Here is a 55946-nt window from a genome sequence, read left to right as displayed (position 1 = left end):
GCCGGAGATAAACACGCCTTTTTTACGCAGCTCATTACTGGTCCGGTGCTGACCGTGGGCCGGGAACTCAACGGCGTACTCAACAACCGCCCGTTCAGTGGCTTCATCGGCCCGATTCTTCAGGTTGGGTACCCGACGGTTTTGATTAACCAGCGCGTCAATGCCGCCTTCTTCAGCTAGCTCCTGGTAGCGGTAGAATGTGTCGCGTGACACCCCCATGATTTTACAGGCTTTTGATACGTTACCGAGTTCTTCGGCCAGATTGAGCAGGCCGGCTTTGTGTTTGATGATGGGATTGTTAGTATGAAGCATGAGAGTTACCTCGTGTTTTGTATAAGGATTAGACACCCATATCAAAACCGGTAACTCTCAACCTTTCAAGGTCCAGTGTCAGATCAAGTCGCGACTAATACATTTTAACAGGACATTTGTGGCTACTCTTTCCGCACCATTAATTACTAATGAATGGTTTTGCGGTTAAGCTTCTTTTTTTGCGGTAAAATTGATTCGCAACAGCAAAAGTCTCGCTTCCTACGCAACTTTCCCCCCGCCCAATCTCATTTCGATGAGATTGGTGCTTCTTAAATATTTAATCAGCCCTGCTAATCAATGGAACTAAACACAGACAATTCTGTTAAGCTGACTTAGAACCTATCCCAAAAGGATTTTATTCCAGACAATGATGCTGCAAGCAAAATGCAGCATCGCCTCGTAGTTTTCGACTTTCTTCTCCCATCGCGTCAGTATGCGGCGAAAGCGATTCATCCAGCTATGCGTTCTTTCCACAACCCAACGATGAGCCCTGAACTCGCTGTTTTTAATTGCCTCAGACTCCTCTTTCCCCGACTGGATATGAGGTTCATAACGACGAGCTTTCAAACAAATTTCCACCCATTCAGCCTCATAGCCTTTGTCCATACACAGATGCAGCCTGCGACCCGGCCTGCCGGTCTGTAGCGCGTCCAGCGTATCTTCAACCAGTTTTATGTCGTGGGTATTTGCCCCTGCGACAGCCAGCGAGAGCGGAAGCCCGTTCCCGTCGGTCATCAGGCTCCGCTTTACTCCCTGCTTCCCCCTGTCAGTCGGGTTGCGACCTGTTTTTTTGAGCCTGCAAGGGGCGATTTTGTCATGCAGCCATCCATCGACAACCATGACCAGTCAATGGCATCCCGCTTCTCGCAGGCAAGCAGCCCGTGTTGCCAGAAGCGATCAAATACTCCAGCATCCCGCCATTCCTGAAAGCGGCGGTGGGCTGAGCTGGATGAGCAAATATCCGTGGCATTCAGGGCATTCCATTGGCAACCGGTTCTGAGCACAAAGAAAATGGCGTTCATTGCGGCACGATTATCAACACGTCTACGATGCGTGCCCAGCGGATGGTGGGTTTTATGTTCCGGGAGAAGTGGAGCCATTTTCTCCCAGAGTTCATCGCTGATCTGCCACTTGTTGCCCGCCATACTTCGCCCTCAAAAATTGCCATTATTTACGATCTGACAATTCCTTTTGGGATAGGTTCTTAAACAAGTTAAAAAAACAGCATTTGTTTTTTCTCAGTTTAGCCTGGATCTACACGAATTTTATATTGCCGAAAATTCACCCACCGCTAGCTGTTAAGTTACAGACTTCACCAGGAATAATCCAAAAAGAACAGTTTATAGATGCTTATCACTTTAATGCGTTAAGCGGAATTTATGCGCTAAAAATATTCACATCAGATTCTGGAAATTAACCTTTAATTAAAAACGAAGCGGCAGTTTATTGACGTAATTCTCTTTTAACTGAAATAAAAACTGGTTTAACCCGCTGTTTTATCAAGCTCAGAAAACCGTAAAAAGGCAGCAGCGAGAGTTAAACAGGGACAAAGGGAGCGGATTCAGCCTTGCTGGCTGCTAAATTTTTACCCTACCAATGATTAAAAGAGAGGTTTTAATACACCTGTCAGCTGCAAAACATCCCCGACAGAAATTTTAGACAGGCTTAAAACCCACCCTGCAAAGGTTTTCGCAGCGCGAAGAATATGAAGAAACCGCATAAAGAACAGAAAAAAGGTGAAAAATTCGCCGCTACAGGCGGAAAAGAGAGGCGGTAAATTCTTAAAATTCAGCAAAATCAGCGAGTCGCGCTGTCAGGTTTTATTACGCTAGCGCGAATGCTCAGATCTTAATTTCAGCCACCTGCGCTTCAGGCTTAATACGCATGGCCCAAATCACGCCCACCATCAGACAAAAAATGCCCGTTATGGTTAGCAACGGCGGCCAGCTCTGGCGCCAAAGGAATGTCCATAACAGCCCAAACAGGATTTCAAAGACAATTAATGGCCCCATTAATACGGTTGGCAAACGCTGACTGGCAGCATTCCAGCATAAGGTTCCCAGCCATGAGCACAGTAAGCCAATGGTCAGCATCAGTGGAACAAATACGCCGGGATGAGGGCCGAAAGGTAAATCAAAGTCGGGGCGTTGCCAGGTGAGTTGTACACTGACGAAGCCATACATGATTAACGCCAGCGGCAATGTGACTACACCCTGCGCTGTGGCCCAGGTTGATGGCCTGAGCTGTGGATGCGTACGCAACCAGCGAGCATTACGCAGCGGATACCATGTCCAGCACACGACGGCCATGATCGCCAGTGCAATGCCTGTCAGGTAGCGACCGAATGCAAAGCCTGCTTCCTTTCCATGTAACTCTGCCACGTTTACGCATAACAACCCCGCCGCGATAACAATTAATGCAGGAATTAAGCGTCGCCAGGAAAGTCGCCCTTCAAGGTGACCGTAACGCCAGTTGGCTGTCACTGCGATAACCACGGGTAATGTGCCGATAATCATGGTTGATACTGGCGCACCGGTACGCTGGATCGCACTGGCAAGAAAAGCGTAATAGAGCAAATTTCCGACCAGAGAGAGTTTCAGCGCTTCACGCCAATCGGCAGAGGCCAGTTTGCGCAGGCGTTGGCGATCGTGCCAGGCCAGCGGCAATGCAATCAAGCCAAATGCCACATAACGCCCCGCAGACTGAAGCGTGCCGGGATAATCCGGCACCAGCAGCGGGCCGACAAAAATCAATCCCCACATCAAACCTGCGGTAAGGGCAAACATTACGCCAGCAAACATTTTTTCTTCCTTTATAGAGAAACCCGCACAGTGTGGCGAAATGACGAAGGAATTGCCTGTAGCAGATGGCGACAGCGCTGCATGCCCGATTCATTAGCGCCATTATTACGTGATTTAGGAGTATACAATTCAAACGTATAGCGGGAAATGATGGCCTGATAGCGCCCTGCAGCCGGTAATGTCGTTAATTGCTGAAACTGGGCGCGATCGTTTTCGCAGGGAAATGACCGCAACGCCTGCATGTCGTCCCTCTTCGTTACGTTGTGTTTGCCATATATGTTTGCGCAACCGCTTACTGTGTCGATACCCCTGTTAAATCTGGGGGCAAGCTCTGATCATAACAGCCGATGGGCATCGGCACCTGGACCAGCGCTGAAGAGTTGTTCAAACAACAGGGTGAAGGGTAAACAGAACAGCCATTGACGCATTATGCGGCGACGAGCGACCTGTGCTGAGCTGCTGAATTTTGGCGGAAGGGTATTAACAGAAAAGGCCCGGCTGACCGGGCCTTTTAGCAGAGGGAATGACTATGCGTACACAAGGATCAAAACGGGATATCGTCGTCAAAATCCATTGGCGGCTCGTTATTATTACTTGCCGGTGCGCTCTGCGGTTGCGGACGTGACTGCGCGCCGCCGCTGAACTGATTATTGCCGCCCTGCGGCTGCTGAGGTTGCCCCCAACCGTTATTGTTGTTCTGCTGGCCCCCCCCTGCTGGTGCGCCTGCATTACCGCCCTGGCGTCCACCCAGCATTTGCATGGTGCCGCCAACGTTAACGACAACTTCGGTGGTGTAACGATCCTGGCCGCCTTGATCCTGCCATTTACGGGTGCGCAACTGACCTTCAATATAAACCTGCGAACCTTTACGCAGATATTCACCGGCCACTTCAGCCAGCTTGCCAAACAGCACGACACGATGCCATTCAGTAACTTCTTTGTTTTCACCGGTTTGTTTGTCACGCCAGCTTTCCGACGTGGCCAGCGTAATGTTGGCAACAGCGCCACCATTTGGCATATAACGCACTTCCGGATCCTGACCCAGATTCCCGACAAGAATCACTTTGTTAACGCCACGACTGGCCATGTTGCTGTCTCCCGATGAGTTAATGCTAAAAGTCTAAACGGTTAATTCTAACACGTCCTGAATGCTGTTCCCACTTTCGAGCAGGCTTCCAATTTTGAACATTGCTTCGCCAAAAAGCAAAGAAGTACTGGATATTTATTCAGGCTATTTTTTGTGCCATAATGATGCGTTTATTCTGACCGTGTCGGCAAGGCACGGAGAGTGCTTCTAATCCGGGAAAGGTGAATGGATAAGATCGAAGTTCGTGGTGCCCGCACCCATAATTTGAAAAACATCAACCTGATCATCCCGCGTGACAAACTCATTGTGGTAACCGGCCTTTCAGGTTCCGGTAAATCCTCTTTGGCGTTTGATACGCTGTATGCGGAAGGCCAACGCCGCTATGTGGAGTCGCTCTCTGCCTATGCGCGCCAGTTTCTTTCCTTAATGGAGAAACCGGACGTCGATCATATAGAAGGGCTGTCGCCAGCCATCTCTATTGAGCAGAAATCTACGTCACACAACCCGCGCTCAACCGTCGGCACGATCACTGAAATTCATGATTATCTGCGCCTGCTGTTTGCTCGTGTGGGCGAACCCCGCTGCCCGGATCATGACGTTGCACTGGCAGCACAGACAGTCAGTCAGATGGTTGATCAGGTGCTGGCCCAGCCTGAAGGTCGCCGCCTGATGCTGTTGGCACCAGTGGTGAAAGATCGTAAAGGTGAGCATAACAAAACACTGGAAAACCTGGCGACACAGGGTTATATCCGTGCGCGTATTGATGGTGAAGTGTGCGATCTCTCCGATCCACCGAAGCTTGAACTGCAAAAAAAACACACTATTGAAGTGGTCATTGACCGCTTCAAAGTGCGTGAAGATCTGGCAACACGTCTGGCAGAATCGTTTGAAACGGCGCTGGAGCTGTCTGGCGGCACCGCAATCGTCGCCGATATGGATGACATTGCAACGGAAGAGCTGCTGTTCTCGGCTAACTTCGCCTGCCCGGTTTGTGGTTACAGCATGAGTGAACTGGAACCACGGCTGTTCTCCTTTAACAACCCAGCCGGAGCTTGCCCGACCTGTGATGGCTTAGGCGTACAGCAGTATTTTGATCCCGATCGGGTGATACAAAATGCCGAGCTGTCGCTGGCAGGCGGGGCAATTCGCGGCTGGGATCGCCGTAACTTCTATTATTTCCAGATGCTGCGCTCACTGGCCGAACATCTCAGTTTCGACATTGAAGCGCCATTCAGTAGCCTGAAAGACAGCGTGCAAAAAGTCATTTTGTACGGTTCTGGCAAAGAGAGTATCGAATTCAAATATATCAACGATCGTGGTGATACCTCGGTGCGCCGTCATCCGTTTGAAGGCGTGCTGAATAATATGGAACGCCGCTATAAAGAGACCGAGTCATCAGCAGTGCGTGAAGAACTCGCGAAGTTTATCAGCAATCGTGCCTGCGCCAGCTGCGAGGGCACGCGTTTGCGTCGCGAAGCCCGACACGTTTACGTTGAAAACACCACACTGCCGACCATCTCCGAAATGAGCATTGGCCACGCCATGTCTTTTTTCGAGAATCTGAAGCTAAGCGGCCAGCGCGCCAAAATCGCTGAAAAAGTTCTGAAAGAGATCAGCGATCGTCTGAGTTTTTTGGTAAATGTCGGCCTGAATTATTTATCCATGTCGCGTTCAGCGGAAACGCTGTCCGGTGGTGAAGCACAGCGTATCCGTCTGGCAAGTCAGATTGGCGCCGGGTTAGTCGGCGTGATGTATGTGCTGGATGAGCCATCCATCGGTTTACATCAGCGTGATAATGAACGCCTGCTCGGTACGCTGATCCACCTGCGCGATCTTGGTAATACAGTCATTGTGGTTGAGCATGATGAAGATGCGATTCGTGCTGCTGACCACGTGATCGATATTGGTCCTGGCGCAGGCGTGCATGGCGGTCAGATAGTGGCTGAGGGTACGGTTGATGAAATCATGGCGGAGGAAAAATCTCTTACCGGCCAGTTTCTGAGCGGCAAGCGTGAAATTTCCGTACCGCAAGAGCGGGTAAAAGGCGATCCCGCCAGAGTGCTGAAAGTTACCGGTGCGCGCGGTAATAACCTGAAAGACGTGACGTTAACGCTGCCGGTCGGTCTGTTTACCTGTATTACCGGTGTGTCCGGTTCAGGTAAATCAACGCTGATTAACGATACGCTGTTCCCGATTGCCCAGCGTGCGCTCAACGGTGCAACCATCGCCGAGCCAGCGCCTTATCGTGAAGTTAACGGTCTGGAGCATTTCGATAAAGTTATCGATATTGATCAAAGCCCGATTGGGCGTACTCCACGCTCTAACCCGGCAACCTATACCGGTATTTTTACGCCGGTACGTGAACTGTTTGCCGGCGTGCCGGAATCACGTTCACGTGGCTACAATCCGGGCCGGTTCAGCTTTAACGTACGCGGCGGTCGTTGTGAAGCCTGCCAGGGCGATGGCGTGTTGAAGGTTGAGATGCACTTTCTGCCCGATATTTATGTGCCCTGCGACCAGTGCAAAGGAAAACGCTATAACCGCGAAACGCTGGAGATTAAATACAAAGGCAAAAGTATCCACGAAGTGCTGGAGATGACCATTGAAGAAGCGCGTAAATTCTTCGATGCTGTTCCGGCGCTGGCGCGTAAGTTACAAACGCTGATGGATGTTGGCCTGTCATATATCCGCCTGGGACAGTCAGCGACCACGCTTTCCGGCGGTGAGGCACAGCGCGTGAAGCTGGCGCGCGAGCTGTCAAAACGTGGTACGGGCCAGACGCTGTATATCCTTGATGAACCCACCACCGGCCTGCACTTTGCCGATATTCAGCAGCTACTGGAAGTGCTACATCAGTTACGCGATCAGGGTAATACCATCGTGGTGATTGAGCACAACCTGGACGTTATCAAAACGGCAGACTGGATAGTCGATCTTGGTCCAGAAGGTGGCAGTGGTGGTGGCGAAATTCTAGTTGCCGGCACACCGGAAACGGTGGCTGAGTGTAAGAAATCCCACACCGCACGTTTCCTTAAGCCCTTGTTGAAGAAATAATCCTGTCCGGCCCGCTTTATGCGGGCCTTATTTTTTGGCTGCCCAATCAGCCAGAGAAATGCAGAATCAGGCAAGATTCAGACATGTATAGGCATATACGCCCCAGGCTTCCCTGACTATGCTTAAGCGGTTCATCTTTGGCACGCCCTTCGCGTCGCTCTGTTTGCAGCGGATTTGTCCTGCTGCATGCCTTTCAAAACACTCACGACACATCGAAACTGGAGACACCATGAATATCACGCATGCGTACGCTGCTCAGGATGCGAAATCCAAACTTGCACCGTTCGATTACAAACCGCGCGAACTCCGTGCACATGATGTGCAACTCGACGTTTTGTATTGTGGCGTTTGCCACTCTGACTTGCATCAGGCGCGCAACGAATGGAAAAATACCATTTTTCCAGTTGTGCCAGGCCATGAAATTGTCGGACGCGTCACCGCAGTCGGTGCACATACTCAGAAATATAAAGTAGGAGATCTGGTTGGCGTTGGCTGTATGGTTGATTCCTGCCGTAGCTGTCCAGGCTGCCAGGAAGGTCTGGAGCAGTATTGTGAAAACGGTTTTGTCGGCACCTATAACGGTGAAGATCGCGAAACCGGTGCTATCACGTATGGTGGCTACTCCACCGCAATGGTTGTGGATGAAGACTTTGTGCTGCGCATTCCAGAAAACCTGGAACTGGCGGGAGTCGCACCGTTACTGTGTGCAGGCATTACCACGTATTCACCGCTGCGTCACTGGAATGTCGGTCCGGGTAAAAAAGTCGGTATTGTCGGGCTGGGCGGCTTAGGTCATATGGGCGTGAAATTAGCTCACGCGATGGGGGCACATGTCGTTCTGTTCACTACCTCGCCGTCAAAAATTGAAGATGGTAAACGTTTAGGTGCCGATGAAGTGGTGATCTCGAAAGATGCCGATCAAATGGCGCAGCACAATAACAGTTTCGATTTTATCCTTAACACCGTGGCGGCTCAGCACGATCTGAACCCCTTCATCGCCCTGCTAAAACGCGACGGCAACATGACGCTGGTGGGTGCGCCAGAACATGATCATCCGGCACCGCAGGTATTTAATCTGATCTTTAAACGCCGCAGCATTGCTGGCTCACTGATTGGCGGCATTGCTGAAACGCAAGAGATGCTGGATTTCTGCGGTAAGCATGACATCACATCTGATATTGAACTGATTGCGACAAATCAGATCAACGAAGCCTATGAGCGCATGTTAAAAAGCGATGTAAAGTATCGTTTCGTTATTGACATCAATACGTTGCGTGAGGAATCCGCCGCTTAATGGGTTACAGCAGATCACCGGCCCTCGCTTATTTACCCGGCGAGGACCGGGTTTCGCGTCTACTTTGTGTTGTCTGCCTGCTGAAACGAAGCATCGACCAGATAGTAAATCTGCGAATCTTTTAGCGACCCATCCAGAAACAGCGTGTTCCAGTGCGATTTATTCAGATGCTCACTGGGAAAAACATCAGCGTGTTCTTCACGAATCAGATCGGCTAAAGCAGGGGTGGATTTCAACGATACCGCCGGACGCCCCTTCACTTCATGCACCATGGCGAACAGGATGCCATTACTTTTTATCTGGGTGGCTTTCCAGCCGCTTTGTACGCTTTGTTCTACACCCGGTTTGTTCATGCAGTAGCTCAATAACTCTGAAGTATTCATCCTCATTCCCCTTGTAAGGTGGCGACTATGCGCCTTGCGCCGCCATGTATGCGATGTTCTCCCAGCCAAATGCCTTGCCAGGTGCCCAGCACCAATCGTCCATGCTGGATCGGCAACATAAGTGAAACGCCTAACATGGATGATTTAATATGGGCAGGCATATCATCACGCCCTTCATAATCATGCTGATAGGGTGCATTTTCCGGAACGTAGCGCATGAAATACTGCTCCATGTCACTACGCACTGTGGGATCGCAATTTTCATTCAGCGTTAAAGACGCCGATGTATGCTGCAACAGCAAATGCAGCAGTCCCGTCTTGATGTTGGGCAGCTCAGGCAGCTGGCCGACAATCTCGTCGGTTATCAGATGAAAGCCGCGTGATTTCGCGCTCAGCGTTAAGGTTTGTTGATACCACATGCTTTTTCCCTGAATGGATGACATCGTTTAAGTGTGCAACATGTCAGGGAAAGGTAAACCCCACAGGGAAATTAAAAACGGCGCTCGCTTGTTGCCGACTAAAACAGTATTCAGATCAGATTATGTTCCGTGACCATAACCGAGTAGCGGTCCCGATGACGGATGCCATTTGACGTTATAAAAAAACCGCCGCATATTAGCGACGGTTTTTCATGCCTGCCCAGCGTTACATCACCGCAGCAAAGGCTTCTGCAACCTGATGGACGTTATGGCTGTTCAGTCCGGCGACGCACATGCGGCCGCTACCGATTAAGTAAATACCGAACTCTTCGCGCAGGCGATCCACCTGCTGGGCGCTGAGTCCGGTATAGCTGAACATACCACGCTGCTTCAGCAAATAATCAAAGTTTTGCCCCGGTAATGCCGTGCTCAAAACCTGTACCAGCGCTCTACGCATGTCGATAATCCGCAGGCGCATCGCTTCATCTTCTGCCAGCCAGTTGGTTTTCAGCGCATCGTCATTCAGCACACGCGCGACAACCTGTGCGCCAAAATTAGGCGGGCTGGAATAGTTGCGACGTATGGTCGCTTTCAGCTGGCCCAGTACCCGGCTGGATTCTTCGGCGCTATCACAAACGATCGACAATCCACCGACGCGCTCGCCGTAAAGCGAGAAGATTTTAGAGAACGAGTTGCTTATCAACGCAGGCAAACCCGCTGCTGCAATGGCGCGAATGGCGTAAGCATCTTCTTCCATCCCCGCGCCAAAACCCTGATAAGCAATATCAAGGAACGGGATCAGTTCCTGCGCTTTTAACACTTCTGTGGTTTCATCCCACTGCGCGTTAGTCATATCAGCGCCGGTTGGGTTATGGCAGCAAGGATGCAGTAGCACAATGCTTTGCTTTGGCAGCGTTTTTAGTTTGTCGATAAACGCGTCAAACCGTACTCCGTTAGTTTCAGTGTCATACCATGGATAGGTGTTCACCTCAAAACCCGCACCGCTGAAAATGGCAATATGGTTTTCCCAGGTCGGATCGCTCACCCAGACGTTTGATTGAGGAAAGTAACGCTTCAGGAAGTCGGCACCAACTTTCAGCGCTCCGGATCCTCCCAGCGTTTGAATAGACGCAACGCGGCCGGCTTTCAACATCGGATGTTCGGCGCCAAACAGCAGCGGCGCGATTGCGTTACGATAAGAATTTAAGCCTTCCATCGGTAAGTACAGCGAGACTTGCTGCGGTTCGGCATGCAGCTGTTCTTCTGCCTCAGCGACAGCCTGCAGCTGAGGAATAATGCCCTGCTCGTTGTAATAGAGCCCGATGCTCAGGTTAACTTTATGTTCACGTGGATCCTGTTTAAAGGCTTCCATCAACGACAGAATCGGATCGCCAGCATAAGCATCAACGTTTTGAAACACGGTGCAGATCTCCATGATTAGTCTTAGTAAGCGGGTAACAGTTTGTCATTAAACCACATATCGTCCCGGACGATGGTTCATGGCGATAATCAGATTGAGGATCACCGCACCTGCAACCGACGCGAGCAATACTGGCAGGTTCACCACAAATAGCGAAGCCAGCACCACACAGCTATCGACGGCCATCTGCAGTTTTCCGACGCGGATACCAAAACGATCCTGTAGCCAGAGTGCCAGAATATTGACGCCACCGAGGCTGGCTTTATGACGAAACAACACTATAAACCCAATCCCCATGATCACGTTACCGAACAATACCGCATAAAACGGATTGAGACGGGAAAAATGAATAAACAGCGGATGCAAATGGCTGAACAGTGAAACCAGGCCTACCGCACAGAATGTTTTTAGCGTGAATTCCCAGCCCATGCGGCGCACAGCCAGCCAGTAAAACGGCAGGTTAATCAGAAAGAAGGCGCTCCCAAATGACAACGGAGACACATAGCTTATTAAAAATGCGATACCTGCGGTACCACCGGTTAAGGCCCCCGCCTGCTTTAACAGGATTACGCCAAAAGACACCATAAAGTGCCCATCACAATCGCTAGCGTATCTGCAATGCGGGAATGGGGAATACGGGAAGGTTGAACAACGTTCATCCATAGGGGTTTTCTCATTGCAAATGATGCCGTTCAAGTGCAAAAAACACACCAGACCGGCAGCTCTTTTCTGCTACGGTCAACGCAAAAAATTATTCCGTTGATAATTAAAGCGATTCACTTAAAAACATTGTGCATAAAAGAAAACGATAACCGCCGATTTATGTGCAAAACCCCTTTTCTTGCGTGTTTTTTGCATTATTTTACGTCATTGTGCACTGAAAAAACCGCTTACGCCCCCTTTTGGCGCGCCGGATATTCAGGGATCATCAACCCGTTCTCTTTCAGGCGACCTAATACCACTGAGGTTTTGACGTGAGAAACGCTCTGATGCCCGGCGACAAGCTGACTGATTAACGCGCTGAGTGAAGGCAGATCAGAGACCGCAACTTTCAGCAGGTAATCGGCATCGCCCGTCGTTTTATACGCATCAACAATGGCCTCTTCCTGCTCCACCATACGATGGAAACTTTCAACATATTCTGCGGTGTGATTAATCAAACGCACTTCTATCAAACCAACCATACCCAGGCCAATCGCATCGGGCGACAGGCGTGCATGATAACCAAGAATCAGGTTGGCCTGCTCAAGGTTGATGCGGCGGCGTGAACATTGTGATGCCGAAAGGCCGACCAAATCACTCAGTTCCTGATTAGTCAGGCGGCCATTAGATTGCAATAAAGTCAGTAATTTAAGATCGTAATCGTCTACGTGGTTCATTCTGCTTCCAGAGCGTTATAAGCGTCGCTTTGTTACAGATAACCTGATTACTGGCGGGGTTGTCCAACACTATTTTCTGATGGCGTGACGGTCATACACAGACGTGCATGACGTGACAGAGAAAAGATTATTCGTCGTCGTATTGCGGACCTGCATAGTTATCAAAGCGTGACCATTGTCCGTTAAAGGTCAGACGAACCGTCCCGATAGGTCCGTTACGTTGCTTACCGAGGATGATCTCTGCGATGCCTTTAAGATCGCTATTTTCGTGATAAACCTCATCACGATAGATAAACATGATCAGATCAGCATCCTGCTCGATCGATCCTGATTCACGCAGATCCGAGTTCACCGGGCGTTTATCTGCACGCTGTTCCAGAGAACGGTTAAGCTGTGACAGCGCCACGACCGGCACATTCAGTTCTTTCGCCAGCGCTTTAAGCGAACGCGAAATCTCAGCAATTTCCAGCGTGCGGTTATCAGACAACGACGGCACGCGCATCAACTGAAGGTAATCGATCATAATCATGCTCAGACCGTCGTTTTCGCGGTAAATACGGCGCGCGCGTGAGCGAACTTCGGTTGGCGTCAGACCGGAAGAATCATCGATATACATGTTCTTCTTCTCCAGCAAAATACCCATTGTGCCGGAAATACGCGCCCAGTCTTCATCATCAAGCTGGCCGGTACGAATACGCGTTTGATCCACGCGTGACAGCGACGCCAGCATACGCATCATGATCTGCTCGCTGGGCATCTCCAGACTAAAAATTAGCACCGGTTTGTCGTGCAACATCGCGGCGTTTTCGCAGAGATTCATAGCGAACGTGGTTTTACCCATCGAAGGGCGCGCCGCGATGATAATTAGATCTGAACGCTGGAGGCCGGCAGTTTTCTTATTGAGATCCTGATAACCGGTATCGACCCCGGTAACGCCGTCATGTGGCGTTTGGTACAGCGATTCGATACGCGAAACGGTGGCTTCAAGGATTTGCTCGATGTTTTTCGGGCCATCATCCTTGTTTGCACGGGCTTCCGCAATTTTAAAAACGTTGGACTCGGCAAAATCCAGCAGGTCTTCGCTGCTGCGACCCTGTGGATCATAACCCGCGTCGGCAATTTGATTGGCGACAGAAATCATCTCACGTACAACGGCTCGTTCGCGCACAATATCCGCATAAGCGCCAATATTCGCCGCACTTGGCGTATTTTTGGCTAATTCCGCCAGATAGGCAAAGCCGCCAGCCCTGTCCAGTTCGCCACGCATTTCCAGCGATTCAGAAAGGGTTATCAGATCAATCGGCTGGCTTTCTTCCAGCAAACGCTGCATTTCAGAAAAAATCAGGCGATGCGAACGGTTAAAGAAATCGTTGGCGACGACGCGTTCGGAGACATTATCCCAGCGTTCGTTATCCAGCATTAACCCACCGAGCACCGACTGCTCCGCTTCCAGCGAATGCGGGGGCATTTTCACTCCTGCCAGCTGACGATCATGCGTTTCGTTCGATTTGTTGGTGGGTTTATTTCCTGCCATAGTGAATGCAATACCGATCTTTTGTAAGGACGCGCCAGTATACCTTGTTGTGGCGCGCGCCTCACCCTCATGATGAAACAATCACAGGAGTAAGAATGGCAAAGTGTATCCAGTTCAATGCACACGGCGGCCCTGAGGTTTTACAGTGGATCGACTTTGAGCTTGCCGATCCCGCTGACAATGAAATACAGGTCGAAAACAGAGCCATTGGCATCAATTACATCGACACTTATGTGCGCAGTGGGCTTTATCCGGTGAAAGATTTTCCTTCAGGTCTGGGCACCGAAGCGGCGGGTGTGGTGAAAAGCGTGGGTAAAAACGTGGCGCGGTTTAAGCCAGGCGACCGCGTGGTGTATTGTCAGGCCGCGCTGGGCGCCTATAGCGAAATGCACAATGTCGCTGAAGAACGCTTAATGTTACTGCCCGATGCAATCAGCTTCGAACAAGGTGCCGCCAGTTTTTTGAAAGGCTTAACGGTGCAATACCTGTTGCGCCAGACTTATCAGGTTAAACCTGATGAAATTTTCCTTTTTCATGCCGCAGCAGGTGGCGTAGGTCTGATTGCCTGCCAATGGGCAAAAGCGTTAGGCGCGCATCTCATTGGCACGGTGGGTTCAACAGAAAAAGCGCAACTGGCTAAAAATGCCGGTGCGTGGGCAACCATCAACTATCGGGAAGAGAACATTGCTCAGCGTATCAACACGTTAACCAACGGCAAAAAAGTAGGCGTTGTTTATGATTCTGTAGGTAAAGATACCTGGGAAGCATCGCTGGATTCGCTACGCCGTCATGGATTACTGGTGAGTTTTGGTAATGCTTCGGGTCCGGTGACCGGCATCGACCTGAGCATTCTTAACAAGAAAGGGTCGCTGTTTGTCACCCGGCCCTCACTGTTTGGCTATATTACCAACCGCGAAGAGCTGGAAACCGCCAGCGCTGAACTGTTTTCGCTATTAGCCAGCAAAGCGATTAAAGTCGATGTGCCAGAGCAGCAGAAATTCGCTCTCAAAGATGCCAGCCAGGCACATAAAACGCTGGAAAGCCGCGCCACACAAGGCTCCAGCTTACTGATTCCCTGATCGTTAAACGCGAAAAGGGCTTCCCACAGGAAGCCCTTTATTTTGTTTTTTTCTATAGTTCGCGCTGGTGTAGGGACAGCGGCGATGAATATGTTTCGACTCAACGAGTTTCATCCTGACAGAAAACATAAGTAAAAAATATGTTTAATTGCGAAAATGGTCTAAGCAATCTTTAAGTCTGTGATCGCCTCCGCATTTAGCGCCAGCCATCACGATCCCACTTGCTGATATTATGTCTCAGCCTGGCACGTGAGCGTCCCTTATTGTCACCGAAAAAGGCGCGATATAGCCACACCGCCACGACAGCCAGCACCAGCCAGGGTAACAACTTAATCACAATAGCGAATAAACCGCCGACAAACATCACCAGGGTTGCGACTATCAAGGCTGCAATCACACCCAGTAATGAAATCCCGGTGAACAACAGCATCAGGAAGAACCCCAACACAAATAAAATTTCCACATTAATGCTCCTTAATAAGCCAACAATAGCTATTACAAGAAGCATGCCAATCTTTAATATTTTGATTTATATGGAATAAGGCTAAAAAGAAGGAATGTGGCTTGGTGGAAATAACCAGTTAGTGGTGTAAATAACCAGCCTGTTCAGGCTTCCTGGGGAATTTTGTCAGCCACCCGCGCTAATGCCGCCTCAAGGACGCGAACATCAGCCCCCGGTTTATGGGCATTTTCGCTCAGATAACGCCGCCACTGCCGTGCTCCTGGAATTCCCTGGAACAGGCCCAGCATATGCCGCGTCACGTGTCCAAGGTAAGTGCCTTTTGCCAGCTCAGCTTCAATATAAGGATACATTGCACGGACTACGGCAACCGGATCGGCAACCGGAGCGTCATGTCCAAACAGCTCACGATCAACCCGCGCCAGTATACCTGGATTTTGATACGCCTCACGGCCCATCATTACACCGTCCAGGAATTGCAGATGTTGCTTCGCCTCTTCCAGCGTTTTCACACCGCCGTTGATTGCCAGCGTCAGGTGCGGAAAATCGCGTTTTAGCTGGTAAACGCGCGGATAATCCAGCGGAGGGATTTCGCGGTTTTCTTTTGGGCTTAACCCAGAAAGCCAGGCTTTACGGGCATGGATGATGAAGGTATCGCATCCGCCACGCTCCGCCACCGTTCCAACAAACTGGGTCAGAAATTCATAACTGTCCTGCTCATCAATGCCAATGCGGGTTTTTACTGTGACCGGAATGCTGACCACATCTCGCATTGCTTTGATGGCGTCGGCAACTAAACCGGCCTCTGCCATCAGACATGCGCCAAAACGGCCGTTTTGTACACGATCTGACGGGCAACCTACGTTCAGGTTAATTTCATCATAACCGCGCTGCTCCGCCAGTCTGGCGCACTGCGCTAGCGCGGCGGGATCGCTGCCACCAAGCTGTAACGCAACCGGATGCTCGTCCTCGCTATATGCAAGGTAATCACCCTTGCCATGAATAATCGCACCCGTTGTCACCATTTCGGTATAAAGCAGTGCGTTGCCAGTAAGCTGACGGTGAAAATAGCGACAGTGACGATCGGTCCAGTCGAGCATCGGGGCAATGGAAAAGCGTGAATGACTGTATTTTGGCGCTACACCGCTGTTTTCTCTGCTCTGATGCGGGTTCGGAGTTTCTTTATTTTCGTGCATTTTTTGTCTTTATGTCGTATTTTTTCTTTATCAGCACCCCCAGCAGCACCCCTTATTTTTGGGGTGCTGAACGAAGGTAAAGGAATAGCATGGCCTACTATAGCATAGAAAAACGTCAACGCGCCGATGGGACTTTACGCTACCGCTGCACCGTGGGCGTAAAAGAAGGTGGGAAATACATCTACCGGGAAAACCGAACATTCAGCAAACAGGCCCATGCCAAAACGTGGGGTGCTGGCAGGGTCGCTGAACTGGAAACAAATGGGGTGCCGACCGCCAACGACTTAAACAAAATGGTCGTTGGCGATCTGCTAAAACGCTATATCAACGATCCCAACCTCGGCGGCAAAGCCGGACGCACAAAACGTTACGTACTGGATATGTTGCTGGACTGCGACATCGCCGAAATCCTTCTTACAGACCTCTCAACCAGCCACGTTATCGAACACTGCCGCCAGCGAAATGGCGCGGGTGCTGGCCCTTCCACTGTTAACCACGATGTGAGTTATCTTTCTTCCGTTCTGGCGTCTGCCAAACCCGTCTACGGTATCGACTACACGACCAACCCAGCAACTGATGCACGACCGCTACTGCTCCAGATGGGGCTGATTGGCAAATCTAAGCGCCGCAGCCGCCGTCCGGTAAGCAACGAGTTAGACAGATTGATTGCAGGGCTTGATGCCAGAAGCGATCACATCGCGGCAAAAATCCCCTTCGTTGATATTCTGAACTTTTCGATCCTCAGTTGTATGCGGGTGGGCGAAGTGTGCAAAATCCGATGGGAGGACGTGGACGAAAAACAAAGGGCCGTACTGGTCAGAGACAGAAAAGACCCGCGCAAAAAATCAGGTAACCACATGCTGGTACCACTTCTCGGCGATGCCTGGAGCATAGTGCAGCGCCAGCCCAAAACCAGCGAGTTAATTTTCCCCTACAATTCCCGTTCCGTAACGGCGGGTTTTCAACGTGTCAGGAACGCCCTGGGCATTGAAGACTTGCGCTACCACGATCTGCGCCGCGAAGGAGCAAGCCGCCTGTTCGAGGCTGGATTCAGTATCGAAGAAGTGGCTCAGGTCACCGGCCATCGCTCACTAAATGTTTTATGGCAGGTTTATACGGAGCTATACCCCAAATCCCTGCATGAAAAATTTGAACTAGCAGCAGTTGACAAAAACAATAAAAACTGAACTTGTAATTTTTTACGAGTTTGTATTGACATGACCAATTTTCACGCCGTATGCTGATCGCACTAGAAATTCCAAAGCGGTCAGACCGCACCCGATAGCTTTGCGGCTTTTTTATGCCTGCAATTCAGGTATAATCACGCCCCTGCGTCGGGTGGAGAGGCGTAATACAAGACCCGCAAGGGGAATATGCCCGGAGCGGCTTTGGAAGCTCTAGTTGACACCCGGCACCCAACTACTAATTGGGTGACGTAACTAAAATTCCAAAGAGGTCATATTATGACTACCCAACTTTTTACCTTCCAGAAACACACCCTCACTGCTATCGAACATGAAGGCAAATCTTGGTTTCCCGCAGCCACATTGGCAATCGCTTTAGGGTATTCACGCGGTGACCACGTTACACGAATTTATAACCGTAATGCAGATGAGTTTACCTCGTGTATGTCAATCAACGTCAATCTGACGTTCAACGGAATAAACAATAGCTTACGTCAAAAACCTGTGCGAGTGTTCTCCCTGCGCGGTGCACATCTAATAGCTATGTTTGCCAATACTCCGGTAGCAAAAGATTTCCGCAAGTGGGTACTGGATCTGCTTGACCGCGAAGCCAGTCAGGTTAAACAGCCAACGATTGTCGTTGCCCCGCACCGCGAATGCCTGCCGAAGATGGTTTACCACCGTAAGAGCAAATATAACCCTTACAGCGCATGGGCCAGCAACAACGGTAAAAACGTTTATGTTGGGTGCTTCCCTACCGTCGAGGAAGCGGTCGCCGCGCAGCACCGTTACTTTGAAGAAGGTGAAATTAAGCGTATCCATAAAGCGAAGCAGAATACGTACCCGGTAGACAAAACAGACTTTGTTAACCACCTGAAAACTATTCTGGAGGCGGCGCAACTGTTAAGCTGTTATGAGTATGGTAAGGAGCTTGCCTGGGATCTGGTGGCGTTCTCTCAAGAAGAAGCGCAACGTTTTAACCAGCCAGCGTAAGAAACAGGCGGGGCTTTAAGCCCCACCTACTGGAGGTTTAAATGTTATACCCTGTTGCTATTGATAAAGGCGATTCATCCTTCGGCGTTCGCGTACCCGATATTCCAGGCTGCTTCTCTGGCGGCGACAGCTATCAGGATGCGATTGAGAGCGTACGTGAGGCTATCGACGCACATATCGAATTACTGGTGGAAGATGGCGAAGCGGTGCCGGAAACGGCCAGCATGGAAAACTGGCTGGCCGATCCCGATTATGCTGGCATGGTGTGGGCACTGGTTGATGTGGATGTTACCCGGCTGATGGGGGAAAGCGGAAAAAATCAACGTCACGCTACCTTCTTTGCTCATCCGCCGTATCGATCAGTTTGTCGCTGCGCATCCTGAGTACGGCAGTCGCTCCGGCTTTCTGCCCCGCGTGGCGGCTGATAAAGTGATTGGACGAGAAAAACGTTAAGCCTCGCAAGAGGCTTTCCCATAACTATATGGATTGGCTATATCGGTAAATGATGAAAAACAAAATCGAATCTATTCAAATATTACGTGGGCTAGCTGCGTTGTCAGTAGTGATGTTCCACTATCGCTTTTATCTGGTGCCTGATGGCGCAGATAGAACGATACCAGATCAGCTATTTGGTTGGGGCGCTATAGGGGTTGATCTGTTCTTCGTAATAAGCGGCTTCATTATGGTCTATGTTACCCGCGATAAAAATCATGGCGCTAAAACAAGCATAAACTTCATAATTAACAGATTAACAAGAATACTGCCGACTTATTATGTGCTCCTGCTTTTCGCTTTTCTGACTGGCGGTGCCATGAGCACATTCCACTACCCAGAAAAAGTTTCAAACTTAATAAGCGCATTAACTTTTCATCCGTATTTATCTGAACCTGCACCACTTTACCTTCCAGATAGCGGCATGTATAACATTCGCTGGACACTTAATTACGAAATTTATTTTTACCTGGCATTTTCTATCTGCTTACTGGTAAAGCCACGTATTACGGCTCTGTGCACATGGTTTTTGCTACCCATAGTCTTAGCATACTCATTGACATCCACCCTTATGGTATCAACCCACGGATATGATTTTAGCTCGGTAACGCTTCGCTTCCTGACAAACCCTATAATTTTAGAGTTTGGGATAGGTGTATTGGCGGGATATGTATACCTATACTTACGAGATAAGAACATTTTAACGTCTGGTTATTTTTCCGCTTTATGTTTAGCATTGATCGTTGCAGGGATAACGTTAGGTCAATTACAAGCATACAATATTATATCCGCTTGCGCTTTTTTCTTTTTGGTTTTACTTTTCGCCTTACAAAGCCAACGAATTTTAAAATTCACACCCAAGCCATTAATTATGTTAGGCAACATATCTTTTTCATGGTATCTGATTCATAATCCTCTTGCAGGGTTCATATCAGGTAAAGTAGAAAAATTTTATCCAGGTGCAATGCACTCCACTATCGGATTTATTGCCTTAATAATTGCCTCGATCTTTTTTGCCTGGCTATCCCACAAATACCTTGAGATAAAATTAACCGCAAAAACACGTTTGTTAATGGGGAAAATTACGTCACTTTCTTTAACCAGGGAAAACAAACAAGTTAATTAAAACACTGAGAGGTATCCATGTAAGTATATGGACACCTCTTCACCAAAATTATGCGCTACGATACCAGCCCATCAGTTTAATAAATGAGTTAGTTACAGAGAATGCAGATCCAGAACCAACACTTGCTGTTGTGCCTGAAACAGAATGCGAGTGAGCACCGATACCAACCCAATGATCGTGTGCACCTATGTATAGGTTATGCGCATGCGCTCCCGCTGGACTAGTTGCTTTACTAGGATTGTCGGCATTTAGTCTTGACATAAATGACAGTTGGGTATCACGCCCTTCGTAGTTTTGACCTGTAATAATATGGGTATGTTCCCCTTGTACATCGGTTTGCTTCCATCCGTAGTCAAACCCCGTAGTTTGTTTGGAACCGTAATCAAAGGCGCTGGTATTAGCCGAAAACGTATGGCCGTGTGCGGGGATATTTCCTATCGCCAACGTCACTGAGTCCGAGCCGCCCGTTGCCATCACATCGCTGCCGTTAGCGCTGGCCAGACGAATCGTGCGGTTCTCACCAATATATTTCCATGTAGTGCCGGGGAAAAGCACGTTAGGATCTTTATTCTGAGCAAACCACGTCACAATCCCAATAGGGTACAGCATATCGACAGGGTTGATATCCGCTTTAAATTCGACCCATCCACTGCCTTTACCAGGTTCTTCATTGTTGTTTTCAATCTTCGATTGCCACAATTTTTTACCGTAGTACACCAGTGAGCGTATCGGATAGGGTTTGCCATCCTCTGACCAGTTAGCGGTACCGAAGGTTTGTATCTCTCCCACCGCCTCGGTAACATCGTGGAAAAGCGCATTCATCTTCTCACGTTCGATATCCTTCGCAGCCGGATCTGTCGTCTGATCGCGCTCATAGTCATAGCCGTAGCCCTGAGTGTAAGATACCGAGCCGTCAGCCTGTGTTTCTACAGGCACAGCAGTTCTGTCACCCTGCGCAGCGAAGGGCGTTTTAAACACTTTAGTCATGGTTTAGTTTCCGAAGTTATTTGTGAAGTTTTTACGGTTTTCGCCAAAGCCGAATGCCTGACGGGTGACAATACGGTATTTAGCCCCTACTCCAGAAGGACGTGGAAGCAGGTCAAAATTATCAAGCAGCAGGCGCAACCTTTCATCCGGGTTAAAATTAAACACGTACCAGATGTAAGACATATCGAGGGAATCGAGGACAAATACTTTGCCGTTCTCATCACTGAAAAAGCGCTGAAGAAAGGCGTTGATATTAGTAATTGTCGGGCTTTCCGTCAGGGTGAAATAGCGCATTCTCACCAGCAGACGCTTTTGCGCTGTGGTCAGCGTCAGCGTGTAATCAGCGTTGCGCCTGAAATTGGATTTAAAATTGCGCTTATTAGCGCCGAAACCATAACCGATTTTATTTTTGTCGCTGGGTGGAACATCAATACCCAGCGGCACATCCAGAATGCGCCCCCATACCGCCAGACCAAAATCATTCGCGGTATCGATATTAAACACATCGCGATACCAGTTACGCCAGAACTCCACTGTCGCCCGGTTAAAATACTCAGATTTATAGTGTGCCAGTGCTTTAATATTATCCGAATTTTCATACTGCCACAGAATGGCTTTCAGCAAGTCGGAATGAAAATCAAGGGACTGTATTGTCATAAGATAACCACCTGCACGGCGTTGCGCCTGAGTCTGGCAACGGCGTTTATCTGCACGGGGATCACGTCTGTTGACCAGGTCACGCCATCGGTTGATAGCTCGACCTTCAGCACAAACAATCGCGGTTCAGCCGTATTGACCGCCGCCGCAATTTCAAATGGCGAAACGTCATGCCCGACCGCCAGGCCATCATCAGTATCGGTTTCACCGGCTACCCATTTTTCAACCGCATCGGGAATTAGGGTCTGTGCATCAAAGGGACTTTTGCGCACCGTCACCCGACAAAACACGGTAATTTCCTTTGGCCTGTCAAATTTGACGTTATACACCTGACCGCTGGACGGTTCTGTCACCTCAACCGTTTCACTGCCATTGTACGCGGCCCCTACTGTTTTAGTGCGCAGCAGGGCAACAGCGATTTCCTCACGCGGCCCGCCATCGACACAAACATAGATACTGTGTTTGACCAGCGGAACGCCATCAATAACCTGATCCGCATCCGTATAGTTTTCACGATACGACAGGGATTCCACACCTTCGATATCGTACAGCGCCGAGGTGATCGCCTCTCCGACACTCACCGTGTTTTTGGCGAGCGTATTCCTGCGACGACGCCGGGTACGTATGTCGGATTCCGCTACTCTCCCCAGCACGGCATCAGCCGGATTGTTTACGGTTTCCCAGCCAAGAACTGAACTTGCCACCCGGACAAGCTTACCTGCTCCACAGCCTACTGGCCCGGTTTCAACCGAGCGCATATCGCCTTTTGTTACCCCATCATTCCCAATAATCAGTACGCTGGTCGTTTCAAACGCATCCCCTGCCTGCGTTTCGGCCAGAGAGCCTTTCGGTATCAGGGTCTGTGGTACGCCTGCAAACTCAACATTCGTCAAAAAAGAATGCGTTGCGGACAGCCGCTGCCCGCCCATCAGCGCCCAGATAGCATCGAGAAAGATCCCCCCGGCTATGTCCGGGTTAATCTGGTTCGCCAGTTCTGCGTTATTGCGGGCGATGGCGTCCCGATTTTCCACTTCCATTGTGACAAGTGCGCCCTGCGGTGTTTCCGGCGACAGGTCAATTTCCTGACCAAAGACATCCCGGAACTCATTTTCAACCTGCTCCCGCAACGTGGAGGTGTCAGGGATGATCACTCCTGTGCTTGCTATAAACTGATAATCAGACATTAAGCGTTATCCTCCCGTAGAGGGTGCTGATCACGGCGGTGTAATGAAGCTCGTTGTTTTCAATCGATGCAGAAAAGGAATCGACTGCCAGAACTTGAGAAATTTCCCGCATACGGTCGCGGAATGCCGCCTCAAACATTGGCAAATCAGCATCGCGGCCAAAGGTGGTTTTCCAGTAAGGTATTCCCTTGTCCATCCTGTGCAGCATTTCACCCCGTAACGCTCTGGCATAGTGCATACAGCAATTTTTCACCGCCGCTTCATCACGAACCAAAGCCAGGTTGCCATCGTTTCCGAGGTAAATATCATTACCTTCATTAACATCAAACGTCATCATACCGGCACCCCGCTGTTACCCGATCCCGGCTGAACACCGCCATGCTGGTGATCAGCACCAATATTTTTACCGTTATGTCGCATAGTCCCGCCGTTTGACTCACTGTTACCGTTGGTCTGGTGATTGCCGTTCACCGTCACGTTGCCGTTAAAAATGCTCTCAGCGGCGTTAACTTCAAACACTGGCGTATCCAGTACGCACTTATCGTTATGCAACGCCAGACACACGCTGCCATCCAGCGACTGGAGCACCAGCGCATCAATATTTTTGCCATCCACAATCCAGCCTTTAACGCTGTCAGGAAAAAACATCGCATCACTGAATGATTTCAGACGGTGGGTATTAGGCTCATCCTCCAGACCGCCGCGCTGAAAAATCAGACTGATATCGCGGTCATTGGCTTTAAGCCAGCCAAAATCCCCCGGTTTTAGCGGTACACGGATAAAGAACCCGCCGCCGCCAAAGCGGAAAACAGGAATATTATGAACAGGGGCGCGGGCTATCCTCTGCCCTTCAGTTGACACCATCATCACCAGCGGTTTAATCACCGCACGGTTCATGGCATCGTCATAACTGATTACCGTTGCGGGTAACATATCGTCGGTGTTCATCATCAGGTTACGAAAAGCGCCCATAAGCTGCCCTGCCAGACTGGATTCACTGGCGATATCGGTATTCGGTTTATTCATTGGTTAAGCCCGTTTACAGGTGGCCTGATAAAAGAAGGGGTCGTCGTGTGAGGCAACATCGAACTTAAGCTGCTCAATGATGTAATCACCGTTTAAAGATGGGTTAAATTTACTCTCCAGCCGTAACGTGCCGCCCAGGCTGGATTCACCGTCGATAAGCCAGGTGACATCCAGCCCTTTTTCTGTGGCCTTGGCTAATCCAACCATACCGGTATTCTGGTTGATAATTTTGATTCGCCCGTTGACCGCCCCGGCTTCGTCCTTCACATACAGAACATCATCATCGATAAAGGCTTTAACGCCGCCGCCATCCTGCAACCGCTCGACCTGTTTCAGCTTTGAGCCGCAAAAATACCAGTTAGCAATATTTTTATCCGTGGCCTGAAAATCCAGACGTACACCGCAGTCCCGCGCAATCCCTGCGGATATTTCACTCAGTTTACTCATCGCGCCGGAGGATGTTGCCACGATATCCCGAGCACTGCCGTTACCTGTTTTTGCTTTCAGCGTTAGCGTCACGTCAGGCGGGCTGGAGGGTTCAGCACTGACAATATCACCCACGAAAAGGCGAAATACGCCGGTACTCACCCGCCCGGCTTCCAGTACAAGACGGGAGGACCGCTTGCTTTTGTTATAAGGGCTGGTTTCCGTCAACAGCATATTGCGGGTGGTCGCATTTAGGCCATCAATGCTGACCGTACATTCATTCTGCAACGGATTCGCATACTTGGTGCCGCTGGCCTTTACGCGCATCCCTTCATACCACTGTAGACGCCCGCTGACTTCTACCCCCACCCTGATCCGCCTTAAATCAATCATCCGGCCCCCAGAATACCAGGCTTTGCGTTTTGCCAAATTCCTCATACCAGGGCAGGGCATCGCGTTCTGTGATAAACGCAAAATTACCGACTGAGGCCAGATGGTTATAAGGTATTAAGGGTGCATCTGTGGTCGCCCTGATTGCCAGCATGACAACCTCATCATTGCGGCGTATGTCACACACCATCATATTTCGCGCAACTTTGATCGTCAGATCCCAGCGATTATCATCAATGGTAATTTGCAGGCGCTGGTTCGGCACCGGGTTTAACGGTATTTCACGCATCGTGTTTATCCTCCCAGAACCCTGACCAGAACCGATTTTTTCCGTTCTTCGGATACCGATTTTGTCTGTGCACCGCCCCTTTTAACGGTACTGGTCTGCAATGGCTTCTGAACTTTTTTGGGCGGTAGATCTCCGTATTCGGGTGTTACACTGCGCCACTCGGTGAACCGTAAAGACAACTGGATAGCATCGGCCATCTCAGCGGTCTCATCGTGGTAGAAATTGACCAGCAGCATAGGCTGGTAGGTTTTGACTCTGGTCTGAATGCCTACCAGCTTGTTTTGTTCCCAGGCTTGTTGCATCAGGCCAAAAGCATTTTTAAGCTCACCGGATAAAATCAGATCCATGCCAATTTCCACGGCCTGCACAACAACATGATCGCTACGGGTTTCCCCTGACTCGACCTGAAAAGTGGTGGCTTTGTGCTCGTCGCGGATATTGATTTTTATCGGGCTGGCGGTTTCAAACAGCGTGGTAAAACTGTCGGTATCGAAGATTTTTACATCAGTGATCATATTGCCAGCCCCGTTTGCGTTTGCTGCCCCAAATCCTGCAACTGTTCCTGCAATGCGTCTTTCGTGCCCGCCGCCATGCCTTTAGCATCGGTTGCTTTGGTTTCAACCTTCACTTCCCCAATATTCAGGGTGGTTTCATTTTTCACGCTGGAACGATTGCTGATAGCAGTGCTGGTCACGGGGTTAAGGGGGTGATTATTCGCCGCTGCAATTTGGGCTTTTCCCTGCTCGACCATATTCTGTGTATCCTGCTGTGGTGAAGGATGTTCAGCTTCAGGAATACGGTGCGTCACCTCTCCCTCAGCGCTGATTTTACGCTCTACGGTGAGTTCTTTTTCATCATCAGCACCAAACCAGCCCGCAACGACTGACCAGCCTTTCTGGATGGTATCCAGACCGCCGCTTATCCAGCCAATCACCTTCTGCACCTGCTCCCACATCCAGGTAAATATGCCGACAACAGCATCCGCCACGTTATCGAAGACGCCCCCGAACTGTGCGCCCCATTTAACCAGACTTTTTATTGACTCCAGCAACCAGCCAATAAACTGGTTCAGGGCATTATTCATTGTGTTGTAAGCATCAACCACTACATCAGCAACGAATTTAGCGGCGATTTTCAGGTACTCAAACAGGGTCTTGAATGCTTCCCACAGCGTCATAATGACCTGTTTAAGCTCAGGATAGGCATCAAGAATTCGCCCGATCATTGAATCATTACCGTCGATAAAATTCATGATGTCGTCGTAAACCAGCGCGAACGCTGCGGCAAGCGCCGCAATGATGGCGATAATAGCGAGTATTGGCCAGGTTGCTGCCAGCGTGGCAGCAGCGGCGGCAAGCATCGGAGGAACGTAGTACGCTGCAACAGCCACACCGATCGCGAGGAAAAAACCGATGATGAGGTTCTTATTTTCCCGGCAAAAACCAACAAATTTACTTAAGAATTCCATGCCCTTAGTCAGGTAAGGCAACACCATTTCGAGGAAGCTGTTTTTTAACAGGCCGGATGATTGCCTGAACCCCTGCATGGCCTGATTAAAGCGCCGGGACTGTTCAATACTGTCTTTGGTAATGCCAGAGTATTCTTTTTGCAGGCCCATCATGCGTTCCATCTCATGACGGCCCTTCATCATCAACTCAATCGTTTTGTCGTCCGTCACCCCAAGGTTTGCAAGGTGCGATTTGGCTTTATCAAAACTCATCCCCTTTACTTTATCTGCTGTAGCGAGGATTTTTTCCATAGAGTTCGTGGTGCCGCCAAAGGCTTTTGCCATTGCCGACAAATCAGCCTGAGCACTTTCCCTCGCGCCCCCCAGCTCGGCAACTGAACCGGCGAAAGCATCCACATCCGCCGTCGCCACATTGATCTTCTTGCCCAGCTTATCAAGCGCCTCCACTTCCTCCGCGCGTGAAACAGACTCGCTGAAAATGGAAGATACCCCCAACAATACGCCAAGTACCCCAAGGGTTTTCTGGGCTAATGCGGCAACGCTGGTTTCCGTGCCGCTGGCAAAATCACTGACGCTTTTTGCCGCTTTATCGGCTTCATGCTGGGCCTGTTTCATACCATCAATAATATCGTCGGTAGAACGCTGAACATTTTTAAACGCCGCGTCGGCCTGCCGGGTGTCGAATTCAAACACCTGCACAAAGGTATCTAACAGAGACATTATCGGTTTCCTGCGGCGGCGAGCGCCTCGTTATAGCGGTTAGTCACAGCGATTTCCCACAAGTCCATCGCCTCTTCCAGGTCTATTGAGGTTTTGAGTTCTGTGAAGCTGGCGAGTTTTTCTGAGATGATGACTGCAAAGAATCCATCAGCGTTTTTATAATCGACGGGAGTGAATCGCTGATTTTGCCCAGCAGGTAAGGCAGGAAACCTTTGCTCCCGGCGTTGCCGAAAAAACTGGTGTTGTACCTCAGCATCTCCAGTTCAAGGCGGATCAGCGCTTCACCGTCCGGTACATGGTTATCAATCAGCGTCTGGGTTTTCAGGCAAATTTCTGCACCATCCCGCACGACTGCCACATTAGCCATCATTTTCAGCATGGCTTCTTTACCGATTTCGTAGTCGCCAATTTTAGGTGCGTTCGACAGCGGATATTTTGCCAGGATTTCACGCCCCAGCGTGGCGGGCAGACGGCTGATCACAAAGGTGTGCATCTCACCATCAACATCTTTAATTTCAATATCTTTCGGCTTAATGAGCATAATGGCCCCAATAAAAAAGGCGGGATGTTCCCGCCTGATAGTTAACGAACGCGCGTACTGTCAAAGTCCTGGAACACAAAGGTATAAGCCTTTGATTTAAGACGCCCACCGCTGGCAGCTGAGTTACCCCGACTACCGTTGGTAATTTTTCCGTTTCGCGCGGTAGTGGTCGCGCCGTCACCGTAGGACGCCACGAGCGTAATAATATCTCCGGCGTGTCTGCGGCCACGTTTCGCCGTGTTGGCTTCCAGCAGGATCGCCAGATTCTGATCTTCTTCACTCCCCGGTAGCACGTTTATCGTCACAGCCTGCGGGGTTGGTGTTGACCAGGACACCAGATTGCCATTGATATCCATGCCGGTCTGGGCGATATCGACAGCAGGCAGATCGAACGGGTCGGCATCATCGGCGAAAGCCGTTACCAGTATTCCTGCCGGAAAGGTTGTACTGGCCTGAACCAACAGACTGAGGCCAGTTGCAGATACATCATTCATCATTTAGTCCTTATACCAGGTTGTGCGAGCCTTCGACCTTACGTACCCAGTCGCCTTTACCGTAAATCAGTACGTATTTCATCACGTATTCCGGCAAGCCAGATGGCCCGGTACTTTCAACAATCTGCGCGTTGTACCAGTAGCCCTTGTCCTGAATATCGTGCCACGCTAAATCGTCACCAGACGCATCAGCCACCGCGAGTTTCTGTACATCCGAGAGCGTTTTGCCGGGGAGGATGGTGCCGTTATTCACTGCTTTGGTCACGGCTCCGGCGATAATCATCATTGCCCTGGCCTCACCATCGCGGTTTGCAGGTACGCCGCGCGTCGCCAGCAATAAAGAAAACCATTGCTGTGCAATGTAGGCTTTTAACCATTGCTCATTGGCATGAACGCTCATGTCCAGCGGTGCGGTACCCGGCCCGCACAGGAAACCACGCTGGTAAAACGCAATATGTGAACCCGCCACCGCCGTTTCGCCGTAATAGTTGACGCGCAACTTATCCAGCTTGTCGGCATCCAGATCGGCGGTTACCTGTGCCGGGGACGTCACGCCAAACTGACGAAACATATAGATGGGGGTGGGGTTTGTACGGTCATAGTCCGTTGCCGCCATAACCGCCATCGGTAACGCCTGAGCATAAAAATTATCCTCGGTTTTAAGATTCAGCGCCGTTGACGCTGTACCTATCAACGCCGCGCTAAAAGCCTCCGCATCTGTTGCGGAAATATTCAGATGTAGCTGGTATTTCACGTTCTCACCTGCCACATACTGAGCAAGGGCAACGACCTGTTCGAGCGTCAGTGGGTCGATAAAAGTCGCACTGCCGAATGAATCCGAGATTTTCTCTGCCGCCATAAAGGCTTCCAGCGGAGTTTGTGCGGTATTTCCGGGCAAGGCTTGTCCGCGAGATAAACCCATCGCATCCGCAAGAGTGGAAGACTCAACGTTAATGTTTGCTCGCTCCGGTACCCCACCACCGAGTTCAAACGTGCCGCTGATAGCGATAAAAGTCACTCTGGCAGAAGCGAAAGCGGGTTCAGATTCAGCATTTAGCTTTTGCTGTACGGTCGAGGCAACATCGGCGTAGGACTTGGCCTTAGAAAGATCGATTTCGGTGAGTTCTTTACGAATATTACCGATAGTTACCGTGAGTGTTCCGGTAGTGATCGCCTTCAACTCATCCAGACTGGCCGTATCACCTCCCGAAAGCGTCGGTGCCCGACCGGTTGGTACCCAGGGTGCTACCTGCAATTCTCTCGGTTTATTGACGGGGGCCGGGCTGGTATAGCTGAAATATTGCCGGGCAAAATTCGCTTCGGGAGAGCTGGCCCCCAGAAACTCATCAATCTGACCGCTGGCGAATTCCAGCACATCATCGGATGGAATTTTTGCGTTTTGAGAGAATATGCGGCCCGTCAGTTTGCGCATCGGTATAGCAGACGCGCCAATGACCGCACTCGCAATGCTGACATAGCGTGTTTGTTTGATTGGCATGGTTAAACCTTAATTAAATGCGGTGAATATCAGGATAAAGCGCTTTTACTGCTGTGGTGTTTGGGAACATTTCGCGGTGGAATGTGACGTTAAAATCAAACGAGGGGTTCTGTTCATAATCCCCCTGGTCATTGATAAAATAAGGCGTTCGAATACCAGAAGCACGTTGTACCCCCACACCCTGTTTTTTTAGCGCATCAATAAAAGGTAGTGAGTTCACTATCATTCGAACCGTGGCAGTCAGGTCGGTTGCTGTAAGTTCACTGGCATCGGAAACCAGCCCCTGAACCTGCAACGTTTTTTCTACCAACTGAGTTTCTTTGTGATTCGCATCAGTGCCAGCAACCTGATAGTTTCGCGCCTGCCATCCGTGGCCTGCCTCGTTGATGGGAAAGAACATAACAAAGCTATCCTCCCTACCCTGCTTCGTTGGCTGGAAGCCGGCAACAACAGGTATCGAAAGCCCTGCATTATTCATTTGCGCCAGCCACTGGTGCCGGATGGCAATGTAAACCTCGTTATCCGTCATAGCTTCCAGCCTCAATGCAAAGAACAGACTTCCAGCCGTCCTGCGCGTACCAGTCTGCATCACCAGTGACGTCATAGCGCTTGCCGTTGAACACCAGATAATCCGGTGCATCCCCCCGCTGGATGGCGTGAATATCGTGCGAAGTGTAGAGCCGCCGATAAACTTTGCCGGTCACCAGCCCCATTTCCTGTACATCCTGCGTATCCACCGCCTGCCAGCTACCCGTGACCGGTTCGGGCGAATGGTACTGCGCTACCCATTTGCCAAGGTCGTCTGTAGTGCGCGACTTAAACCGATACCAGAAAGCCGTCTGCTGTGGGATCACCCGTGCGGCCACATTGTAGAGATTGCCAAACATTATTTGTCCTCCACTGTATAAGTGACCGTCTGCAACATCTGTCCGGTATCTACCAGCGGTTTTGTTGAGGCTTTACCTTTGCTGTGTCTTCTGGCTCTGCCCCGGATGGTGGATGTATCCAGCGGAGGCGTTGTCAGGGTACGGATGGCATTCTTTACATCCCCCGCAGCTTTGGCTCCAATCTGATTCAACCCATCGTTAAGCGCAATACTGCCTGCAACAGAAGCATTAACGGCTTGCGAGATGAGATTTTTGTAACCAGCGGCATTCTCTGTCATTGCCGGACGCAGGAAAGGCCGGGGCGGGATGCCGCCAGCCGGATACCCAAGTTCCTGAATGGCCGCGACATAAGCAATCGGCGTACCGTCAGGGTATTTACTGTGCTCAAAAAATCCGATCTTCAACTGCTTTTTGTTCAGTTCATCGTAGACCGCTTTCAGCCCGGCAAAATTACTCATCGTTTCAGCCTCCCGCGCATCGGAAACCGGCCACCCACGCTACGAAAGGCCGCACGTTCTCCCATGCCACCGATATAGCGCGGTACACTACAGCGTTTAATCAACGCCAGATATTGCTGGCCGAATGGCGTCAGGTTGTACCAGTGTGACCAGTTTGAACTCGTCGGCGGGGCAGCAAATGATACGCTCACTTTATCGATCGTGGCGCTGGTCACCGCCCCTGAAGGGGATTCTCCTTTAGCCGCCATCTGACGCAGCATCAACATATGTGCAACCACCAGCATCCACAGTTCACTGGTGCAGATCCCCTGACATTCTGAGAAATAACAGGTTGCTGATTTTGCAATAATAAAAAGGTCATCAGCAGGCACATCGTTAAACTGCGGGTAAAGAACACGAAACGCTTCGAGGGGAAAGGTGCCAGCATCCATAATCATTTACCTTTTTTGTTGTTTTTCGGAACCTCTTTATTTTCGGCTTCAAGAGATTCAGGCGTATCTGGCGCTGACAGGTCGCTGGCTTCCATATTCGTCGCCACTTTTTCGGGATCGGCTTTTATTTCTTCAACCGCGATAAACCCATTTTTTTCATGTAGCTGAAAAACATGGTTCTTTCTAAGCAGGACGTACTGCTCGTCGGTAATATCGGTAACACGACCACGCGGGGTGTACATTTGCCTGGTCATGATATTGGCTTTTCCGGCAATAAATACCGTTCCACCCGCTTCCAGTGCGTAATTTTGATCACTGGAAAGCGTGGAATAAACGTAGATAGACATGGGGAATCCTTAAAGATTAAGCCCTCAAATTGAGGGCTGTTATCAGAGGCCGGTCAGGCGGGTGATCGCCCAGGGACGGGTGACAATGACACCAGCAGTGGCATTAGTGGCATCTTCCAGATAGCCCTTGATCTGATTCTCAGACCCCAGCAACTGGTATTTCACCGGCACAACCTGCAAAATTGTTGCACTGGTTGCGGTAGAACCATCATCCACGCTATCGGCAAACATATAGGCAATATTTGCCCCGCCATTCGCACCTTTGAATTCGGGTGAAAAGACCTGCCGCATATTGGGATAGTTGTTGTTGATCCACTCTTTGACGGTTTCACCTTTGGCGACCGGGTTCGCTTTACCTAACGCTGAACGGAACCCCAGCGGAAGCGTCAGCGTGATAGGCATATCGTCGCGGATGATGCCACCAGAGTTCGTTTCGAGACGTGAGAACATATCGGTAATGTCCTTCGTAATCTCGTCGAACGTGGCCGTCAGCCAGGGCTTGGTTGCAGTTTCATAAGCCGGGAGGTTCGGATCGTTTAACAACCCAAAAACACGGGTAGTCGGGCTGTTAAAACCCTGATAGCCGACTCGTTCACGCCCCTGCTCCAGTGACTCAGTAGCAGCAACGCGTTTTTCTGCTGCAGCCTCGAAACCCGCCGCCGACTGTCGAGCCTCCTCCAGCTTACCGACCTGGAAACCTTGCTCAAAACGCACAATGCCGCGACGTTCCTGATCCTGCGCATAGGAAGCCAGCGGGATATTGGTGTAGTCACCGTACAGTTCTGGTTTACCAACGGGCGTTGCCACGTTCAGTATGATCTCTTCATCGTGCCACTCACCCGCGTTCATTACCCCGGTAATTTCATCCAGAACACGAACACGGGTCGCCGTGCGGATAAGACCTGGTAAAACATGTTGCAGCATTTCACGATGAATAAGACCACCGCTTACCGCAGGGCCGGTTAACGCGGAGTCCATCGCCGCCAGACCACCAAAGCCAAGTTGCCCCAGCTCGTTGTATGTCCACTTCTGATCGGGCTTAATATTCAGCGGCCCGCGTCTGCGGATCTCGCGGCCCGACATATAAAATTTTTCTTTGCTCAGGGCCATATCAGGCATCTCCAGTTGGTGCAGGGGTTGGGTACGGGATCTCGGTCAGGCGAACAAGGCAGAGATGGGGGGGTTCAGCAGAACCAACGTGGCGTGACACAAAGCCAATCACTTTATCTCCGGCGTCCAGTGTGGCTTTAGCGGTCAGTTCACCGTCAGCGTTAAACACCACCGGCATGTTAATTGCGCCAGCAGATTCGCTAACTTCGACGTAAACCTCCCCCATAGTGAGAAACTCACCCTGTGTCCCGTTGCGGGCATATTCGGTCTCAATACGATACGCTTTCGGGTTAATCATGATCCCCGCAAACGCCCCATTACCGCCCGGCTGCACAGATTCAACACTGGCATCTTTGTAGGTATAGGCCAGACCAAACAGATTCTTTTTTTCGTCGGCTGAGTCCAGAACGGCACTGGTGGCGCGAAGTGGGCCAAAGTGGCTGACTTCACCGACTACGCCGGAGATCATGCCGTTTGCTACAGATTTCGGGATTGCCATTATTTATCGCCCCATTTATCTAAAATTGACTGGTTGCTGACGGCCTTATCCATCGCAACAGACGGCTTTTGGGAATCCGGTACTCGTCCCTGCATCCACGCATCAAGCGCGATAGCCTCAGTGCCTTTACCACACTGGATACCCAGCTTTTCAACGCCATATTCTGCGACCTGTTGCGCAGTCATGGGCGCATGATCGAACACACCAACGAATGGCGTTAACTTACGCGCCAGTTCATCGCGGGCACCGATTTGTTTCAGCAACGCACCGGTATCCATTGTCGGTTTGCTTTTCTCCAGTTTTGCCACCTTGCGTTTCAGCGCGGCGATGGTATCAACCGTGCCAATACTTCTGCGCAGGCGTTTAAGCCGACGACTGAGACTGTCAGTGGTAGCCTGGTCGAGATGCTCTTTCGCCTCCTCGATAGCCGATTCTGCCGACTCGATAGCCGTTTCAGCATTTTCGATAGCGCCAGGCTCCCCGGTTTCTGCTGCCTCCGATGCTGCCTCAGCCGCTTCTACCGCCGCCTCCGCGCCTTCTTCTGCCGCTGCTGCCCCTTCGGTTGCTGCTGCCGGATCAACGGGGTCAGCAGGGTCTGCGGGTGCAGTCGGATCGGGATCGTCCGTAGTTGGCTTACCCGCCGCCAGCGCTGCCACAACAATCTGTTTGATTTGCTCAACCTGTTCGGGGGTAAAACCACCGTCATCAGTTGTGGGCTTGTTTTTGTCATCATCTGGATTCATGCGAATGAGTTCCTTGGTATCTATGGTTATAACGTGATCCTGCACGGAGACATCGGGGCCAGTTCGCCCCTCGTCCACCAGCGCAAGGTGGTTTGCTCTGATATGCCGCTGAACAGCGTCATAGGGCTGGCCGTTGAAATTGCCAGGGGTGAAGTCATAGCGGCATCGATAGCCGGGAGATAAATCTATTTTTCCGCTGCTGATATTGCTCAGGGCGGAGTTAGATAGAATTTTGATGTTTCCCCGTAAGTAGGGGTAATCGAACCAGATATTTTCACCAATGACGCCCTGTATCCCTTTTTTCTCAGCAGGGGTGGCGTCTTTACCCAGCATTTCGTGCTCATCAATGAAGGGCATCAGCCGGAAAGAGTTAATCGTATCGATGCTACGTAGCTCCTCCTCCGGTCGATAGACACGATAGATACGGCTGGGGTCAGGAGCATTAATTTCAGCCCCCAGATAATCAAAAACCCCAACTTTTGAGATGGGGTTGTCTTTTACTTCCAGCCAGCCATTGAGGTCATACGTTCGTTTAGTTTCGTTCATGAGGTGTCACCAAAATCCACAACCGGCGTCCAGAAGCATTTGCAATTAGGCAACGTACCGGGTAGGCCACGCTGACCGGTTTTTTCATCAATAACAGGAGGGTTATCCAGATCGAACGTCTGGCCGTCTAACCTGAGATGCAGTTCTCTGGGTTCAGCGCTACCGGCTGAGTGATGCCAGACTGCTTTACGGATACCGGCTGATTTCATCCGCTCATAGTTAGATACCGTGGTGATTTTCCGGCTCTGATCCACAGCGATAAACTGCGCCCGTTTTTCTGTCACCGTGCCGGTTTGCCTGATTTCGTCGAGAAGGGTTTTGGCTCCCTCGCCTGGGTGGCTGACGGATCGCAGCGCAGCGCCTTCAATCCTGCGATGAATCTGTTCAGGAATGGTTTTAATCAGCGCGACGTTCTCTGCGGTGGCAGCGGTTAAACGCTCTTTCATCTCACCCGGCATATCTGGCGTCTTTATTGTCAGCCCCCCGGATAGCGTTTTTAGTGAATCGTCCAGGTTGCGTTGCGCGGCCAGATCGGTCTGGGAAACAAACTTATCCGCTATTTCTGCCGCTTTTTTGTTGAAAATACCGTCCCATTTACGTTTCAGGCGGTTCAGCCAGATACGGGTCTGGCTGGCAACGCTGGCATCCATACCAACCGGCGCAAAGTCGTCATTCAGTTGGGTAAAGGTTGCCTGATAGTCAGCTATCATCTGGCGCACCAGTTGCGACATAGCCTGGCTGTAGCGTGTTGCCGGGGCGGCTGGATAGGCCAGCGGTTTCCCCTTCATTACCGCCTGACGGGATGCCGCCCATCGCGCCCGATTCTCCCGGAATCTGATTTTCTTCTTCATCGGTCATGTCCAGCCCGTAGTAACTCGACTCTTTATCCGCCGCCAGCTTTTTACGAATGTCGTAGCCGTCAATGGCTCCGGCTGTAGCATATGCAGAGGCTGTTTGTGCCTGTTTCAGTTCAATATCGGCATATTCTGCTGCGGTCGGGCTATCCAGCGGTTTCCAGTTGATACTGACCTCAACAACGGGCAGGCCCGCGCTACGCAACAACATATCGAAATGGCGCTGTAACAGTTCTTCAAGGTCGTTCGACTGAATACTCTCCAGTTCCTCGCGATAGCTGGCTTCCTCGTACTCCCCCGTGGCGTTAAAGCCTTTCGGTGTAGTGCCAAGAAGTTTTGTGGCCGGAACATTCGCACCCGCCGCGACCAGTTGATATTGCGTCATAATGGTGGCATCGAGATCGGCCAGTGAGGTATCAAACTGCTGCACGGTATCCTGACTTCCGGTAACGTGAACGCCGTAGTTGTCACGCATTTCAATGAAATAGGACATATTCTCGCTGACGGTCGCTTTATCTGCGCTTTCCAGATCGCTGATACCCATCGTCAACAGACGCTTGGTCATCGCCAGTTCAGGGGCTTCGTTAGCTGTACGTTCTGAGGCATAAACGCGCTCGTAGATGCGCTCAGGCACGGATACGCCAAAATAGTTGTAGGTCGGCTTGAGAACATTCGGTACCGGGAAGGGCACGAATTTAACAAAATGCGATTTATGGTACCGGCGACCGGCGATCACGTAATACGTGGGTTCGTAAAAATCCAGCCCTGCCGGATCTTGCAGATTGGCCTCCGTCAGTTCAGGCGTCACCCACTGCGGGTCGATCTGCTTGATACCCTTGTAACTTCCTCTGACCACACCATCGATGTTAAAGGGGTTTTCATACCACTCTTTGGGGTTTGAAGTCTCAACGACAAACAGCGCCAGACGACCACCATATACGCGACCAAAATGGATCAACTCTTTCATCGCCTGATTGATGCGGTATTTTTTGCTGCGTTTTATGAGCAATTTAGCGACATCTTTATCGTCGCAGTCCAGGTCATAGCCCTGCCGGATAGCATCACGCGCGGGCATATTACACGCCTTATCCACCAGCCAGTGTTTGGCTATCACCGCGCACATATTGTTGCCGATAAAGCCCTGGCTGGCGTACCACATAGCCTGTGCTTCGGGAACACCGTAAACATTCCCACCTTTAAATGCAGGCACGGAACCATCGATGGAGTCCATCGCCACACCGCTAATAACAGGTTGCGGTAAGTCCAGACCGTTAAATCCCTCCGAACGCGCCAGTGCGGGGTAAAGCTGAGTGGTGAACGCCGACCGTTTAACCGGCGCGACCTGATTTTTACGCCTCTTAAACGGCCACATAGTTACCTCTTCGTTGTAAAGAAACTGCCTTTTTTGGTGTATAGCTTGCGTAGCGCCTGGGTCATGGCATCAACCGTATCGTCGTGAGCACCAAACGGGAATGTGGTAATTTCCTCGACGGTTTCAGTTATCCAGGGGGCCGTACTCGGGTGTGGCAGGAGTACGTTGCCTGATTCCCACTCAGCCGTTACCGCATGAGCACGGGCGACTTTGCTACCATCCGGCTCGACAGGGATCAGGCCGGATACCGTGGACTTCAACGAATCGATAACAGCAGGCCCGTTAGCTTTGTCCTCAACGTATTTTCGACGACCTTCCGGGAACATATCAGACTGACGTTTAACCGCTTTTAACGTCTGTGTGAAGCTCATGCGGGCGCGTGTCTGATACAACAGGTAGGCGTTGGCGTCTTTTTTGCCCCATACCTGGCCGACAACATAGTCCGTTCCTTCGCTGTCTTTAAAGGTCATATCCCAACTGTGGATAACGGTATCGAATTTGGCTGGCAGATCTTTAGGTAAGTAATATCTGACCCAACCTTCCTGGAATATCTGTCCGTCACCCGGTTTGGGCGATTGCTGGTACATTGCCGACCAGAAATAGTCGCCCAAAATAGCTTTCGTCTCTAACAGCTTATCGAGCGGGTGTAATTCAGGAACCAGCGCTTCGCCCTGCGCATTAATAGCGGGAAAGGCTAACACCTTAGCTTTCTGCGTTTTCTCTATTACCTGGCCGGATAAATCATCGGTAGCCCAGCGGGTTGCCATAATGATTTCACCGCTATTTTTCGACAAACGGGTTTTAAAAGTCGAAACATACCAGTTCCAGATAGATTTTTTAGTGGTAGGGCTAAGTGCTTCCTTAGAGTTCTTTATTGGATCATCAATAATACCAAGGTCGACTTTTTTACCCGTTAAAGGCCCACCGACACCCGCACAAACATAGCTACCCTTGTAGTTAGCTATCCCAAATCCATCAGAATTACGTTTAACTGCTACACCGTCTTTGGCTTTATTACCAGACCAGCTTTCAGGAAATAATAACCGATATTCATCTGATGCCATGATACGTTGCACATCGGCATTCATATCCCCGGCTAAATCCGATGAATATGATAAAGCACCGATACGCTTATCAGGATATTTACCAAAGAAGTACGCCGGAAGATAGCGAGAAACAATATCAGACTTTCCATGTTGCGGCGGCGCACCCAGTATCAAAACGGGACGCTTACCTTCCATCATCTCCAGCAGAAATTGATCCACTGCTTCACAAACTGTTTTAGAAAACGGGCTGGTAATATATTCTGGGTTAATGTACTGAATAAATTCATGCAGACCTCTGCGAGCATGACGGCGCTTTAACAGTTCTTTGGCAGCATCTTCTTTACTGATTACCGATGATTGCTGCAAGTTGTTCATCTGTTAACTCCGATGCGGTATGGGTATGCTGAATAGGCCCACCGTTTGCACCTGTCAGTTCGTTGCTAATCTGATCACGAAATGCCTGCACACTCACATGCTTACCAAGCAACTCAAGGTTTTTCACCTTATCAGGCCACTTTATTTTTTTGAGGATACCAACCATTTCACGCTCATCCCCCCTGCCCTCAAACATTTCAGCCAGGTCGAAACCGCTTAAATATCGACGCCAGACCAAAGGCCAGTCACTTACCGGCTTAATGGTCATATCTTCATTGAGAATATCCAGTGTATCCATCTGATCAATTTCAACCAGACGTAGCAAAACGTAGTTGGCATCAACGCCTAATTGCTCTATACGTTCCTGTTTCAGTTGGTTGATACGCTGAACAACTTCAGGTTCAAGTAACAGGCGAGGCCCCGCGCTATAGGCTGTTTTTTTGCTATATCCCGCCCGGATCGCTGCCGGGCCAGCTTTTAGGTCAACAATAAATTCCCGGCAAAAAAGCTCTTTCTTAGCGTTGAGTCTTTTTGCCATAAAATAAATTTCCTCTACTCTTTCGGTGCAAGACATACATTACGAATATAATCCTGCAACCCTGCTATTTGACTTCGTGCTGTTTCGATTCGCTTTCTGAGGGTGAAATAATCCCGTTGAGCGGTGTCTGTAAGTCCGGCGCGGGTTCCATCATCCAGGCCGCTGGTGGTGGTGTGACTGGACACGGATTTGCAACTGGCGTTGACACGCAGCCGCTGAGTACCAGCGTTAACGCTACGCTCAAGCTGATTGATAGTAGCCTTAGCATCTGTTAGCTCTCTTGTGTATTTAGCATCAATATCCGCCACAACGCGCTGTCTGGCCTGCATATCAATGATGGCTTTTTGTCTGGTTTCAGCCAGTTGAGCAAACTCGCGCTGCTTGTCGAGGGCGTGGTGGTAGTTTTCGCGGTAGTGGAACGCTAACCGGCCCGCAACGACGATCCCAACGACCAGTATTCCGACAGCCATCGTTCGCCAACTGAATGAAATATTCATGCGGGATAATCCCGGTGTGGTAATTGGAAATGGGGGCCGTCTTTAAGCGTTTTCCAGTCTCCGCCCCACTCAACAGGAATATTAAGTTCCGCTGCTGCTGCTTTAAATGCGGAAGCGATCTGTTCGTAGTATTTCCACTCCCAACTAACCTGACTACCGAGATATGCCACTACGTCAACCGCATGGCCCGTAATATGACGGCTATTCATAGTCTGGCTTTTCCCTTGCGCTAATAATTGTTTCTGACGCTCTCGGCTGCGCAAGCCCTCCGTAATACCAAAATCAACAGTGGTTAATGTCAGCGCAAGCCGTACTATTTTCACCAGATCGGCGTTTACTCCCACCAGATTATTTTCACTACGTTTACTAAATTTATAATCAGGCATGGGATCACCTTAATGGTTTAGCAAAACGCATAACGTTTCCGCGAGCAGCAAGAACAGCGGCACAAAATGCCAGATTGATAAAAGTCTCTGACCAGTCCGCACAACCGTACTCACCTGTCAAAATACGGACAGGTACCGATGCGGAGGCAATAATAAGGAAATAGGCACACCAGGCAGCAAGGGGACGGTGTGTCCCCCCAGCCCTGCGAAAGGTCATCAACCTCAACGCAATCACAGCGCAAGCCAGTGCATTAACAATGAGGAAAATTTCATTGACCATCACCGCCACCCCCTCGCAGTTTTTTAAACCACTGCCCCGGATTCTCTGACTGCTTGCTGATATACATGAACACGCGTACAGCAATAGCCGAAGCAACTACAGCCCCCAGAGGGCGCTCCGCATGAATAACTTCTGGTGTCACATAGTTGATAACATCTGTCACAAACCCCGCCGTCTGCCCCCCGATAAGGAACGAGGCAAGAAACGACAGCAGGCGTTGCCAGATAGACAAATCAGACGCCGACAAGACATAAATGACTGCACCAGAAAAGGCTCCGATGATCACCCCCGTATCTCCACCAGCGAATAAACTTGCGATAGTGATACCGCCGATCATATAGGTTGCCGCACTGGTACCTGTGGTTAGCGGTTCCGGCATTGTTCTTTCTCCTTTGTTCGCCGCAGGGCAGAACGCCGGGCGCTAGACATGAAAAAGGCCACGCTTCAGCGCAGCCCTGAAATAATTGCGGGAAACACTACCCCCGCTTTAAACATTGTTCCGGCATTAGCTCCTGAAACAGCACTTCGATCCCCAGCTTTTCAGCCAGAGCGTATTCAGCGCGTGCGCCAGCACTAGAACGCCAGCCATCAAGCAGATAAATCGCATCTGCGCGTTGCAGCATCGCGAGGGAAATCGCCATGTAATCAGCCTCACTAAGCCCATCGGGTAATACAGCAGGATTCAGTGGGGTATCGCCAGATGCGGCAATTTCCGCTGCCGCTGCGAAGAAAGCTGGCCGGTTAAACTCAGGCAATACCCACCATAGCGCGGACGGTAACCCATTTATCAGATGGCAGAAAGTGATACACGGCGGCGGCGGTTTCTGTCATATCCTGCTGATTTAACATGTCTTATTCCTGAATTAATTGCGTTGGCACACAAATAACTCTGACCAGAGAGCACAGCAAGCGGTAAGTCGCATTCAGGCGGAAAAAATCAGCAAAACGGGGGCTATTTAACATAATGGTTCTTAACCGCACCGGCAAAAATGCACTCGTTTAAAATGTCACCCTAACGCCGCAAAAGTACATGTTTTCCTGGCGTTATTTGACTAAAAACGGCAGCAACATTTTTATAACAAAACGCCACTATTAGCGTTCAACCAAATCAGCATGTGAACGGCTCATTTTTGACAGTTTTATGTTTTCAGTAGCCCAGAAACACGAAAGCCCCGCATCCGAAGAAGCGAGGCTTTGAAATTGAGGTCGTAAAATTAAATTGTAATTCTAGATGCTAGAAGATTAGCACAGGTTTTTGGTGACCAGCAAGCTTTTCCGGTAGAGCAACTTCCAGATCCATATCAAGCCGGATCGACATCGCTACAAAACACCCCGCTAAAAACTCCTCAGAGGCCCGTAGCGACCTTCTGACCGCATTCCTGTCTAACGACATCGACTGGGCAATAAAACTCGTAGAATGACCGCCTATGAATTTTTGGCCCATTATCAAAATATCCTCCCGGTCGCGTACCGTGCTCATATGCGCGACGCAGGTATCAATTGCCAGTCCGTCCTCGTCAGAGCAGCCAGGCTTACCAACTTCTGGTTTGCGTCCGGGTGTTACCGACATCGCAGGCCAGTCCACCAGAGAGCAGTATTCTTCACTCGCAGCCCACCGGCCCCAGCGTTCTAAAACTTCTTGCATATTTCTGCGCATAGCTTTTGACCTCAACATTTCTCAACAAATCTGGTGTTATTCGCTGTCAGGTGTCCAGGTTATATAAAACTGGCTTGGTGCAACGTTTACGGGGCAACCCACCAGCATATCGGGAATTTGTATCTCCGCATTCTCTGGGATTTCAGCAAGTTCCACTACCCGTCCATTAGTAAGTTCTAAGCCGCCGCCTTCTTCCTCAAAAACCAAAGGACGTGTATCCGTGACAAAGGTCTGATAGTTGCTTTCCAGCACTGTGGCCCACGCAACCACTTTCCGAAAACAAAGGCATTTTGACGCATCACCGGTATCTACAGTCGATACCTCCCAATATTTACCGGATGGTTCTGTCACTATTGAACGAATTGCTGCTGCTGATCTCCCGTAGCCTTGTGCTACTTCCAACTTTTCCATTTCGCTAATTTTTACAGTTTCCATTTTGTAACTCCTGTGTGGGTTAAATAAATTTCAGGCATTGCATATGAATATTCGGTGAATGAAAAACGCAACGGCTCGGGCGCAACAACCCCCTCCCCCCTAAAGGGGGGAGAGGGGTATTGTGTTGCGCCGCTACGCTTGCCGTCATGTTGCGCTTGTTGCTCTTAAAAAATCCTTTGAAATCAGTGGAGCAACAATTTTTGTTGCGCTGTTGCGCTTTGTGTTGCGCCTGTATGCCAAAATCTTGGTTGCACTGATTATTTATGCGCATATTTTGCATAAGATTTGCATTCGTACTTTTATGCAAATTCGTAGTTTTTTGCGAATTGGTAAGATTAAACAAGTTTATCCCCTCCAGCTGGCACGCTCTCGCCAAGAGAATCTTTAATAACGCCATCATGCTCTACAATGTAATCCTTCTCTTTCATGCGTCCTAAAACAGTACGGAACTGGCCCGCGCTCTTATCTGTCTCATCTTTCCACATCTCGCGAAGTACCGAACGGTTAATAGTACCGCCAGAGGCTTCAAGTTTTTCCCACACCCACGATTCATCGCTGCTGCCTTTGATATCTGCATCGGTTTTAGCCATCAGCGGTTCAATCTCAGCCAGAGGAACATCTTCGAAAACGCGTTCGGTTGTCAGCCTTACGGGGTCATACACATCCCCCTCGGTACTGGTGTACTCATCATCGTACATCTCATACCCGGCGATAACTTCATCAGGCAACTGGACGGTTGGAACCAGATAGCCCCGGACGGGCTGCGCCGGGCCGGTACGCTGCTTCTCATTTATAAGGTTCACCGCGTCGTCAATGCGCTCAACGCGAATAACCGCATCGGCGTTAGCAAAAGCAGCAGAAGAGCCACGCATTCCTTTGCTGCTGTCCTTACCGCTATGATGTACTGGGATCACCGCTGCGCCAGTCTCATTAACGATCCGCGTCGCACCCGCCATAAACTTTGCCACGTCGCTGGCGCTATTTTCGTCGCCCTGCATCATTGACTGTGACAAAGTATCAACAGCAACAATTCTTACAAGCTCACCAGTAACTTGCTCAATCCGCCTGATTTCTTTGATGATGGCACTGACCCTTGCCGGAACAGAGAGATCAACCGCCAGCGGCAACGTGTAGAAAAGTTCAACCGGTTTACCGCCGTTATATTTATCCGCCCAGGCACCAACACGCGGCATAACTGAACTGCCACCTTCAGCAGCAACATACAAAACCGCACCGCCTTTGATATTTCGCCCGGCCCAGCGATGCGTTTTCATCGCTACCCGACAAAGAATCGATATGATGCAATACGATTTAAAAGAGGAAGAAGGGCCGTAAAACATGGCAACGCCAACGGGTACCAGCCCTTCAACGATAAACTTTCCCGGCTTACCGTATCCACCTGAGTGAGGAAATGATCGGGGTTGTTCGGGTTCTTCTGGCGGGAGTTCGTCAAAATCCTCAACGCTGGCGACAGAGGACTGGCGCATACGTTCAGCCGCAGGATTTTTCCATCCGGCTTGCTGCGCACGGGTAAAGATAGCCTGGAAACCAGTGCGATCTGCCGTCAACTTACCTTCATCCCAGCGGCGTTCAGCCTCCGCAATATCCGCAGCGCTCCCACCACCAGCAGCAGACCATTCCAGCCACAGATCTCTGGCCTGTCCTTCAAATTCGGTATCCATAAACCATGCGAGGCGACACCCCATTGACGCCCAGGCGTTATGCCTGCCACATTCAGGTTGTGCGTCAGCCAGCACAGTGGGATGCCACATCGCAGAACGCAAATCGTCAAAGGTCTGCTGGGTTACGTGATTCAGATCGACGAGACGCGACAAATCATCACTAGCGTGATCAGATACAGACGGAGATGGCACATCGCCAGCCCTTGCCAGCAGCATATCAACGTCAATTACCTTGCCTGAAAAATCAATAAAAACGGCGCTTTCATGGGGGGCATACACCATGTGATCAAGGTTATATACCGATCTGTCCCATTTAACCGGGCCATCGCCAATCAGGCTGTAGCAGTCCATCAACTCCCGCTCAATCGCTTCACACAGGCGTTTATAATCGATTGTTGCTACGGTGCGGGAGAGCGCGAAGCACAGACGCCAGCGTTGTTCTCCGTTTACAGTTGGGTGCTCATGGCTGGCGGTGGAATAGGCAAATCCAAGATATACCGACGCGGAATCGCGTAACGCGGGCCAGTCGGCTTCTGAACAACCATCCATATCCAGCCATATTACATCGCGGTCACCCGCATTAACGGCGCTACGCCCGTTCGACGTGTCGCGCATCGCCCCCCAAAGGTAAGACAGGCGCTTTTTTTTACGGGACAAGATGTCCTTTGAATCATCGTGAGTGACGCCAATATTTTTCCGCAAGCGTTCAACTTTCGTCCGATAGTCGGCAAAGTCTTTCGCCAGCGCGGGGGCCGGTCGGCTGTCTGTAGCTCCCTGCCCCACTGAGTAGTGTATAGGCATGGGTTAAGCCTTTTGTTGCTCTGGGTTTTCACCTTTCAATAGCCAATCAGGCTCACATTGAAGAACTTTTGCCAACTCAAGAATAAAACTAGTGCGGGTAGCCCTTCCAGATTCAAGGTACTGAATAGATTGCTGACGCATCCCGACACTTTCAGCTAATGATGTCTGGGTAATGCCTAATGTCTTGCGGCGCTCCTTAATACGGGAAGCAAGTGTAGAACGAGTCATAGGGTAAGCCTTTAGGTTATTACAGGTTTACTTGTAATTAACCCACAGGCAATCTGGTTTGTCAAATACAGATGTATCTGTAATCATCAACACCAGAAAAGGAGTCAACCATGAATCTTGCCAATCGAACCAAAAAGCGCAGAACAGAACTAAACTTAACTCAAGTCGAAGTCGCCAAACGGGCTGGGATAAGCCAGCAATCGATTGAAGCTATAGAGAATGGGAAAACGCTCAAACCCCGCAATCTTCTTGCTTTGGCAGCGGCCCTTGAATGTGATCCCAAGTGGCTATTACTTGGCGGTGATGTTGTCACGGGCTACAACTATGGAGCACGCAGAGTGCCGATTCTAAGCTATGTGCAGGCAGGGGCTTTCACCAATGCCGAGCCAATACTGGATGCAGGTGAATTCGAATATGTGCTTACCACCGCAGAGTTGTCAGAACGTTCGTTCGCACTACGTATTCGAGGTGACTCAATGGAACCCGAATTTCGAGAAGGGGATATTGTGATCATCGACGCTGATGTCTATCCGTCCCCTGGTGAGTTCGTAGCAGCATCCAACGGTAGCCATGAGGCCACGTTTAAAAAGTACCGCCCGGTAGGTATTGGAGCTAAAGGAGAAGAAGCCTTCGAGCTTGTACCTCTCAATAGCGATTACCCCATCTGCCGATCATGGGAAAAACCAGTAACTATCATTGGCACTATGGTGGAACATCGCATATTCCGAAGAAAACGCTAGTTTAAAATACACCTATCCATCTCAAGAGGGCTTTTGCCCTCTTTTTTATTGCCGTAAAAACAAATAATTGGGTTAAACATGCAAATAAATACCAAAACAACTGTTGACGCACTTACAGGTTTACTTGTATTTTTGACCGCAAGTCGAACGGCGCGACTTTAAACCATGCGTCGGAACCGCTCTTTAACAATCTGGAAACTGACGCTGCATACCGGACAAACATTGCGCAGTGCGATCGCTCCCTGCGACATCAAGGAAGGTGCTACAGGCGAGGCAAGACATACGCCAGCATAGCGATCAAAGCGGAGGGCATAACGGTACGTAGAGTCAGTTAAAAGCATTTTTCAAGCGCCATCGCGGCGCTTCATAAAGTGCTTTTATTTCTTTTTGCCCTGCCCAAACGCCCCACCAGATAAAGGTTGGGATGCGTAATAGTGCTGCTTTCTATGCGTCATCACATCGGTAGCACTGTTGTTTTTTATCCCAATGCTAGCGCTGATCGCGGAATTTCGTTCTTCCATCATAGATTTGCTAGCGGAATCTATAGCGGCATTTCTAATTAAATCTTCTTGCTCTCTGGTAATGCCCTTGTGGTGATTGAGATGACGCACAAGCCTTCCGATTCTGAATTTATTTTTACAGATGGGGCAGACAGCATATTTTTCCCAAGAACTCGTATCCATTTCTTAACCCTTACCACTAATGGTGTGAACGAAGATAAATCAGACACCATCCGGTTTCCAGCACGTCAGGAGGATTCAACCAGATGCAACAGCCTGAAAAAGTTAAAAACGCCCCGTTAGGCACTGCCCCCGTAAATAACACCGTTCGCCGCCTGCGCTGGTTGCGTAAGCGCGATGAACTGGAACGAAACCCCAACGCCCACTTCCCGATCACCCTTTATATCTGAGGTACCCCATGAGCCTTGAATTAGTCATTAAAGAAAATACCGAGGTAATGCGCCAGCTAATTGCCGCAATGCAGAGCGGCAAAACCTTTGCGCCTGACGCACCGCCGCAACCGAAAACAGACAGCGCCAAAAAAGAGGAACGAAAGGGGCCTTTCTGGTGGAAAAGCCTGGACGGACTAAAAACCGGCGTGGCGGATGATACTACCGCGCTGAAAGCGATAATCGACGCCAACGCTGGTATTGAGATCACCAAAGTCGAATACCTGCAATTGCAGGAGAAGCCCGAAAAAGAAGCACCTGATATTGAATCACTTGATATCCGCATTATCACAGCGCTGGCCAATCTGTTCGGCGCGAAAGCTAAGAACCTCACGACTGAACAGGTAGATAAAGCACGGGCGTATGAGAATGGCAACAAACGCGATCAGTTCACTGACGCACTGAGCCTGGCGCTGATCGATTGCAAAGCGGTGAAAAACACCACACGTGCGGTACTACTCGATCTCTGTATCGTCATGCTGGCGCACTGGAGTGCGATGGAAACCATCGACGAACGTCAGGCGTTTGCCGAATTGTACATCAAAACACCGTACAACAAACGCGCTGGCCTGATACCTCAGAAAGCTGAACCGGAGGCAACACCAGAACCGGAAACTACCGAGCCTGAGCAGGACACCGCAGCACTTTTTGAACAGGCCAGGACTCTGGTCATGAAGCTGACAACAGGCGGCTATCGTAATGAAGCGGTGGAAATCCTGAACAAATTCGGCGCTCAGAAGCTGGGTCAGGTTCCCCAGGAAAATCTGGCAGACGTTGTGATGCTGGCAGAACAGGCGCTGGCGGAGGGGTAAGCAATGCCGGAACAACATGCGAAATTATCCCCCTCAGCAGCACACCGCTGGCTCAACTGTACGGCGGCACTGGCCGTAGAACAGTTTGAGACTGACGAAACAACGAGTTATGCCGAAGAGGGCACAGCAGCCCATACTCTGGCGGAGATTGTTCTTCGTAACCGACAGAAACACCCACCAGAATATGCAGGCTGTGACGTTGGCACCTATCTCGGAACCTATCCGCTGGCGCATCCATCAAAACCGAATCCGGGGCCGCAGGTCAGTCAGGAAATGGTTGATAAGGTGGGTGAGTATGTTGAAGCGGTCTGGACGCTGGCGCAGCAACCCAGCGCGATACTCATGGTGGAGCAGAAGTGTGACTTCTCTCACATAGTCGGTATACCCGATCAGTTTGGTACCTCTGATGCGGTAATCATCATCGGCGACGAATTGCAGATCCACGACCTCAAATATGGCTATGAGAAAGTGGATGCGTTCGAAAACCCCCAGCTAATGATTTATGCGCTGGGAGCACTGGAACAGGTCAGTCTGATCGCCGACATCAATCGTGTACGAATGTTTATCCACCAGCCGCGCATCAACCACGTCAGCGAGTACGAATGCAGCGTACAAAATCTGGAAGAGTTCGGGCAGAACGTGAAAGCCATCGCTGCCGATGTGCTGCAACTGGCAGACCACGCAGGGGATAACGGCCCCGATGTTATTCCGGCAACGGCATTCCACCCCGGAGAGAAAACCTGCCGTTGGTGCAAGCGGCGAGGTAAATGCCAGGCGCAGGCGGAATATGTGTCGGCTGCGCTGATGAATGATTTCAGCGAAATATCCGACCCGCCGCCTCTGGAAGACGCATTGACCACCGCCCGTCAGAAGCTGGCTGAATCGGATGGGAAATGGCTGGGTGAAACGCTACCACTGATTGACCATATCGAAAGCTGGTGTAAAAGCGTCCGCTCTGCGGCATTTAACATGCTGCAAAATGGCCACTCCGTTTCCGGCTATAAACTGGTTCAGGGTAAACAAGGTAACCGTTTGTGGAGTAGTGAAGAAGAGGCAATTTCCCTGCTTAAAGACCAGTTCCGGTATAAAAAGGAAGAAGTTTATACCTTCAAAGTTATCAGCCCGGCGCAGGCTGAAAAACTCATTAAAAAGGCCAACCCGCGCCGCTGGGCGAAGGTAGAAGCCATTATTACCCGCCCTGATGGAAAACCAACAATAGCACCAGAGTCCGATCCCAAACCAGCTTTAAACATCAATCCTGCAAACGACTTTGACGATGTTGAAGCCGCTGAATCCCTCATTTGAATTAAAGGTAAATATCTATGAAAGTAAAACTGAATAACGTGCGACTGGCATTTCCGGCATTATTTGAACCTAAAACTGTTAACGGTGAAGGTGAGCCACGTTTTAGCGCCGCATTTATTTTCCCACCAGACCATCCCTGCGTGAAAGAAATTGAAGCGGCTATCGCTCAGGTAGCTAAAGAAAAATGGGGGCCGAAAGCCGACAGCGTTCTTAAATCCTTACGCACCGGCCTGAAAGTCTGCCTGCACGATGGCGATGAAAAAGCCGAATACGAGGGCTACCCCGGTAATAAATTTGTCTCTGCCAGTAATAAAGCACGGCCACTGGTTATCGACCGCGATCGTTCCGCGCTGACCGCCGCCGATGGCAAGCCGTATGCCGGTTGCTATGTTAACGCCACCATCGATATCTGGGCGATGGATAACAACTTTGGCAAACGTATTAACGCTTCGCTCGGCGGTGTCCAGTTCTGTCGCGATGGTGATGCATTCGCTGGCGGCGGCGTGGCAACCGAAGACGATTTCGACGATGTGAGCGAAGGCGCTGACGCCGAATCGCTGATCTAACCCATCCAGCCCCGCCGCCAGCGGGGTTCAACCTTCAAAGGTGAGCACATGATGAATACCACCCCATTTAACCAACAACTGGTTTACCTGAACAAAGGCACCCTGAATGAAGAACTGACCGAAGTTCTGGCCGAGGTAGTGAAAGCGGTACGCGAAACCGGTAAAGCGGGTTCCCTGACACTGACACTCAAAGTGGCAATGTTCAGTAAAGCCAACGAAGACGTAGTGAAAATCTCCCCGGTTGTCGCCAGCAAAGTACCAGAGGGCGAACGCGCCGAAACCATTATGTATTCGACAGCGGATGGCGATCTGCTGCGTGACGACCCCAGCACAGTACGCACCGAACTGAAACAGGTTGATGCCGGACAACAGGAACGGCGCACCCTGCCAGAACAGGAAACCAGCCTGCGTAAAGTTATCTGACCCTTTTAGCCAGTACCAGGGGAAACCACTCACCCGGCCAACGCGCCGGGTTATTTTTATCCAAAACAGGAACAAAGAAATGACCGAAGCTCAAACTATTCAGGACATTGTAAAAAGCCAGCAGGTTTTTGATATCCACGGTAACCCAGCGGTTGCCCTACCAGAAGGTTACGAACTGGCCGATCTTGAGCACTTTCTTCCAGCGCCGCGCCGCATCCGCCAGAACGTAAAACTCTTGTCCGCTGATAGTTTCATCCAGTACTGCGCAAAGTTTGCAACCGATGCCTCGGTGATCCTGGCCGATGCCAACCAGACAAAGTTAACCGCCCAGCTAGACTACCACGCCGATCCTGCCACACCAGACTGGTGTAGCCACTCCGCTGTTTATCAGTGCGTGAAGTCCAAACCCTGGAAGATTTGGGAAGAACATGATGAAACCGCTATGGGGCAGGAGGCTTTCGCTGAATTTCTGGAAGACCGCGCTGGCGACATTGTTACCCCAACCGGTGCGGAACTGCTGGAAATCGCGACTAAATTCCAGGTGATCCGCAAAGCAGTATTTGGTTCCGCTATCCGCCTCGCCACCGGGGAGTTTCAATTCAACTACAGCGATGAAAACGACAAAGGCACCATTGAGGTACCGGAAGTTATCACGCTGGGCCTGGCACCTTTCCATAACGGTGAATCATATGAGGTGCAGGCTCGTCTGCGTTACCGCCTGCGCGAAGGTAAGCTGGCCTTTACCTTCAAGCTCATCAACCCGGAGCGCGTGATCGAAGATGCCTTTAACTCTGTCGTTGAGAGTGTTAAAGCCGGTGTGACCGAAGCAACCGTCTACGACGCGCAAGCCTAAACGACAACACCCCACCCGGCGAAATGCCGGGTGTTTTGCAAAGAGAGGAATTAACAATGTTGCCCGAATGGAAGTATACCAAGGGTAGCCCACGGCATTTTATAAAAGCGCCAGAATGGGTAACAGTTAGAACTCGAATATTTAAGGATGGGAAAGTGATAGGGGATGCGTGGCTGGAAAAGCATGAGATTGGCTCTCGTGCTCTTTCAGTCGGCCATCGAAAAAGAGGTGAGTTCACTGTCGAAAACCTTCCTTATAACCCGTACATAGAAGAAATTATCGCAGTCCGCGAAAAGCACTATCCCTGACACCCGTAAATATACCGACCATCCAACTCCGAAATAATCCATACGGAGATTAACCATGTCTGAAATATGGAAATCTATTCCCGGCTATGAAGATCGATATGAAATCAGCGATCAGGGTAACGTTCGAAGCCGGGTATTTATGCAGAGATATTTACTTCGAAACGGTTTAGAAGCATTCCGCCAAACTAAACCGCGCATTATTTCACAGCAGGTGACAAACAGTGGCTACGCACTCGTTCATCTGCATCTGAACGGCCATCGCCAGGCCAAAACGGTACACACTCTTGTCGCCAGCGCTTTTATTAGCGGTAAGGGCGCAACAGTAAATCACATCAACGGCAACAAACTTGATAATCGCGCCACCAATCTGGAGTGGGCCACTTACAGCGAGAACCATCTCCATGCCGTTGCTACTGGACTAAACCAACAGGCCGTGCGCGTTCAGAACCCCGATACTGGCGAGATATTCCCCTCAATCACCCAGGCGGCAAAGGCCAGCCGATGCAATCACAGGAAAGTAGCCAAATGGGAACGAGTGTAGAACCTCTTTTTTGCGACCTTGAAACGTACAGCCCAACGCCAATTAATTGTGGTACCCACCGCTATGCTGAGAGTGCCGAAGTAATGTTGTTCGCATGGGCTATCGGCAATCAGCCTGTTCAGGTTTGGGATTGTACAACTAAAGCCCCCATGCCTGAAAAGCTAAAGTCCGCACTTGATGATCCACAGGTGCTGACCGTCTGGCACAATGGCGGCATGTTCGACACAGTGATACTTCAACGCGCTATGGGGATCACTATTCCGCTAGATCGTGTTCACGATACGCTGATACAGGCGCTGGCGCATGGACTCCCCGGTTCGCTTGGTACATTGTGTGGAATACTGAATGTCCCGGTAGATCAGGCAAAAGATAAAGCTGGTAAACAGCTAATTCAGCTATTTTGCAAACCCCGTCCGAAAAACAGCAAGATTCACCGTGCCACCAGCCAGACCCACCCCGTCGAATGGCAACGATTCGTTGAATATGCCAAGTCTGATATTGAAGCGATGCGGGTAATCTGGAAGCAAATGCCACGATGGAATCTCAACGCCTTTGAAACCCGACTCTGGCATCTCGACCAGCGTATTAACCGGCGCGGAATCTGCATGGATGTTGAATTAGCTAACGCAGCGATTGTAGCTATCGACGCAGAACAATCACGGTTGGCGGGACTGACACATACTATGACAGATGGCGATGTTCAGGCAGCGACACAGCGTGATGCCATGCTCCGCCACATCTCCGCTGCATTTAATATCCAGTTACCCGATATGCAGGCCAGCACGTTACAACGGCGAATTGACGATCCCGAAACGCCACCAGCTTTGCGAGAATTACTAACAGTACGTCTGCAATCCTGCACCACCAGCACCAGTAAGTATAAGGCGTTGCTTAAAAGTATCAGCAGCGACGGACGCTTGCGGGGGACAAAACAATTCTGCGGTGCCTCCCGCACGGGTCGCTGGGCAGGGCGAATATTTCAGCCCGATAACCTCCCCAGACCTACGCTAAAACAGGACGACATTGATTTTGGTATTGAAGCACTGAAAGCCGGGTGCGCCGATCTGCTTTACGATGATGTGATGCAGTTGACCAGTTCAGCCTTGCGCGGCTGCATCATGGCCCCTGCGGGTAAAAAACTGGTGGTATCTGACCTTAGCAACATCGAGGGACGCGTACTGGCGTGGCTGGCCGGGGAGAAGTGGAAGCTACAGGCATTTCGAGATTATGACACCATCATCGGCACCGATGAAAAAGGTGAAGCAATCCGCGCTGGCCATGACCTGTACAAACTGGCCTATGCAAAATCTTTCGGCGTCCACCCGGATGAAGTGGACAAAGATCAGCGTCAGGTCGGCAAAGTGCAGGAACTGGCGCTGGGCTATGAAGGGGGCGTTGGCGCATTTCTGACATTCTCTCTGGCGTACAACATCGACCTCGAAGAAATGGCCTCTGCCGCTATCGACAACATTCCGCGTCACATACTGGATGAAGCCGTTCGTGCATATGAATGGGCGGTAAAACAGAAGCGAACCTACGGGCTGTCAAAACGCGCTTATGTTGTTTGCGACTCCTTTAAACGGCTCTGGCGCGAAGCACACTCGGCAACGTTCAGCTTCTGGAAGGAGATCGACCAGGCCACCCGCCGCGCCATTGCTACACCCGGCATAACAATTTCCTGCCGAAAACTAAAACTTCGCCGCGACGGAAGCTGGCTTCGTATCCAGCTTCCCTCTGGCCGGGCGGTCTGTTATCCCGGCGCACGTATCGACGACAGCGGCAAAATCAGCTACATGGGCATCAACACTTACAGCCGGAAATGGCAACGCCTGCAAACCTACGGCGGCAAACTGGCAGAAAACGTTACCCAGGCTACCGCCCGTGATGTGATGGCAGCGAATATGCCCGGTGTGGAGGACAACGGTTACGACATCATACTGACGGTGCATGACGAAGTGCTGACCGAAGCCCCCAACACCGCCGATTACTCCCACGAACACCTGAGCACCCTGCTCGCAACTAACCCCGCATGGGCTTTAGATCTTCCGCTATCTGCTGGCGGGTTCGAGGCATACAGGTACAAAAAAGATTGACACCAGAAAATGGATTGTAAATTTTAGCCGTAGTTAAACTAACCGACATTGAAGAGGTGATACATGAATATCGACAACACGAAGGGAGTTAAATATCAGCATGTTCCTGATGCGCGTTTAAGCCCCGCACAACAAGAGAATGCTGTCATTATCAAAGAAATTGTGTCAATCAAAAACCAACCGCTGGAAACCATAAAAGTCGCGCAGATGGCAGCAAAAGTGAACAGAAATCTGGGGCCTTCTGCTATTACCACCCGTTTACTAATGGATTGTTTACGTAACCCCCAAGATTATCAAGGTAATCAGGAAAGTTCCTCAAAAATAATGCAGGGGGGTATAACATCATCCGGTGAGACACGCCTAAAAGAAATGGGGATAGAAATAATTAAATCAGGAAACGAGTTTATTTAAGCTTTACAACATCTTCTAAAAAAAAATCCTACTGAAGTGAACGCTCTTTTTTAAAGAGCTTTTTTCCCGGAATAACCCTTATGTCTTTTAGAAATTATGACAGCCCCTTGTATTACCGGGCTGCGCGTGAGGCTGCGCAAATCGAGCGCGAGGGCGATTACCGCCGCGCTGCAAAGGTATGGACAAAAGCCAGCCGCTTATCACGCAACGGAATCAATCAGCAGTGGAGCGAAAATCGCTCCGACTTTTGCCTGATGCAGATCGGGCGGGAACAACTGAAAGAGGCTGTTACCGATGGCCTACATCCGTGAATCCACCATCGAAAAGCACCTGGTAGCGGAAGTGAAAAAGGCTGGCGGCATCGCCTACAAGTTTGTATCCCCCGGACGCCGTGCAGTGCCAGATCGGCTGGTACTGCTACCCGGTGGTCGGGCGGTATTCATTGAGTGCAAAGCCCCCGGCGAGAAACCAAGGCCCGAACAGTTGCGCGAACATGAGCGACTTCAGGCGCTGGGTTTTAGCGTAGTGGTGCTGGATAGCAAAAATCTGGAGGGAATATTGTGAGTAAACGCGAAGATCCACAACTGCGGGTACGCATCCCACAAGAATTAAAGGATGCGCTGGAGAAAATAGCTTCTGATAACGACAGAACACTGACCGCCGAGATCACAAGGCGGCTACGTGAAAGCCTTGAACAGGAGAACAAATTATGAAAGGTGCGCGTGAGATGGCACAATTTAAACTGCGTATACCCGACGATCTGCTTAAAGAACTCAAACAGGCAGCGAAAGACAACATGAGATCCGTCAACGCTGAAATCCTTATCAGATTGGGTTACAAGCCTTAACTTACGAAATTTTTCAAACTCCATTTGACATTGCCGTTTAACCTGTCGTAGCCTAACCGCACTAGAAATCTACGCGGTCACCCGCACCCGACAGCTTTGCGGCTTTTTTATGCCTGCAATTTGGCGTAAACATCCGAACAAAGACCGGGTGGAGAGGCGTTAATACAATACCCGCAAGGGGAATATGCCCGGAGCCTCGTAGAAGCTCTAGTTGACACCCGGTCACCAGCTACTAACTGGTGATCTCAACTAAAATTCTACGGAGGCCAAATATGGCAACCCAACTCATTTTCAGATCCCACACCCTCGAAGCTATCGAACACGAAGGCCAGTCTTGGTTTACTGCTGCCACGCTGGCAATTGCGCTGGAATACGCCGACACCCGTAGCGTAACCAAAATTTATACCCGAAACGAAGACGAGTTTACCCCCTGCATGTCACTGGTGGTCAGTTTGACCACCAGCGGCAAAATCAATGGGTTACAGCATAAAAAAGTTAGAGTTTTCTCCCTGCGTGGCGCACATCTGATAGCTATGTTCGCCAGCACTCCGGTTGCGAAGGAGTTTCGTAAATGGGTGCTTGACCTGATAGATAAGGAAATACCGCAGGAGTTACCGGCACCGATAGTTACCGAAGAAAACCTCCCTTCTGGTGTTTACCGATGCAATAGCCGTAAAAATCCCTATTCAGCACAGGTAAATATCGATGGAAAAAATATCTACGTTGGCGTTTACCCAACGATAGAGGATGCTGTCTTCGCCCGGCATGAATATCTGCGCCGACACCATGTTAACAAAGTTATAGCAGGTAACCCCGATATTGTTGCGCTGGCGGGAGTTAACGCCAGACTGCTGATCACGATCGAACACGGCCAGGTTACCTATTCAAAGATAATGCATCCTGACGCAATTACCGCCACGCCGGATAATTTACCCAATGTGCTTAAAGAGTATGGCTGGGGAAAAATATCAATTCAGCAGCATCAAAAAATAATTGAAGCCTGCGTTTCGGTAATAGCACGACGATGCGAAAA

At 50.3% G+C, this 55946-nt stretch carries 68 protein-coding genes and 2 pseudogenes (2 of these 70 cut by a window edge); 24 read left to right on the top strand and 46 right to left on the bottom strand.

The features are described 5' to 3' along the window. The 4 genes from H2P46_RS15575 to ssb1 all read right to left on the bottom strand — a co-directional run. A protein-coding gene (locus tag H2P46_RS15575; RefSeq protein ID WP_193403339.1) for an IS481 family transposase crosses the window boundary here: on the bottom strand, positions 1-312 show its start. Its footprint begins 729 nt before the window's first position; 312 of the gene's 1041 nt are visible here — the first part of the coding sequence; its start codon is at positions 310-312; its stop codon lies off the left edge, out of view. 339 nt (positions 313-651) lie between these two features. After that, a protein-coding gene (locus H2P46_RS15570) for an IS5 family transposase (RefSeq protein ID WP_238939014.1) occupies positions 652-1457 on the bottom strand; the annotation gives its coding sequence in 2 pieces (ribosomal slippage) (positions 652-1104 and positions 1107-1457; 804 coding nt in all). Positions 1458-2153: 696 nt separating this feature from the next. Further along, positions 2154-3113: a DMT family transporter gene (locus tag H2P46_RS15565; RefSeq protein ID WP_193405837.1), complete on the bottom strand. Its 960-nt coding sequence runs from the start codon at positions 3111-3113 to the stop codon at positions 2154-2156. Between the two features lie 544 nt (positions 3114-3657). Beyond that, the gene (gene ssb1 / locus H2P46_RS15560; protein WP_193405836.1) at positions 3658-4200 is read right to left on the bottom strand and encodes a single-stranded DNA-binding protein SSB1; all 543 of its coding nucleotides are present in this window, start codon (positions 4198-4200) and stop codon (positions 3658-3660) included. 225 nt (positions 4201-4425) lie between these two features. Between ssb1 and uvrA the strand changes: the two genes are divergently transcribed. Both uvrA and H2P46_RS15550 read left to right on the top strand, forming a co-directional pair. Next, entirely contained in the window at positions 4426-7254 is a 2829-nt protein-coding gene (gene uvrA, locus H2P46_RS15555) for an excinuclease ABC subunit UvrA (RefSeq protein ID WP_193405835.1), read from the top strand. 229 nt (positions 7255-7483) lie between these two features. Beyond that, a complete protein-coding gene (locus tag H2P46_RS15550; protein ID WP_193405834.1) occupies positions 7484-8548 on the top strand; it encodes an NAD(P)-dependent alcohol dehydrogenase in 1065 nt (354 codons plus the stop codon). Between the two features lie 59 nt (positions 8549-8607). Here H2P46_RS15550 and H2P46_RS15545 read toward each other — a convergent pair whose 3' ends face one another. The 6 genes and pseudogenes from H2P46_RS15545 to dnaB all read right to left on the bottom strand — a co-directional run bounded on the left by H2P46_RS15545 (position 8608) and on the right by dnaB (position 13683). Continuing rightward, positions 8608-8931, bottom strand: coding sequence for an MmcQ/YjbR family DNA-binding protein (locus tag H2P46_RS15545; RefSeq protein ID WP_193405833.1), 324 nt, complete (start codon positions 8929-8931; stop codon positions 8608-8610). A gap of 2 nt (positions 8932-8933) precedes the next feature. Further along, complete coding sequence (locus tag H2P46_RS15540) at positions 8934-9350, bottom strand: secondary thiamine-phosphate synthase enzyme YjbQ (protein WP_193405832.1); 417 nt, start codon at positions 9348-9350, stop codon at positions 8934-8936. A gap of 226 nt (positions 9351-9576) precedes the next feature. Further along, the gene (locus tag H2P46_RS15535) at positions 9577-10770 is read right to left on the bottom strand and encodes an aromatic amino acid transaminase (RefSeq protein WP_193405831.1); all 1194 of its coding nucleotides are present in this window, start codon (positions 10768-10770) and stop codon (positions 9577-9579) included. Positions 10771-10818: 48 nt separating this feature from the next. Continuing rightward, positions 10819-11429 (bottom strand): annotated as a pseudogene (locus H2P46_RS15530) (YitT family protein). Between the two features lie 231 nt (positions 11430-11660). Next, complete coding sequence (locus tag H2P46_RS15525; protein ID WP_193405830.1) at positions 11661-12149, bottom strand: Lrp/AsnC family transcriptional regulator; 489 nt, start codon at positions 12147-12149, stop codon at positions 11661-11663. Between the two features lie 127 nt (positions 12150-12276). After that, positions 12277-13683, bottom strand: coding sequence for a replicative DNA helicase (dnaB, locus tag H2P46_RS15520; protein ID WP_193405829.1), 1407 nt, complete (start codon positions 13681-13683; stop codon positions 12277-12279). A 95-nt stretch (positions 13684-13778) separates the two neighbouring features. Between dnaB and H2P46_RS15515 the strand changes: the two genes are divergently transcribed. Next, positions 13779-14762: a quinone oxidoreductase gene (locus H2P46_RS15515; protein WP_193405828.1), complete on the top strand. Its 984-nt coding sequence runs from the start codon at positions 13779-13781 to the stop codon at positions 14760-14762. Positions 14763-14958: 196 nt separating this feature from the next. Here the strand turns inward: H2P46_RS15515 and pspG are convergent, their stop codons facing one another. Together pspG and dusA are read right to left on the bottom strand one after the other, a co-directional pair. Further along, complete coding sequence (gene pspG, locus H2P46_RS15510; RefSeq protein WP_193405827.1) at positions 14959-15225, bottom strand: envelope stress response protein PspG; 267 nt, start codon at positions 15223-15225, stop codon at positions 14959-14961. 143 nt (positions 15226-15368) lie between these two features. After that, positions 15369-16418 (bottom strand): tRNA dihydrouridine(20/20a) synthase DusA, encoded by a 1050-nt coding sequence (gene dusA, locus H2P46_RS15505; RefSeq protein ID WP_193405826.1) that lies wholly within the window; start codon positions 16416-16418, stop codon positions 15369-15371. An 89-nt stretch (positions 16419-16507) separates the two neighbouring features. On the opposite strand from dusA, the gene H2P46_RS15500 reads away from it, so the two are divergent. The 4 genes and pseudogenes from H2P46_RS15500 (at position 16508) to H2P46_RS15485 (ending at position 20213) form a co-directional block, all read left to right on the top strand. Continuing rightward, positions 16508-17605: a tyrosine-type recombinase/integrase gene (locus H2P46_RS15500; protein ID WP_193405825.1), complete on the top strand. Its 1098-nt coding sequence runs from the start codon at positions 16508-16510 to the stop codon at positions 17603-17605. A gap of 276 nt (positions 17606-17881) precedes the next feature. Further along, entirely contained in the window at positions 17882-18595 is a 714-nt protein-coding gene (locus H2P46_RS15495) for a BRO-N domain-containing protein (protein WP_193405824.1), read from the top strand. Between the two features lie 41 nt (positions 18596-18636). Beyond that, positions 18637-19048 (top strand): annotated as a pseudogene (locus tag H2P46_RS15490) (type II toxin-antitoxin system HicB family antitoxin). A 49-nt stretch (positions 19049-19097) separates the two neighbouring features. Then, positions 19098-20213 (top strand): acyltransferase family protein, encoded by a 1116-nt coding sequence (locus tag H2P46_RS15485; protein WP_238939013.1) that lies wholly within the window; start codon positions 19098-19100, stop codon positions 20211-20213. 48 nt (positions 20214-20261) lie between these two features. Here H2P46_RS15485 and H2P46_RS15480 read toward each other — a convergent pair whose 3' ends face one another. The 31 genes from H2P46_RS15480 to H2P46_RS15330 all read right to left on the bottom strand — a co-directional run bounded on the left by H2P46_RS15480 (position 20262) and on the right by H2P46_RS15330 (position 42354). Then, positions 20262-21200 carry a phage baseplate protein gene (locus H2P46_RS15480; RefSeq protein ID WP_193405823.1) on the bottom strand — a complete coding sequence of 313 codons (939 nt, stop codon included), beginning with the start codon at positions 21198-21200 and terminating at the stop codon, positions 20262-20264. A 3-nt stretch (positions 21201-21203) separates the two neighbouring features. Then, complete coding sequence (locus H2P46_RS15475) at positions 21204-21857, bottom strand: baseplate wedge 1 family protein (protein WP_193405822.1); 654 nt, start codon at positions 21855-21857, stop codon at positions 21204-21206. Then, positions 21854-23041 (bottom strand): baseplate J/gp47 family protein, encoded by a 1188-nt coding sequence (locus H2P46_RS15470; RefSeq protein ID WP_193405821.1) that lies wholly within the window; start codon positions 23039-23041, stop codon positions 21854-21856. The genes H2P46_RS15475 and H2P46_RS15470 overlap by 4 nt, the downstream gene beginning before the upstream one ends. After that, a complete protein-coding gene (locus H2P46_RS15465) occupies positions 23034-23378 on the bottom strand; it encodes a contractile injection system sheath initiator (RefSeq protein WP_193405820.1) in 345 nt (114 codons plus the stop codon). The genes H2P46_RS15470 and H2P46_RS15465 overlap by 8 nt, the downstream gene beginning before the upstream one ends. Then, positions 23375-24067, bottom strand: a complete 693-nt coding sequence (locus tag H2P46_RS15460) for a Gp138 family membrane-puncturing spike protein (RefSeq protein ID WP_193405819.1) — start codon at positions 24065-24067, stop codon at positions 23375-23377. Before H2P46_RS15460 ends, H2P46_RS15465 begins: the two co-directional genes overlap by 4 nt. Before the next feature lie 3 nt (positions 24068-24070). Next, entirely contained in the window at positions 24071-24886 is an 816-nt protein-coding gene (locus H2P46_RS15455; RefSeq protein WP_193405818.1) for a baseplate hub protein, read from the bottom strand. Continuing rightward, the gene (locus H2P46_RS23030; RefSeq protein ID WP_238939012.1) at positions 24879-25172 is read right to left on the bottom strand and encodes a phage baseplate plug family protein; all 294 of its coding nucleotides are present in this window, start codon (positions 25170-25172) and stop codon (positions 24879-24881) included. The genes H2P46_RS15455 and H2P46_RS23030 overlap by 8 nt, the downstream gene beginning before the upstream one ends. A 5-nt stretch (positions 25173-25177) precedes the next feature. Further along, positions 25178-25687 (bottom strand): phage baseplate protein, encoded by a 510-nt coding sequence (locus H2P46_RS15445; protein WP_193403490.1) that lies wholly within the window; start codon positions 25685-25687, stop codon positions 25178-25180. Continuing rightward, the gene (locus H2P46_RS15440; RefSeq protein WP_193403491.1) at positions 25684-27360 is read right to left on the bottom strand and encodes a hypothetical protein; all 1677 of its coding nucleotides are present in this window, start codon (positions 27358-27360) and stop codon (positions 25684-25686) included. Before H2P46_RS15440 ends, H2P46_RS15445 begins: the two co-directional genes overlap by 4 nt. 82 nt (positions 27361-27442) lie before the next feature. Beyond that, positions 27443-27901 carry a hypothetical protein gene (locus tag H2P46_RS15435; protein ID WP_193403492.1) on the bottom strand — a complete coding sequence of 153 codons (459 nt, stop codon included), beginning with the start codon at positions 27899-27901 and terminating at the stop codon, positions 27443-27445. 41 nt (positions 27902-27942) lie between these two features. Then, entirely contained in the window at positions 27943-28395 is a 453-nt protein-coding gene (locus H2P46_RS15430; protein ID WP_041474485.1) for a phage tail fiber protein, read from the bottom strand. Positions 28396-28405: 10 nt separating this feature from the next. Then, on the bottom strand, positions 28406-29893 hold the full coding sequence (locus H2P46_RS15425; protein ID WP_193405816.1) for a DUF3383 domain-containing protein: 1488 nt from the start codon (positions 29891-29893) through the stop codon (positions 28406-28408). A gap of 13 nt (positions 29894-29906) precedes the next feature. Then, positions 29907-30422: a phage gateway protein gene (locus tag H2P46_RS15420; RefSeq protein WP_193405815.1), complete on the bottom strand. Its 516-nt coding sequence runs from the start codon at positions 30420-30422 to the stop codon at positions 29907-29909. Next, on the bottom strand, positions 30412-30780 hold the full coding sequence (locus H2P46_RS15415) for a phage collar protein (RefSeq protein ID WP_193403495.1): 369 nt from the start codon (positions 30778-30780) through the stop codon (positions 30412-30414). Before H2P46_RS15415 ends, H2P46_RS15420 begins: the two co-directional genes overlap by 11 nt. Beyond that, positions 30780-31238 (bottom strand): hypothetical protein, encoded by a 459-nt coding sequence (locus H2P46_RS15410; protein WP_193405814.1) that lies wholly within the window; start codon positions 31236-31238, stop codon positions 30780-30782. The genes H2P46_RS15415 and H2P46_RS15410 overlap by 1 nt, the downstream gene beginning before the upstream one ends. Next, on the bottom strand, positions 31235-31675 hold the full coding sequence (locus H2P46_RS15405) for a DUF4054 domain-containing protein (protein WP_193405813.1): 441 nt from the start codon (positions 31673-31675) through the stop codon (positions 31235-31237). Before H2P46_RS15405 ends, H2P46_RS15410 begins: the two co-directional genes overlap by 4 nt. Next, on the bottom strand, positions 31672-32016 hold the full coding sequence (locus tag H2P46_RS15400) for a hypothetical protein (protein ID WP_193405812.1): 345 nt from the start codon (positions 32014-32016) through the stop codon (positions 31672-31674). Before H2P46_RS15400 ends, H2P46_RS15405 begins: the two co-directional genes overlap by 4 nt. Before the next feature lie 42 nt (positions 32017-32058). Further along, entirely contained in the window at positions 32059-33126 is a 1068-nt protein-coding gene (locus tag H2P46_RS15395; protein WP_193405811.1) for a major capsid family protein, read from the bottom strand. Position 33127: 1 nt separating this feature from the next. Continuing rightward, positions 33128-33625 (bottom strand): structural cement protein Gp24, encoded by a 498-nt coding sequence (locus tag H2P46_RS15390; RefSeq protein ID WP_193405810.1) that lies wholly within the window; start codon positions 33623-33625, stop codon positions 33128-33130. Next, the gene (locus H2P46_RS15385; RefSeq protein ID WP_193405809.1) at positions 33625-34914 is read right to left on the bottom strand and encodes a DUF2213 domain-containing protein; all 1290 of its coding nucleotides are present in this window, start codon (positions 34912-34914) and stop codon (positions 33625-33627) included. The genes H2P46_RS15390 and H2P46_RS15385 overlap by 1 nt, the downstream gene beginning before the upstream one ends. Continuing rightward, on the bottom strand, positions 34911-35624 hold the full coding sequence (locus H2P46_RS15380; protein ID WP_193403928.1) for a phage minor head protein: 714 nt from the start codon (positions 35622-35624) through the stop codon (positions 34911-34913). The genes H2P46_RS15385 and H2P46_RS15380 overlap by 4 nt, the downstream gene beginning before the upstream one ends. Next, positions 35614-37140, bottom strand: a complete 1527-nt coding sequence (locus H2P46_RS15375; RefSeq protein ID WP_193403502.1) for a phage portal protein — start codon at positions 37138-37140, stop codon at positions 35614-35616. The genes H2P46_RS15380 and H2P46_RS15375 overlap by 11 nt, the downstream gene beginning before the upstream one ends. A 2-nt stretch (positions 37141-37142) precedes the next feature. After that, positions 37143-38561, bottom strand: a complete 1419-nt coding sequence (terL, locus tag H2P46_RS15370) for a phage terminase large subunit (RefSeq protein WP_193403503.1) — start codon at positions 38559-38561, stop codon at positions 37143-37145. Further along, complete coding sequence (locus tag H2P46_RS15365) at positions 38527-39099, bottom strand: terminase small subunit (RefSeq protein WP_193403929.1); 573 nt, start codon at positions 39097-39099, stop codon at positions 38527-38529. Before H2P46_RS15365 ends, terL begins: the two co-directional genes overlap by 35 nt. Before the next feature lie 14 nt (positions 39100-39113). Then, a complete protein-coding gene (locus H2P46_RS15360) occupies positions 39114-39596 on the bottom strand; it encodes a lysis protein (RefSeq protein ID WP_238938912.1) in 483 nt (160 codons plus the stop codon). Next, positions 39593-39982: a M15 family metallopeptidase gene (locus tag H2P46_RS15355; RefSeq protein ID WP_193403504.1), complete on the bottom strand. Its 390-nt coding sequence runs from the start codon at positions 39980-39982 to the stop codon at positions 39593-39595. The genes H2P46_RS15360 and H2P46_RS15355 overlap by 4 nt, the downstream gene beginning before the upstream one ends. Positions 39983-39986: 4 nt before the next feature. After that, complete coding sequence (locus tag H2P46_RS15350; RefSeq protein WP_193403931.1) at positions 39987-40262, bottom strand: phage holin family protein; 276 nt, start codon at positions 40260-40262, stop codon at positions 39987-39989. Beyond that, positions 40252-40641 carry a putative holin gene (locus H2P46_RS15345; RefSeq protein ID WP_160620754.1) on the bottom strand — a complete coding sequence of 130 codons (390 nt, stop codon included), beginning with the start codon at positions 40639-40641 and terminating at the stop codon, positions 40252-40254. The genes H2P46_RS15350 and H2P46_RS15345 overlap by 11 nt, the downstream gene beginning before the upstream one ends. A gap of 97 nt (positions 40642-40738) precedes the next feature. Next, positions 40739-41017: a DUF4406 domain-containing protein gene (locus H2P46_RS15340; RefSeq protein WP_202987307.1), complete on the bottom strand. Its 279-nt coding sequence runs from the start codon at positions 41015-41017 to the stop codon at positions 40739-40741. Between the two features lie 479 nt (positions 41018-41496). After that, a complete protein-coding gene (locus H2P46_RS15335) occupies positions 41497-41919 on the bottom strand; it encodes an antiterminator Q family protein (RefSeq protein ID WP_193405808.1) in 423 nt (140 codons plus the stop codon). A 36-nt stretch (positions 41920-41955) separates the two neighbouring features. Further along, positions 41956-42354 carry a hypothetical protein gene (locus tag H2P46_RS15330; protein ID WP_193403506.1) on the bottom strand — a complete coding sequence of 133 codons (399 nt, stop codon included), beginning with the start codon at positions 42352-42354 and terminating at the stop codon, positions 41956-41958. A 121-nt stretch (positions 42355-42475) separates the two neighbouring features. On the opposite strand from H2P46_RS15330, the gene H2P46_RS15325 reads away from it, so the two are divergent. After that, positions 42476-42742 (top strand): hypothetical protein, encoded by a 267-nt coding sequence (locus H2P46_RS15325; protein WP_193403507.1) that lies wholly within the window; start codon positions 42476-42478, stop codon positions 42740-42742. On the opposite strand, the gene H2P46_RS15320 is transcribed toward H2P46_RS15325, so the two are convergent. Then, the gene (locus tag H2P46_RS15320; RefSeq protein WP_193405807.1) at positions 42690-44837 is read right to left on the bottom strand and encodes an AAA family ATPase; all 2148 of its coding nucleotides are present in this window, start codon (positions 44835-44837) and stop codon (positions 42690-42692) included. The two genes, H2P46_RS15325 and H2P46_RS15320, sit on opposite strands and share 53 nt — an antisense overlap. 3 nt (positions 44838-44840) lie before the next feature. After that, a complete protein-coding gene (locus H2P46_RS15315; RefSeq protein WP_193405806.1) occupies positions 44841-45065 on the bottom strand; it encodes a helix-turn-helix domain-containing protein in 225 nt (74 codons plus the stop codon). Positions 45066-45175: 110 nt separating this feature from the next. On the opposite strand from H2P46_RS15315, the gene H2P46_RS15310 reads away from it, so the two are divergent. Continuing rightward, on the top strand, positions 45176-45805 hold the full coding sequence (locus tag H2P46_RS15310; protein ID WP_193405805.1) for a LexA family protein: 630 nt from the start codon (positions 45176-45178) through the stop codon (positions 45803-45805). A gap of 377 nt (positions 45806-46182) precedes the next feature. Here the strand turns inward: H2P46_RS15310 and H2P46_RS15305 are convergent, their stop codons facing one another. Then, positions 46183-46488: a hypothetical protein gene (locus H2P46_RS15305; protein WP_193403511.1), complete on the bottom strand. Its 306-nt coding sequence runs from the start codon at positions 46486-46488 to the stop codon at positions 46183-46185. Between the two features lie 83 nt (positions 46489-46571). On the opposite strand from H2P46_RS15305, the gene H2P46_RS15300 reads away from it, so the two are divergent. The 15 genes from H2P46_RS15300 to H2P46_RS15230 all read left to right on the top strand — a co-directional run. Beyond that, entirely contained in the window at positions 46572-46715 is a 144-nt protein-coding gene (locus H2P46_RS15300; protein ID WP_193403512.1) for a hypothetical protein, read from the top strand. An 8-nt stretch (positions 46716-46723) separates the two neighbouring features. Next, a complete protein-coding gene (locus tag H2P46_RS15295) occupies positions 46724-47566 on the top strand; it encodes a hypothetical protein (RefSeq protein WP_193403513.1) in 843 nt (280 codons plus the stop codon). Positions 47567-47569: 3 nt separating this feature from the next. After that, positions 47570-48871, top strand: coding sequence for a DUF2800 domain-containing protein (locus H2P46_RS15290; RefSeq protein ID WP_193403514.1), 1302 nt, complete (start codon positions 47570-47572; stop codon positions 48869-48871). 17 nt (positions 48872-48888) lie between these two features. Beyond that, entirely contained in the window at positions 48889-49437 is a 549-nt protein-coding gene (locus H2P46_RS15285; protein WP_193403515.1) for a DUF2815 family protein, read from the top strand. A 48-nt stretch (positions 49438-49485) separates the two neighbouring features. Then, positions 49486-49860, top strand: a complete 375-nt coding sequence (locus tag H2P46_RS15280; protein WP_099705601.1) for a hypothetical protein — start codon at positions 49486-49488, stop codon at positions 49858-49860. A 79-nt stretch (positions 49861-49939) separates the two neighbouring features. Beyond that, positions 49940-50713: a YfdQ family protein gene (locus tag H2P46_RS15275; protein ID WP_193403516.1), complete on the top strand. Its 774-nt coding sequence runs from the start codon at positions 49940-49942 to the stop codon at positions 50711-50713. A gap of 56 nt (positions 50714-50769) precedes the next feature. Beyond that, a complete protein-coding gene (locus tag H2P46_RS15270; protein WP_193403517.1) occupies positions 50770-51021 on the top strand; it encodes a hypothetical protein in 252 nt (83 codons plus the stop codon). Positions 51022-51076: 55 nt separating this feature from the next. Beyond that, positions 51077-51562 (top strand): NUMOD4 domain-containing protein, encoded by a 486-nt coding sequence (locus tag H2P46_RS15265; protein WP_193403518.1) that lies wholly within the window; start codon positions 51077-51079, stop codon positions 51560-51562. Continuing rightward, positions 51547-53655 (top strand): DNA polymerase family A protein, encoded by a 2109-nt coding sequence (locus tag H2P46_RS15260; protein ID WP_193405804.1) that lies wholly within the window; start codon positions 51547-51549, stop codon positions 53653-53655. The genes H2P46_RS15265 and H2P46_RS15260 overlap by 16 nt, the downstream gene beginning before the upstream one ends. A 63-nt stretch (positions 53656-53718) precedes the next feature. Next, the gene (locus tag H2P46_RS15255) at positions 53719-54066 is read left to right on the top strand and encodes a hypothetical protein (protein ID WP_193405803.1); all 348 of its coding nucleotides are present in this window, start codon (positions 53719-53721) and stop codon (positions 54064-54066) included. Positions 54067-54146: 80 nt separating this feature from the next. After that, positions 54147-54377, top strand: coding sequence for an ANR family transcriptional regulator (locus H2P46_RS15250; protein ID WP_193405802.1), 231 nt, complete (start codon positions 54147-54149; stop codon positions 54375-54377). Then, positions 54361-54630: a PDDEXK family nuclease gene (locus H2P46_RS15245; protein WP_193405801.1), complete on the top strand. Its 270-nt coding sequence runs from the start codon at positions 54361-54363 to the stop codon at positions 54628-54630. The genes H2P46_RS15250 and H2P46_RS15245 overlap by 17 nt, the downstream gene beginning before the upstream one ends. After that, positions 54627-54779, top strand: a complete 153-nt coding sequence (locus tag H2P46_RS15240; protein ID WP_193405800.1) for an Arc family DNA-binding protein — start codon at positions 54627-54629, stop codon at positions 54777-54779. Before H2P46_RS15245 ends, H2P46_RS15240 begins: the two co-directional genes overlap by 4 nt. Then, positions 54776-54913, top strand: a complete 138-nt coding sequence (locus tag H2P46_RS15235; protein ID WP_193405799.1) for an Arc family DNA-binding protein — start codon at positions 54776-54778, stop codon at positions 54911-54913. The genes H2P46_RS15240 and H2P46_RS15235 overlap by 4 nt, the downstream gene beginning before the upstream one ends. Positions 54914-55185: 272 nt before the next feature. Next, a protein-coding gene (locus H2P46_RS15230; protein WP_193405798.1) for a BRO-N domain-containing protein crosses the window boundary here: on the top strand, positions 55186-55946 show its 5' portion. 22 nt of this gene lie beyond the right edge of the window; 761 of the gene's 783 nt are visible here — the first part of the coding sequence; it begins with the start codon at positions 55186-55188; its stop codon lies beyond the right edge, outside the window.

This window comes from Mixta mediterraneensis (assembly GCF_014946725.1).
Classification (GTDB): Bacteria; Pseudomonadota; Gammaproteobacteria; order Enterobacterales; family Enterobacteriaceae; genus Pantoea; species Pantoea mediterraneensis.
This window is presented reverse-complemented; position numbering and strand designations above follow the sequence as displayed.

Coding starts and splice junctions, on each gene's coding strand:
- H2P46_RS15380 (WP_193403928.1), bottom strand. CDS start 35,624: ATGATAGCTGACTATCAGGCAACCTTTACCCAACTGAATGACGACTTT.
- H2P46_RS15265 (WP_193403518.1), top strand. CDS start 51,077: ATGTCTGAAATATGGAAATCTATTCCCGGCTATGAAGATCGATATGAA.
- H2P46_RS15410 (WP_193405814.1), bottom strand. CDS start 31,238: ATGAGTAATTTTGCCGGGCTGAAAGCGGTCTACGATGAACTGAACAAA.
- H2P46_RS15255 (WP_193405803.1), top strand. CDS start 53,719: ATGAATATCGACAACACGAAGGGAGTTAAATATCAGCATGTTCCTGAT.
- H2P46_RS15495 (WP_193405824.1), top strand. CDS start 17,882: ATGACTACCCAACTTTTTACCTTCCAGAAACACACCCTCACTGCTATC.
- H2P46_RS15300 (WP_193403512.1), top strand. CDS start 46,572: ATGCAACAGCCTGAAAAAGTTAAAAACGCCCCGTTAGGCACTGCCCCC.
- H2P46_RS23030 (WP_238939012.1), bottom strand. CDS start 25,172: ATGCGTGAAATACCGTTAAACCCGGTGCCGAACCAGCGCCTGCAAATT.
- H2P46_RS15415 (WP_193403495.1), bottom strand. CDS start 30,780: ATGTTTGGCAATCTCTACAATGTGGCCGCACGGGTGATCCCACAGCAG.
- H2P46_RS15405 (WP_193405813.1), bottom strand. CDS start 31,675: ATGATTATGGATGCTGGCACCTTTCCCCTCGAAGCGTTTCGTGTTCTT.
- H2P46_RS15475 (WP_193405822.1), bottom strand. CDS start 21,857: ATGACAATACAGTCCCTTGATTTTCATTCCGACTTGCTGAAAGCCATT.
- H2P46_RS15440 (WP_193403491.1), bottom strand. CDS start 27,360: ATGTCTCTGTTAGATACCTTTGTGCAGGTGTTTGAATTCGACACCCGG.
- H2P46_RS15455 (WP_193405818.1), bottom strand. CDS start 24,886: ATGATTGATTTAAGGCGGATCAGGGTGGGGGTAGAAGTCAGCGGGCGT.
- H2P46_RS15355 (WP_193403504.1), bottom strand. CDS start 39,982: ATGCCTGATTATAAATTTAGTAAACGTAGTGAAAATAATCTGGTGGGA.
- H2P46_RS15235 (WP_193405799.1), top strand. CDS start 54,776: ATGAAAGGTGCGCGTGAGATGGCACAATTTAAACTGCGTATACCCGAC.
- H2P46_RS15275 (WP_193403516.1), top strand. CDS start 49,940: ATGACCGAAGCTCAAACTATTCAGGACATTGTAAAAAGCCAGCAGGTT.
- H2P46_RS15435 (WP_193403492.1), bottom strand. CDS start 27,901: ATGCTCATTAAGCCGAAAGATATTGAAATTAAAGATGTTGATGGTGAG.
- H2P46_RS15365 (WP_193403929.1), bottom strand. CDS start 39,099: ATGGCAAAAAGACTCAACGCTAAGAAAGAGCTTTTTTGCCGGGAATTT.
- H2P46_RS15525 (WP_193405830.1), bottom strand. CDS start 12,149: ATGAACCACGTAGACGATTACGATCTTAAATTACTGACTTTATTGCAA.
- H2P46_RS15500 (WP_193405825.1), top strand. CDS start 16,508: ATGGCCTACTATAGCATAGAAAAACGTCAACGCGCCGATGGGACTTTA.
- H2P46_RS15465 (WP_193405820.1), bottom strand. CDS start 23,378: ATGATGACGTTTGATGTTAATGAAGGTAATGATATTTACCTCGGAAAC.
- H2P46_RS15290 (WP_193403514.1), top strand. CDS start 47,570: ATGCCGGAACAACATGCGAAATTATCCCCCTCAGCAGCACACCGCTGG.
- H2P46_RS15390 (WP_193405810.1), bottom strand. CDS start 33,625: ATGGCAATCCCGAAATCTGTAGCAAACGGCATGATCTCCGGCGTAGTC.
- H2P46_RS15330 (WP_193403506.1), bottom strand. CDS start 42,354: ATGGAAACTGTAAAAATTAGCGAAATGGAAAAGTTGGAAGTAGCACAA.
- H2P46_RS15360 (WP_238938912.1), bottom strand. CDS start 39,596: ATGAATATTTCATTCAGTTGGCGAACGATGGCTGTCGGAATACTGGTC.
- H2P46_RS15305 (WP_193403511.1), bottom strand. CDS start 46,488: ATGGATACGAGTTCTTGGGAAAAATATGCTGTCTGCCCCATCTGTAAA.
- H2P46_RS15515 (WP_193405828.1), top strand. CDS start 13,779: ATGGCAAAGTGTATCCAGTTCAATGCACACGGCGGCCCTGAGGTTTTA.
- H2P46_RS15470 (WP_193405821.1), bottom strand. CDS start 23,041: ATGTCTGATTATCAGTTTATAGCAAGCACAGGAGTGATCATCCCTGAC.
- H2P46_RS15545 (WP_193405833.1), bottom strand. CDS start 8,931: ATGAATACTTCAGAGTTATTGAGCTACTGCATGAACAAACCGGGTGTA.
- H2P46_RS15385 (WP_193405809.1), bottom strand. CDS start 34,914: ATGAACGAAACTAAACGAACGTATGACCTCAATGGCTGGCTGGAAGTA.
- H2P46_RS15425 (WP_193405816.1), bottom strand. CDS start 29,893: ATGCCAATCAAACAAACACGCTATGTCAGCATTGCGAGTGCGGTCATT.
- H2P46_RS15430 (WP_041474485.1), bottom strand. CDS start 28,395: ATGAATGATGTATCTGCAACTGGCCTCAGTCTGTTGGTTCAGGCCAGT.
- H2P46_RS15250 (WP_193405802.1), top strand. CDS start 54,147: ATGTCTTTTAGAAATTATGACAGCCCCTTGTATTACCGGGCTGCGCGT.
- dnaB (WP_193405829.1), bottom strand. CDS start 13,683: ATGGCAGGAAATAAACCCACCAACAAATCGAACGAAACGCATGATCGT.
- uvrA (WP_193405835.1), top strand. CDS start 4,426: ATGGATAAGATCGAAGTTCGTGGTGCCCGCACCCATAATTTGAAAAAC.
- H2P46_RS15335 (WP_193405808.1), bottom strand. CDS start 41,919: ATGCGCAGAAATATGCAAGAAGTTTTAGAACGCTGGGGCCGGTGGGCT.
- dusA (WP_193405826.1), bottom strand. CDS start 16,418: ATGCACGAAAATAAAGAAACTCCGAACCCGCATCAGAGCAGAGAAAAC.
- H2P46_RS15345 (WP_160620754.1), bottom strand. CDS start 40,641: ATGCCGGAACCGCTAACCACAGGTACCAGTGCGGCAACCTATATGATC.
- H2P46_RS15400 (WP_193405812.1), bottom strand. CDS start 32,016: ATGTCTATCTACGTTTATTCCACGCTTTCCAGTGATCAAAATTACGCA.
- H2P46_RS15350 (WP_193403931.1), bottom strand. CDS start 40,262: ATGGTCAATGAAATTTTCCTCATTGTTAATGCACTGGCTTGCGCTGTG.
- terL (WP_193403503.1), bottom strand. CDS start 38,561: ATGAACAACTTGCAGCAATCATCGGTAATCAGTAAAGAAGATGCTGCC.
- H2P46_RS15485 (WP_238939013.1), top strand. CDS start 19,098: ATGATGAAAAACAAAATCGAATCTATTCAAATATTACGTGGGCTAGCT.
- H2P46_RS15260 (WP_193405804.1), top strand. CDS start 51,547: ATGGGAACGAGTGTAGAACCTCTTTTTTGCGACCTTGAAACGTACAGC.
- H2P46_RS15285 (WP_193403515.1), top strand. CDS start 48,889: ATGAAAGTAAAACTGAATAACGTGCGACTGGCATTTCCGGCATTATTT.
- H2P46_RS15310 (WP_193405805.1), top strand. CDS start 45,176: ATGAATCTTGCCAATCGAACCAAAAAGCGCAGAACAGAACTAAACTTA.
- H2P46_RS15420 (WP_193405815.1), bottom strand. CDS start 30,422: ATGACGGATAACGAGGTTTACATTGCCATCCGGCACCAGTGGCTGGCG.
- ssb1 (WP_193405836.1), bottom strand. CDS start 4,200: ATGGCCAGTCGTGGCGTTAACAAAGTGATTCTTGTCGGGAATCTGGGT.
- H2P46_RS15565 (WP_193405837.1), bottom strand. CDS start 3,113: ATGTTTGCTGGCGTAATGTTTGCCCTTACCGCAGGTTTGATGTGGGGA.
- H2P46_RS15320 (WP_193405807.1), bottom strand. CDS start 44,837: ATGCCTATACACTACTCAGTGGGGCAGGGAGCTACAGACAGCCGACCG.
- H2P46_RS15295 (WP_193403513.1), top strand. CDS start 46,724: ATGAGCCTTGAATTAGTCATTAAAGAAAATACCGAGGTAATGCGCCAG.
- H2P46_RS15480 (WP_193405823.1), bottom strand. CDS start 21,200: ATGACTAAAGTGTTTAAAACGCCCTTCGCTGCGCAGGGTGACAGAACT.
- H2P46_RS15550 (WP_193405834.1), top strand. CDS start 7,484: ATGAATATCACGCATGCGTACGCTGCTCAGGATGCGAAATCCAAACTT.
- H2P46_RS15540 (WP_193405832.1), bottom strand. CDS start 9,350: ATGTGGTATCAACAAACCTTAACGCTGAGCGCGAAATCACGCGGCTTT.
- H2P46_RS15375 (WP_193403502.1), bottom strand. CDS start 37,140: ATGTGGCCGTTTAAGAGGCGTAAAAATCAGGTCGCGCCGGTTAAACGG.
- H2P46_RS15245 (WP_193405801.1), top strand. CDS start 54,361: ATGGCCTACATCCGTGAATCCACCATCGAAAAGCACCTGGTAGCGGAA.
- H2P46_RS15460 (WP_193405819.1), bottom strand. CDS start 24,067: ATGAATAAACCGAATACCGATATCGCCAGTGAATCCAGTCTGGCAGGG.
- H2P46_RS15280 (WP_099705601.1), top strand. CDS start 49,486: ATGATGAATACCACCCCATTTAACCAACAACTGGTTTACCTGAACAAA.
- H2P46_RS15395 (WP_193405811.1), bottom strand. CDS start 33,126: ATGGCCCTGAGCAAAGAAAAATTTTATATGTCGGGCCGCGAGATCCGC.
- H2P46_RS15270 (WP_193403517.1), top strand. CDS start 50,770: ATGTTGCCCGAATGGAAGTATACCAAGGGTAGCCCACGGCATTTTATA.
- H2P46_RS15445 (WP_193403490.1), bottom strand. CDS start 25,687: ATGATCACTGATGTAAAAATCTTCGATACCGACAGTTTTACCACGCTG.
- H2P46_RS15315 (WP_193405806.1), bottom strand. CDS start 45,065: ATGACTCGTTCTACACTTGCTTCCCGTATTAAGGAGCGCCGCAAGACA.